The sequence below is a fragment of the Marinobacter bryozoorum genome (genome assembly GCF_023156245.1).
GTDB lineage: Bacteria > Pseudomonadota > Gammaproteobacteria > Pseudomonadales > Oleiphilaceae > Marinobacter > Marinobacter bryozoorum.
Window position 1 is genome coordinate 1 of sequence record NZ_JAKZAH010000003.1, and the last position, 55876, is coordinate 55876.

Below are 55876 nucleotides of genomic sequence, written 5' to 3' on the forward strand. Positions count from 1 at the left end.
AGGTCAGAAGATATCAGGGAGTATGGCTCAAAAAGGCGTTAGCTGGCGACCGATTCCACACGAAATGGAAGAGAGCCATTTATTGTGGCATCCTCCAGCTACAGCATGAGTATGGTGGTACGACCATTGCTCGCTTTTAAGCATCCCCGAGGAAGTTATCTGTATCTGTGCTCTCACTGGATTACATCGCTGGTCGTGAAATACCTCGGGTGAATCGCCGCTTGCGGCGAGAGGGCAGAGCCCTTGGAGCAAGTGCTCCTGTTTTTACACACCAAATTACACACCGTGTAAAAACGAAAAATGCCCCAAAAGCCTTTGCTCATGGGGCATTCACTCACTCACCAACAGAAGTACACAAAATGTACTATATACTCCCCTGCGGGGCTTTTCATCTGTGCGTCAGATCAACGCCGGAGTTACTCGTTAAATGCTCCGATAATATGCAGCAGCGAAACGAACAGGTTGTAGATGCTGAGGTACAAACCCACAGTGGCCATCACGTAATTGGTTTCGCCACCATTTACGATGCGGCTGGTGTCGAACAGGATGAAACCGGACATCAGCAGCACAATGGCGCCGCTCAGGGCCAGGCTCAGCATGCTGACATCGACGCCGAACATGGAAGCAACCATGGCGCCCAGCATGGTCACCAGCACTACCACCAGGCCGGCAACCAGGAAGCTGCGCATGAAGGAGAAGTCCTTCTTGGTGGTCAGCACGTAGCCGGACAAGGCGAAGAAAACGATCGCCGTGCCACCAAGCGCCTGCATGACAACCGCGCCACCATTGGAAAGCGCCAGGTAATGGGACAGCAGCGGCCCCAACGACAGACCAAGCAGGCCGGTAAAGGCAAATACCACGCCGATACCTGCCGGGCTGTTAGCGGTACGGGGCAGCACAAACCAGATCAGTCCCAGTGCTACCAGTGAGCAGATCATGCCGAGTCCGTGACCCAGACCCATGGCCATGGAGATGCCGGCCATAACGGCGCTGAAGACGAGCGTCATGGCTAGCAGCATGTAGGTATTTTTCAGTACCTTGGTGGCATCGGCGCTGATGCCGGTGCCTGCCCCAGCTCGTGGAGCCGTGTAGGTACCCTGGTTCTGGTTGACGTTGAAACGCCTGTTATCCATGTGTGTCTCCGTAGAATGATTGCACTTTGGTTAGAGGTTCCTGCTTCGGAACCCTTGCGCCATGCCACCCATCATAATGGACGGCCATCAAGATTCAATCGTTAACATTCAGGAATTCAGACAATTTTCTGTTGTCAGGGTTCCTGGTTACTTCGATTTAATATTTTCGGTAGAGGGCCCGGTTGGCTGAGCTTCCGGCGTGCCCTTGCGGCCGGAAGTGGTACTGGCTTCCCAGTCGAGCTCGGGATTGGCCTGGCAGAAGGTGCACTCCTCGATATCCACCGATGCACCTCCAGCCTCCACATACCTTATACGGTGGCGGGCTGAGCCCCGATTTGCCGAAACCGAGAAGCGGCGATCCCGGTTCCGTTCCGGCTGATCAGACTGAGGGGTTTCGTTTGCGCTCATGCGGTCTCCCCGTGGGCGTTAAAGCCGGAGCAACAGCATCCGGCATCTCTGTCCCTGAAAATGGGGGCGTCCAGGCAGGATTCAATGGCTACACGACCAGCGTAGGGCACTTGGCCATGCTGGCGACACGCTGGGAGACACTGCCCAGGATCATGCCGTCCTTGTCGCTGTGCGTGCCCCGGGAGCCCACCACGATCAGATCCACCTCATGCTGTTTCGCAAACTTGACGATGGCCTTTGACGGACGACCGCCCTTCACAAAGCCCCGCACACTGGGAGCCCCCAGTTGCAGGGCATATTGCTTGGCGTACTCCACCACGTCACGGGCATATTCTGAGAGGGCCTGGTCGGGAATCTGGAGCTCCTGCGGACGCACCATGGACAGGGACGCCTCGAACAGGCTGTGGTGCTTGAATACGCAGATCAGGTAAAGCTCAGCCCCGGTCAGTTTCTGGAACTCCACCGCTTTTTCCAGCGCATCCAGTGCTGGCTTGGAGCCATCAACGGCTGCAAGGATTCTTCGGAACATGATGATCACCTCCTCAACGCGCCTTGGCGCTTTTTGATCAACGGAATGCCAGGTCTCTCAGGAACAGGGCGATTTGCGGGAAGGCGATCAGCAACGCCGCTGCCAGGACCAGGATAAAGATAAACGGCGGTGTACCCCGGATAACCTCCCAGTAGGGTCGCTTGAAAATAGCGATGGCTGTGAAAATATCGCAGCCAAACGGCGGTGTAGCCGAACCGATGGCCACCTGCAGCGTAATCAGAACACCCACCAGGACAGGGTCAAGGCCAGTCGCCTGGATAGCCGGGGCAAAGATCGGGGTGAGTACCAGGATCACCACAATGGGGTCGACGAACATACAGGCGATAAAGAAAGCCACACAGATGGCAATCAGCACGCCTACCGGACCCGCCTCGTTGACGCCGACGGCCGCCAGGATGGCCTGGGGGATCTGTGCAAACGAGATGATGTAGGAGAAGCCGTTACCCGCCGCAACCAGGATAAAGACCACCGCAGTAATGAGGCCGGTGGACTTGGCAATCCGGTAGATATCAATGGACTTCAGTGAGCGGAAAATCACGAACTCCAGCAATAGTGCATAGAGAACGCAGACCGCTGCTGCTTCGGTCGGGCTGAAAATACCGCCGTAGATACCACCCACGATAATCACCGGGAAGAACAGCGGCCACAGGGCCTGGCGAACAGAACGCACACGCTCTCCCCAGCTGGCCTTGTCCTCGGTAGGCACCTTGTTACGGTAGGCGTAGTAGAGGCAGTAAAGGGAGAACATCAGCAGGATCATGACGCCGGGACCAATGCCGGCAATGAAAAGCTCGGCGATGGAGGTTTCGGAAATAACCCCGTAGATAATCATGCCGATACTGGGCGGAATCAGGAACGCAATATCACTGGCGTTGATGATCAGTGCCAGGGTAAATGAGTCGGAATAGCCAGCCTTGAGCATCTTGGGTCGCAGCGGCGAACCGATGGCAACAACCGTCGCCTGGGTGGAACCGGAAACCGCACCAAACAGGGTGCAGGACGTTGCAGTGCTGATGGCCAGGCCACCCTTGATGTGGCCGATGAACGACATCACCATCGCAATGAGGCGGTCAGCGGACTGGCCCCGGGTCATGATATCGGCGGCAAGGATAAACATGGGTACCGCAATCAACGAGGCAGGGCGGATACCCCCCATCATTTGCTGGACCAGGGTCGTCATCTGGCCGAAGCCATTGAACATCTCGTAGAAGCCGACCAGGGCAGCGGTCAGTAGCGGGATCATCATCGGGAAGCCCAGCAGGAGCAGCACGATCATGATCACCAGAAGTAAAGTCGCCATGAATGTTTCCTTTTTTCTTGCTCTTGCGGGTCGTCAGACTTCGGATTCAGTATCGGCGTAGCCGTCCAGCACGGAAGTCGACAGATACACGTCCCGGGCCAGCAGGTTCTTGATCGCCGTCAGGACGTACTGAACACCCGTGATGGCGAAACCTATGGGAACCCATAGATAGATGATCCAGATTGGCATGCCCAGGGCGGGTAGCACCCGGCCGCGGCTATAAAGGTTCTGGATGTACTCCACCGAGTAATAGCACAGGAAGAACATCACTGCGGCCGTGAACAGGGCAATGATGACCATCAATACCTTGCGGGCTGCGGTGGGCAGGGTGTCGTAGATTGCCGACATGCGGATATGCCGCCCATGGCGTGCGGCGTAACCGAGTCCGGCAAAGGTTATCAGGATAATCAGGATCCGGTTTATCTCGCCCGAGAAGAAAAGCCCTTCACCAAATACGAAACGGGCGATAACGTTGATGCAGGTATTCAGGGCCATCAGCAAGACGCCGACCGCGAGCATCACCGCTTCTATCCTGGCGATGAGCAGGTCGATAAAGCCCAGGGGACCGGGTAACCCCGACTTGTAGCCTTCGGCTTCATCCGGTTCGGTAGCTGAGTTGGTCATGACGGGCGAACTCCGTGTTAGAACAAATCTGAACAGTAGTCAGCCCCGGAAGTATGACGCTCCGGGGCCTTCAGGCTTAGTTGCCCTGTACCGCTTTGAGGTCTTCCTTGAACTGGTTGAGCAGCTCCTCGCCGCGCTCGCCAGTCATCTCGATGAACCGTTCCTCAACTTGCGGAGCGCGATCACGGAATGCCTGAATCTGCTCCTCGTTAAGCTTGGTTACGGTTACCTCGTCAGACGCTTCCGTGATTTTCTCAAGGGACTCGTCCGCAAGGCCATCGATGTGGCCAATGATCTTGTCAAAGGCATAGTCCGCTGCTTCCTGAACCAGCTCCTGGTCTTCTTCGGAGAGGTCATTATAGAAGTCCTGGTTCGCCATGATGGCGGTTGTGAACCAGCCATGACCGGTAAACAGCAGGTTCGGAGAAACCTCGTACAGACCGCCGGATTCGATCCAGAAAATGGGGTTTTCCTGACCATCGATCATATTGGTCTGCAGGGCACCGTAAACCTCGCCCCAGGGCAGGGGTGTTGGCGTGGCACCGAACGCCTCATAGGTGGCGGACAGCAGCGGGTTGGTCATGACCCGGATCTTCTTGTTCTGAAGATCCTCCGGGGTGGACGCCTTTTCGTCCAGGGTGATGACCATTTCGCCTTCCGGATACATCCTGAGCAGCTCAAGGCCTTTCTCAGCGTAGAGTTCCGGGAACATGTCGTTGATCGCATCACTTTCCCGGAAGAACTCAACTACCGTATCCATGTCCGTGGGCATGAGGTAGGGAATAAAAAAGATCTGTGCTTCAGGAATCAGCGAGCCGGTAAAGCCGGGGGACTGGTTCACGAACTGCAGGATACCGTTCTGGGTCTGCTCCATGATGTCGTCGGACTCGCCCAGCTGACCAAATTCGAAGATCTGGATCTGGTGGTCCGAGTTCTCCTCAACGTATTCCTTGAAGAACTCGGCATAGACGTCCTGTACGTCGCCGTCGTACTCCTCATGGGCGTAGCGCCAGGTCGCAGCGTTGGCAACACTGGTTGCAGCAATGGCCGCAGCCAGGGTCAGAGTGGTTGCGCCAGTGATTTTCCGTAACATTGTGCTCTTATTCATGCCTTTCTTCTCCATCGTCCTCAAGAGGCACGGCTGGGGTGTGACCGGCGTTATTATTCTGTAATCAGGCCGAGGGATCGGGCGCGAGTAACCCGAACCCAGCCGTGGCATTTTTGATTAACGCCTATTTAGACTGGCAAAACATTGATAATAAGGCAAGAAAACTGGCGGCAAAGTGCCGTGCGGACGCTCAAATGGCGTATGGAGCAGGTCTGAAGGGAATCTTAAGGGAAAGAGAGAGTAAAATGGCGGTGGGCCAGGGATTCGAACCCCGGGACGGCTATTAACCGTCGGCGGTTTTCAAGACCGCTGCATTCAGCCACTCTGCCAGCCCACCGTTTATCCAGATTGTCGCTGCCATTGCGACAGCGACGTGCATGATACCGGAATGTTCTGGTCTGTCAACGCCTTCCGGGGGAGTAAGTGCGGTGACCGGAGCGAAGAATTATCGGCATGGTGAAGACAACCGCTTTATCCGCTGCGCCTCAGCAGGTGGCCCTCCGGGCTCCAGGTAAAGCTTCGCAACTGCTCCTCGAACACCATGCGCTCAGCCTGGCACTCAGCCACATCGGCCCACCGGAAGCGGACGCTGTCCCCGGGCCGGCACTGGGCGAGGCGGCTGCAATCCAGTCTTGGTACGGTAGCCGGCACCGGATAGCCGCCGATGGTTTGTCGGTCGTTCAGTAGAACCATGGGTTTGCCGTCGCCGGGTACCTGCACCGTGCCACAGGTCACACCCCTGGAGGTAATACCACCGGGGGGCCTGAGTGCCGGGCCATCCAGGCGATAGCCCATTCGGTCGGACTGGCTGGTAACCTGGTATTCCGATTGCACCAGCCGGGCGAGATCCATCGTGTCGAACAGGGCGTGGTCCGGGCCGGGGATGAGTTTCAGGGCGTCAGCAGAATTCGCTAATGGCGCTCTGAAGGATGGCGGTACTTGCCGGAGGAGCAGTTCATCGCAGGCTTCTTGATCGGGGCCAGGTGGCGAGGGAAGCAGGTCCCCCTGGCGCAACACCCCCAGGTTGTCCAGGCCTTCGCGGGCAACGGCGGACCGGCTTCCCAGGAATTTCCGGGTTTGCCAGCCGCCGACGACTGCGAGATAGGTCAAAAGCTCGCTGGTTGGCGTTTTCAGTTGCAGGCGATCGCCCGGCTCCATGAAGAGCGTGCCCCAATCCGGTACCGGGGTGCCGTTGACGCTGGGGCTGCAGGGAGCGCCGGATATGGCAAGCAGGAGCCTGGTTTCAGCCACTGCAGACAGGCCGCCCAGTGTGATCTCCAGGCAGGCCGCATCCGAGGGGTTGTCGAGCAGGTGGTTGGCCCAGCGCCAGGCGCGAAGATCTGCCGCTCCTCCGGGGGACAGGCCCTGATGCTGGAATCCGGTGCGACCGCCATCCTGCACTGTGGCGCGCGGCCCCGGGTGCTCTATATGCAGCCCCCTCACGGCTGCTCTCCAGCGCCCTCGAAGGGCGTATCGTCGCCACCAAGCTCGAGGAATTCATCATGGCCAACGGCCCGGAAGCGTACCCGGTCACCCACGGAAAGCAGGGCCAGGCTTTGTTCATCGAAAAGCCGTACAGGGCAGCGGCCGATCAGCTGCCAGCCGCCGGGGCTGACCGCTGGATAGACCGCTGTTTGCCGGTTGGCAATGCCAACGCTGCCGGCAGGTATGCGGACGCGGGGGCGTTCGAGCCGCGGTGTGGCGATCGCGGGGTCGACTTGCCCCATAAAGCCGAAACCGGGGCTGAAGCCCAGGGCATAGACCTGGTAACAGGTGTCGCTGTGAATTTTGGCCACCTGTTGGGTGCTGAGTTGGCGGGCCTCAGCCAGGGCGGCCAGGTCCGGGCCCACGGCAGGGTGGTACCAGACCGGCAATTCGATGATTCGGCCAGTCGGCTGGTCAGAAAGTTCAGGTAGAATATTAGAAATAGATTTTAATGATCTGATAATATTGAGGAAATCAGATCGATCAGGGTCGTAGTAAACGGTTATGGAGCCATAGGAGGGCACCAGGTCTGTCACCAGGTGCCCAAGTGCTTCACGGAGGCTGTCCGACCAGGCTGCGATTAACGGTGTCAGCGCCGGGTCAATTTGTTGGCTGAACTCGATCAGTACGGCGTCTTCTGCCGTAGGCACGATCCGGGGCTGGGGCAGCGCTGCCGCCATGGTCAGGGGCTGGCCCGGTAGTTGTGAAGGGCGCGGTGTATTGCCCGGGTCGCTTCAAGGGCGTGGTTATTATCGCCATGGACACAAAGGCTGTCCGCCGTCAGTGGCAGCCACTGGCCAGTGTGACTGTACAGACCAGCCCGGGTGACAAGCGACATGGCCTGCTCAATGATGGTCTCCGGGTCGTCGTGTACCGCTCCGGGCTCCTGCCTGGACATTAGGTGCCCCTGGTCGTCATAGGCGCGGTCTGCAAAGGCTTCGAAGATAAGTGGCAGGCCGATCCGGCTGGCCAGGTCCCTGTGCTGGTCAGCTTGCAGTGTCGCTGGCAGCATCAGCGGCAGGCCCTCACGATAGCTGGCGATGGCCTCCATGACGGCCTGCAGAATGACCGGGTCCTTCATCATGTCATTGTTCAGGGCCCCGTGGGGTTTCACGTAGGATATGGTCGCACTGTAGGCCCTGCAGATACCGTCCAGTGCGCCGGCCTGGTACCAGATCAGCCCCCGGATTTCGTCGGGAGAGTGGGAAATGGAGCGGCGACCGAAACCCACCAGGTCCTGGTAGGAGGGGTGCGCGCCAATCTCGACGTTGTGTTCCAGGGCCATGGCTACTGTCGTGGCCATGATGGAGGGGTCGGAGGCATGGAACCCGCAAGCGATATTGGCCATGTCAATCCAGGGCATGACCGCCTCGTCCTGGCCCATGGTCCAGGCACCGAAACTTTCCCCGAGATCACAGTTGAGTTTCACGGTAATGCCTCCCTGGATCGAACAACGATGGGGTCAGTTTACCATCCCAGCTGTTGTTTCACCGCCCCGGCCCGGGATTCACGGGCCTGGAGCGTTTCCGGATCGTTGGCTGGCGCAGCCCAGCCCTCCAGGTTCTGCTCAATCAGCGCCACCAGCGCTTCTATGTGCTCGTCACTGGCATTGAGCGCCGGAATATAGGCAAAGGACTTGCCGCCCGCTTCCATGAAGTACTCCCGGTTCTCCTCGTCGATTTCCTCGATGGTTTCCAGGCAGTCAGATGAAAATCCGGGGCAGAATACGTCCACGGACTCAACCGACTTGCCCGGCAGCGACTTCATGGTTTCGTCGGTATAGGGTCGTAGCCATTCCTCGCGCCCGAACCGGGACTGGAACGTTGTCATATACTGGTCGTCACTGAGTCCCAGGCGTTCTGCCAACAACCGTGAAGTCTTGTGACACTCACAATGGTACGGGTCACCCCGCAACAGGTACTTCTTTGGCACCCCGTGATAGGACAGCACAAGCTTCTGGTTGCGTCCGTTGGTCGCCCAGTGACGTTCGATCCGGGTGGCCATGGCTTCGATGTAGGGTGGGAAGTCATGGTAATGGCTGATAAACCGGAAATCCGGCAACCAGCGGCGACGGGTAAAGTCGTGGGTGATGGCATCAAAGGTAGATGCCGAAGTGGAGGCGGAGTACTGGGGATACAGGGGCAGCACCAGTAACTGGCGCACGCCCTGTTGTTGCATCTGGTCCAGCACACTGGCGATGGATGGATTGCCATAACGCATGGCAAACCCAACGACCAGGTTATCCCCATATTTTTTCTGCAACGCGGACCGGATGCCCTCGCATTGGTCAGCTGTGTGAATCAGCAGGGGAGAGCCTTCCGGTTGCCAGACTGAGCGGTAGGCCTTGGCAGAGCGGGAAGGGCGAATTCGCAGGATAATGCCGTGGAGGATCAGCCACCAGAGCGGGCGTGGAGCTTCTACCACCCGTGGGTCCCAGAGAAATTCGGCGAGGTACCGGCGCAGGGCGCTGGTGGTGGGGGCGTCAGGCGTGCCCAGGTTGGTGATCAGAATACCCAGACGCGATGGCTGGTCGTGGCGAAAAGATTCCTCACCCTTGTAGGTCATTGGGGCGGCTGTCCTCACAGTTATAGATTCGGGGCAATGGTGCAACGTCGAACATACGAGTCCGGCGTATTCAGGGATCAGTCCTGGTGAGTGGATGCCTGCTGCTGAAGACGAGGCACCAGGCCGCGGAGGTCATATCCGGCCTGTCCTGCGCGCTGGATGATCGGCTCCAGTGGCATGTGACGGGCAGAGCTCAGGGCCCAGAGCACAGTGCACCGGGTGCCAGAGCGGCAAAAGGCAAGCATTGGCTTTTCGGCTTCGTCGAACATGGGGGCGAACGCATCCACATCGGAATCCTGGATGCTGCCTGATTCCACGGGCAGGAAAACCCACTTTACCCCATGTTCCTCGGCGGCGCGCTGAATATCAGCCATGGCAGGCTGGCCGGGCTCTTCCTGGTCCGGGCGATTGGCGACCAGGGTACGGAATCCCAGCCGGGCAACCTCGGCGACATCTTCGGGGTTGATTTGAGGGGCAACAGAGATGTTGTCGTCAATCTTGCGAATATCCATGTCAGGGTCTCTTTATGGCGGGGTCACCGGCGCCTGGCGTGGCCGGCGACGCGTCAGTAACGATCGTCCCCGGATTCTACAGAAAAGCGCACGCCAGGACAGCCGGTTGTAGGGTGGGAAAAGTCTATCAGGCTGATTGGCGACGCTGCTCGATCACCTGGAACAGCGCCATGCCTGCGATCATCGAGGCGACGAATACCACCGCCTTCGGCTCGCCGGCACCCAGGGCAACCACGCCCGGACCAGGGCAGAAGCCAGCCAGGCCCCAGCCGATCCCGAACATCACGCTGCCAATGATCAAGCGGGTAGAAATATCGTCACCGGACGGCAGGCGCATATCGAAACCCAGGAAAGAGACGTGCCGCTGCCGCGCAATGGCAAAGGCAATGACACCGACAATGATGGCTCCGGCCATGACCAGCGCGAGGGATGGGTCCCAGGCACCAGTCAGGTCAAGGAAGCCAAGAACCTTCTCCGGGTTGGCCATGCCCGAGAGCAGCAGGCCGAGGCCGAACACCAGCCCGGCCACAAAAGATGAAAGTGTGTACTTCATAGGGAAATCTCCTGTGGCAAGTTCAAGCGCCGAAGGCGTGGCGAACCAGGTAAACGGTGACGAAACCGGCCGCCATGAAGCTGAGGGTGGCAACCAGTGAGCGCAGGGAGAACCGGGACAGCCCGCATACGCCATGACCGCTGGTGCAGCCTGAGCCATAACGGGTGCCGATGCCCACGAGCAGACCGGCCAGGATCACTACCGGGTAGCTGGCTTCCACGTTAATGTCGGGCAAACCGGCCATGGCCATCCATCCCACAGGTGCTAGGATCATTCCGGCGAGGAAGGCCACTCGCCAGGCGACCTGGCCTTTTTCGGGGGCGAGCAGGCCACCGAGGATACCGCTGATACCGGCGATACGACCGTTAAGCAGAATAAACAGGGCGGCCGCAAGGCCGATAACCAGTCCCCCGGTCAGGGCAGACCAGGGAGTAAAGCTTTCCCAGGCGATGGTGGGCATGAATACCTCCGGTTGAACTCTGGAGCTCCGCCGTCTGGCGAAGCGCTGGATGCGCCATATAATAAATCAAACTAAGCTTATATCCAATCGAAGTACTGCTCAGGGGATGTACGGACCAGGCAAAAAAAGGCCCGGCACTGATGGCCGGGCAGAGGCGTGCGAGTAGTATCCATGAAAGACTTCCAGACAAACCGGCATCAGCAGGGACGCCGGTCAGTTTCAGTATTGACCATATTTTAAACACTTCAAGTAAACAATGGATGATCCCTCAAACTGTTTTTGAATATAAATGGCACTCTTATAGTTAAATTGCATGGCCGAGATACCCGGTGAGTCACCATGAATTGTCCCGGTTGATGTAATAGACTAGGGCCATAATCCAAGACTTCGAAGAACCTTCTCTATGGCCAACAAGAAATCAGACCGCAACGTCGACCCGCAAATCCCCGGGGAAGATGAGGACAGCCTGCTGGCCGGTCGGATCAGGGATTCAGCCAGGCAAATCTGGCTGGCGGGTCTGGGCGCCTACACCAAGGCGGAGGAAGATGCCGGCCGTTTCTTTGATCGCCTGGTCCACGAAGGCGAAGAGCTGGAAGGCAAGACCCGTGGCCTGGTTGAGCGTAGGGTCAAGGCAGTCGAACATCGGGTAGAAGATGTCAGAGACCGGGCTACCGGCACCTGGGACCGATTGGAAACCCTGTTTGACGAGCGGGTCGCCGGGGCACTTCGCCGCCTGGGGATTCCTCGCCATGAAGACCTTCAGCGCCTGCAAGACCGGGTGGAAGAACTGGAAAAGGAGCTCGACGAGCAGCGTAGCGCCGCCGGTCGGCCTGCTATCGGGACTCAGTCCTTGTCTGCTTCGGACGAAGAAGAATAACCCCTCAGTCGGTTCGGTAGTCCCTCGCCAGGATGGCGAGTTCTTCCCCGGCGGATTCGTGAAGGTGTGGGATCAACAGGTGGAATACCTGGTAGACACCCCGTCGTGGATCCATTCCTTTGCGAGTGCCTGAATCTCTCAGAGAGTCAAAGCTTTCCCAATAACAGACGGTTAGGGTTAGTTGTTCGCATAATGCATTAACTGTTTCTGCGGACGTTTTCATCAGGTCCTGCTTCTGCAGGCTGCCACAGAGAACATGGAAACCTTTCTGTTTGCGCTCCAGAATCCGGCGAAAGGGGGCTCTTAATTCCGGGTAGCGGGACAGGATGTTGACCAGGTCGTGGTACAGAAAGCGATAGCGCTCGATGGTCTCAAACAGCAGGTGCAGGAAAAAACCGAGCTGGTCGAGGCTGACCTGGACGTCTTTTGGAATGGCCAGCAGGTCGTTGATATCCCCGCTATACCAGTGGAACAGCTCTCCGACGATGTCCGATTTGTTGCGGAAGTGGTAGTAAAGGTTACCCGGGCTGATATCCAGCTCGTCAGAAATGAGCAGGGTGGTGACATTAGGCTCGCCCCGGTCGTTGAACAGGGCAAGGCTGGTGGTCAGTATCCGGTCACGGGTTTTTACCTTCACCGCCACCTCCCTGGCTGATGGTTGGCTGTAACGGCTTCAGAGATCGAACTCTGCCCAGACCGGGCAGTGGTCCGATGGTCGCTCCATGGCGCGAATATCATAACTGACGCCGGCGGCCCTGGCCCTGGGCAAAAGCCCCTGGCTGGCCATGATGAGGTCAATGCGCAGACCGCGTTTCGGCTCGCGCTCGAACCCACGGCTGCGGTAATCAAACCAGCTGAAGGTGTCGGCTTCTTCCGGGTGCAGGTGGCGAAACACATCAGTGAGCCCGCGACTTTCCACCTGGGCTAACCAATCGCGCTCTTCCGGCAGGAAGCTGCATTTTCCGGTTCGCAGCCAGCGCCTGGCGTTATCCGCCCCAATGCCAATATCCAGGTCTGTGGGGGAGATATTCATGTCCCCCATCACCACCAGGTGACCGCCTTCGGACTGTAGCTCGTCGATCAGGCGCATCAGGTCCTGGTAGAACTTTTCCTTGGCGGGGAACTTCACCGGGTGGTCCCGGCTTTCGCCCTGGGGAAAATAGCCGTTGATGACAGTAAGCGGCTCGCCGTTCACGGTGAAGCGACCACGAATCAGTCGACGCTGGGCTTCTTCACCGTCCCAGGGGTAACCCCGGTGGACGTCCTCGGGGGCCTGACGGGACAGAAGGGCTACTCCGTAATGGGTTTTCTGGCCATGGAAGTGGACGTGGTAGCCCATGGCCTCTATCTCATCCACCGGGAACTGGTCGTCGTTAACCTTGGTTTCCTGCAAGCCGATTATGTCAGGGTTCAGCTGATCCACCACCGCCTGTAGCTGGTGAAGCCGGGTTCGTATGCTGTTGACGTTGAAGGAAACGAATTTCATCAGGTCTGGTCCGCCGTATCACTGTGAATGCCAGGGCAAGTCTATCACAGCCCCCGGCAGGACCAAGCTGAAGGCCTGATGATCAGCCTTATTGATCAGCCGGTAGCAGGGAACAATCCGGGGCCTCGATCACCCGGTAGCTGATGGTGACAATATGGTTTTCATCCTTGTTTCGCCGAATGTTGCCCAGTCCCGCATACCGGGTAAGAAATCCGTCCCTGTTATAGCCGAGGCGGATCGGGTCAACCAGCATCCGCAAAACCATGCCCTCCGGGCGAATGCGAAAGCTGTAATCGGCGCCATCCAGTGGCTCTGAGGCCGGCTCGGCGACGAAGTCGTAGCTTTTGCCGCGCGTGGGCGCAACCATGGAAAAGGGAACCGCTTCACCTTTTGTAAGTGCACGCCAGTTGGCCCGTATAAAGTGGTCAAACCCGGTATCAACCACGGTTTTCCTGGTGACGGGAATGCTCGCTCGCTGACCCTCCTCATCCTCCATGGACCAGTCCGTTGTCAGCTTGTCGTCGGCCTGGCTGACCACCAGCCGTTCGTTGAACTCCGGTTGCCGGAAATCCACCTCCGGCCGCAACAGGGACTCGCGATAGGTCAGGGTCTTGCTGGCGAACGGATCTGTATTTTCTGTTCTCACATACTCTACCTGTTGCACCTCTGGCTGCCATTGGTCGCTGATACAACGACCGGTAACCTCGTGGCGCTCCCGGTAAAGCGCGTTGTCGTCCAGACTTGTGGCGGTGCCCTCAAAGGTGAAGGTGCTGGCGCCTGCAGGGATTGAAATGAGCAGGGCACATAACAGTGAGAGGCGGGTTTTCATAACAGGGTCTCCGCGAAATAGCGTTGCTGGATCAACATCAGCGACGGGAACAGCACCAGCCAGCCAAGGCTCAGGGCAGCCAGTGAAATCATTGAATATGGCAAGCTGACTGCACCGAGAGCGGCAGCGGAGAAATAGGCGAAGGGGCCGGCCACTGGCGCAAACACCACCTGGTACCAACGCCGTTTGTGCATCCAGGCCAGGGAATGGGAGAGGGTGGTCAGGAACAGCGCCCAGATCACCACCAGCCAGGGCGGTGTCCAGCCACTGCCTGCGGCATCTTCCAGCACGCCGGTGCGGAACCAGAGCCCGTCCAGCAGGCTGCCGATGACGACACCCACCAGGACAAAGCGGAGCTCTGCTCCGGGTTGTTGACTGAGCAGGAAGAAGTGTATGGCGACGAAGGCCAGGCCTATGGCGACGGCCGTCCAGTCTGCCATCACGACGCAGATCAGCCATCCCGCCTGGAACAGGACGAAATTGGCGAGCTTGCGAATAACATCCGCAGACATGGCGTCAGGCCCCGGCGGAATCTGCGATCAGGTGAGCGCGCTTGTTCTGTGGCTTGGCCATCAGCACCTGGTTTACACCGATGGCCCGTTCACTGAAGCCGGCCTCGCAGTAGGCAAAGTAGAACTGCCAGAGGCGCCGGAACGACTGATCATAGCCCAGAGACTCCAGTTGCGAGGTGCTGGCGTTGAAGCGGTCGTGCCAGTCCCGCAGGGTACGGGCATAGTGGAACCCGTAATCCTCGGCATGGGTCATCACCAGGTCGGTCTTGCGGCCCATGGACTCCAGCATTGCACCGAATGACGGAATGAAGCTGCCGGGAAAGATATAACGCTGGATAAAATCGACGTTCTTCAGGGCCCGCCGGTAACGTTGTTCGGGCATGGTGATGGCCTGTACCAGCGCCAACCCGTCGGGTTTCAGCAAGCAGCTGATCTGACTGAGGTAACTGTCCAGGAACTGAGGGCCGACTGCCTCGATCATCTCGATGGAGACCAGCTTGTCGAACTGGCCTTCGAGGTCCCGGTAATCGTCAAACAGCAAGGTGATACGGTTCTGCAGTCCTTCGGCTTCGACTCGTTCGCGAGCCAGGGCCAGTTGCTCGCTGGAGATGGTCGTGGTGGTGACGTGGCAGCCATAGTGCCTGGCTGCATGGATGGCAAAGCCGCCCCATCCGGTGCCGATCTCCATGACCCGGTCTCCGGGTTTGAGGTCCAGCTTGCGGCAGATCAGGTCCAGTTTATAAATGGCGGCTTCGTCCAGCGTACTGGCGTCAGTGGGATAAACCGCCGATGAGTACATCAGGGTAGGGTCCAGGAAGTGCTCGAACAGGTCGTTGCCGAGGTCATAGTGGGCCGAAATATTCTTCCGGGAGCCTGTCGGGGTGTTGCGATTCAGCCAGTGCAGCCCTTTCAGCGCAGGCTTGGTGACCCAGGCGAAGCGGTCTTCAAATTGATTCATCCGGTCCACGTTGCGGGTGAAGAAACGCAGTAGTGCGGTCAGGTCCGGGGAGCTCCAGTCGCCGGCAACAAAGGCTTCCGCAGCCCCGATACCGCCTCCGGTCAGCAGATCCCGCCAGGCAGAAGCGTCATGGATGTCCAGGTGCGCCACCGGCCAGCGCTGGTCACCATCACCGAAAACCTGCTCCGGATACCCCGGCTCACGAACCACTAATTGACCAGCCCCAAGCTGACCCAATTGGCTGCAAACCAGGCTACGGGCAATCCGGGTCACCAGCGGTAGCGGGCGGCGGGCCGCACTGGTGCGGTTTTCTATGTTCTCCATGAAGTAATCCTCGTAACGGAATCGCTGGTGGAGCCAACCGAACCGGGGCTAGCCTCCGCTTCACTTGCATGCCCGGCTTCCCGGCCCCTGTCTTCCCGACCCAGGCCACGGCCTGGATGATCGTCGGGCAACTTGTCCGGGTGGGTGTGAAACGGAACCCCCTTAAGCTTCAGGCGCAACGCGTGCCAGTAGATGCCGGCAATTACCTTGAACGACTCAACCGGGAAGCGCAGCAGGCTCCTGTTAACCGTTTTACGGTTCAGGGGCACTCGTTGGACCACCAGGGTGGCGTCAAAAACCCGGCTTTTTTTGCCCGGTTGAGGTGCTGCGTTGTTCACGTTCATATGAATCCTGAGTTCCGGTCCCCGGAAACTGAACGTCCACTGGTAACTCTGATCCATGGGGTTGAACGGAGAAACGTGAAACCGCTTGTCGAAGCCAGCCTTTACCGAGCGCCAGCCACCACTGCCAGGTTGTGGGGTCCCCACCTCCAGGCAGTACACATGGCGTTCATGCCAGGGAGTGTTGGTGATCTGGGCAAGAATGACCCGGGGTACTGCGCCGGTCACCGGGTCGTCACCCTGGCGATAGCAAAAATAGAAACTCACCGGGTTGAATACATAGCCGAAGTGGCGGGGGTGGGTAATCAGTTCTACGGGGCCGTCGGGACGCCAGCCGGTAGCAGCCTGCACGCGGTCGCATACGGCCTGCTGCAGGTCTGGTACATGGGGGTCGAGATAGTCCCGCCGGCGCAGCGAAAGCACGTTGGGGCGCTCAACGGATACCAGTGGGCCCAGCCGGTCGAAAACCGACCAGTCGGCAAGGTTCAGGGCGAGCATGCCGGTGCGGTACGCGAACTCATGGCTGGCCGGGGAGTGCCGGCGATGCCTGACCGTGCCCGTCAGCCAGCTGCTTGCCAGTGCCGGTGCCCGATTCGTCACAGGGACACTCCGAAGGCTTCCGTTACCCTCAGCGCGCTGCGTACACCGTCTTCGTGGAAGCCATTGAACCAGTAGGCACCGCAGTAATGGGTGCGGTTGCGGTTACCGATTTCGTCGTACCGCTGCTGGGCTGCTACCGCCTCCAGGGAAAACACCGGGTGGGCGTAGGTATAGCGTTCGATGACCCGGGCAGGGTCGATATCCTGACTTCGGTTCAGGGTGACGCAGAAGGTCTCCGGGGCATCGTCGAAATTCTGCAGGATATTCATGTTATAGCTGACCGAGACCGGCTGGTCCGGTTTCACCGGAATATAGTAGTTCCATGCAGCCCAGGCGCGACGATTCGGCGGTAGCACACCGCTGTCTGTGTGCAGCACCACGTCGTTGTCCTGATAGGGAATGGCTGAAAGAATCGAGAGTTCCTGCTCGGTCGGGTCCTTGAGCATGGCCAGCGCCTGGTCACTGTGGCAACCAAAGATTACCTGGTCAAAGCGGTGTTCCTCGCCCTGCACCCGAATGGTAACGCCGTCGGTGTCACGGGTAACCGATTCCACCGGGCTGTTCAGCCGAGTGCAATCTCCCAGACGGTCCATCATGCGGTTCACGTAGGTTGCGGAACCCCCGGAAATCACTCGCCATTGAGGGCGGTCATCCACTGACAGCATGCCGTGGTTATTGAAGAACTGCAGGAAGAATCGAATCGGAAACTGCTCCAGCACGACCTCCGGGGCGGACCAGATGGCTGATCCCATAGGCACGATATAGTAACTGCGGAAGTATCCGGAGAAACCGTGCCGGTCCAGGTAGGCGCCAAGGGTTTCGTGGTCATCCAGGTGTCCTGCGTCCAGGTCAGCCCGGGTCTGGCGGTTGAACCGGAGAATCTCCCTGACCATCTTCAGGAAGGGCAGGTTGAGCAGGTTGCGCCTCTGGGCGAACAGGGTATTCAGGCTGGTACCGTTGTATTGCAGCCCGTTGATGGGGGAGTCAACACTGAAGCTCATGTCGCTTTCTTCAGAGGCCACACCCAGCCGGTTCATCAGGCGTATAAAGTTCGGGTACGTCCAGTTATTGAACACGATAAAGCCCGTGTTCACCGGCCAGTCGCGTCCTCCGGCATTGACCGTGTGGGTATTGGTATGGCCGCCGGCGTAGTTACCGGCTTCGAACAGTGTCACATCATGCTTGTCAGACAGCAGCCACGCGGCCGTCAGGCCGGATACGCCGGCGCCGATAACCGCAATACGCTGGTGGGTGTTGCTCATGGTGGTCAGTTTTCCTGGGGTGTGTTTCTGGCCATGCGCGCGGCCATTCGGTCAATCAGGCCCTGCGGCAGGTTACCGAGCAAACGGAGCGTCCAGGTAAATCGTCGCGGGAATTCAATGGTGTGGTGTCCTTTTTTCAGTCCCTGGATGATTCGGCTGGCGGCCTCGTCTGCCTCGATCAGAAAGGGCATGGGAAAGTCATTACGATCGGTGAGCGGCGTCTTGACGAAACCGGGTGATACCAGGAAAACCTCAATACCTTCACGTGCCAGGTCTGCACGCAGCGACTGGGCAAAATAGGCCAGGGCCGCCTTGGATGAGCCGTACCCCTCCGCACGACCGAAGGGAAACCACCACGCCGACGAGCCGACGATTACCAGCGCTGCAGGGCGCCCCTGTGCCCGTGTCCGGCGAAGGTGGGGAAGTACCCGCTCCACGGAGCGCACCGTGCCCATAACGTTGGTTTCTATATTGCGCCCGATCAGCTCGCTGTCGAACTGACTCACATCAAGGTACTCACAGGTCCCTGCGTTCAGAATGGCAAGGTCCAGGGGCGCGCCGGCCGTGAGCACGGGGTCGATCTGCCCAAGCTCTGCCGTGCTGGTGGTATCAGCCCGCGCGCCGGATACCCGGTCCGGGGCCAGGCTGGCCAGCTCATCAAGCGCAGACTGGCGACGGCCGGTAACCACCAGTGAATGCCCGTCCTTGATCAGTTGCCTGGCCAGGGCTTCGCCAATGCCAGAGGTCGCGCCGGTCAGCCAGATTCGGGAGGAGGTTTCAAGAAAACCGCTCATGATGCGTAGTTCCTGATCCAGCGAATAGCGCCGCCCAGCATTGGCAGATTGCCGTAAAGCAGTTCGGCACCGTCAAAGTAGTCCCGGTGAAACTGCACGCGACCGTCCCGGACTTTCAGGTGGGTCATGCCGTGCACGGTGATCTCCCGGCCCCGACGAAGCTTGGGATGCTGCAGATGCATTACCCAGCTGAGGCAGGCCTGGTCGCCGTTGACGATAACCTCGGCAAAGTCGAACCGGCAGCTCCGCACGTTGGTGTACACTTTTTCGAAGTAAGCCTGGAGTTCCCGGAGGCCGCTTACTGAGCCAAAGGGGTCGCTGAAGCAAACGTCTTCGCTGTAGACCTCGGCGAGTCCTGACACATTGCCGGCGGAGAGCGTATTGAATAGTCGCTGAAAGCGCTCGACCGTCGCTGACACGGCTTCGTTGCGGTGAATGTCCGTGGTGGTAGTGGCTGAACTGTCACTGATGCCCTGGGTAATCATGAGCGCCTCCGTTGCAGGTCAAGAAGACGGGTTTCTTCCCGGATGGATTCCGGGATGGGTTTCAGGTCGTGAATAATGCCGATCTTCGACAGAACCCAGAGTCCATAGTAGGTCAGATCAATCTCGTACCAGCGGAAACCCTGACGGGCCGACTGGGGCCAGCGATGATGGTTGTTGTGCCAGCCTTCGCCGAAGGTGATCAACGCCAGCCAGAAGTTGTTACGGCTGTCATCAGTTGTTTCGAACCGACGGGAGCCCCAGACATGGGAAAGCGAATTGATGGACACCGTGGCGTGAAACAGGGCCACCGTTGAGATAATAAACCCCCATACCAGCAGTTGTAGTCCGTTGGTGCCAAGCCCTGGGGCCCAGGCAGCCAGGGCTTCGCCAAGGCCGTAGATGGCGAGGGCGAATGCGGCAGGCACCAGTGCATCAAACCGGTTGATAAAACGGAGCTCAGGGAATCGCATCCAGTCCTTTACCCGGCGCTCCTCGGTGCGGAAGGCTGCATCGCAGGTAAACCAGCCGACATGGGACCACCAGAAACCTCCCTGGTGGGGTGAATGCAGGTCTTCTTCGCCGTCAGAGTGCTGGTGATGGTGGCGATGGTGGGCAGCCCACCACAGCGGCCCGCGCTGGGCCGCACTGGCACCAAGAACGGCGAACACCAGTTGCCAGCTGCGGCTCGTCTTGAAAGTCTTGTGAGAGAAATACCGGTGGTAGAAGCCGGTGATGGCAAACATGCGGACGGCAAAGAAGGCTACCGCAAAAACCACGGCGAACGAGCTGGTGCCGGTATAGAACGCCAGCAGGCATGCCAGGTGCAGGGCCACGAAGGGCATCACCCTGAGCGTATTGAAGCGTCGGGAGGTCAGATCAAGTTGATCCGATCCGGCTTCGGAATCGAACCATCTCAGAATGTCCGTGAGCCAGGACTGGACTCTGGTCATACAGCTAGAACCTTTTGAGTGTTAAAGCGGGCATTGTCTGCGGTGACTGCGCTTGTGCATCACCGCTGGCATTCTTACGTAACCGACCCCTATTTCGGATGTTTGGGAAACCATGATTGATACGCAAGATCCACAGGTTGTTATACGAAGGCTGGCCATCGTTGGTTCAGGGCTGGCTGGTCTTACCGCAGCACGGAAACTGGTTGCTGCCGGGGTGGAGGTCACCCTGTTCGAAAAAAGTCGTGGTCCCGGTGGCCGCATGGCCTCGAAGCGACTGAGCGAACCTGCCGACGGCTCGGCAGATATCGGTGCCCAGTATTTCACAGTTCGCAACCCGGCGTTCCGGGAATTCCTCACGGAACATGCAAGCACCGAATGCTGGGGGCTGTGGGATGGTCGGTTCCGTTATCAGGGGGCCGACAATGGGTGGCAGAAAATGCGTCCGGCAGAGCGCTATGTAGGCATTCCGCGCATGTCGGCTATTACACGCTCGCTGTCCGAGGGACTGGACGTCAGGGCCGGGGTCCGCATCGCCAGCCTTGGGCGTCGTGATGATAAAACCTGGTGCCTTACCGATACCGACGGCCAGGTCCATGAAAGCTTTGACGCCGTGTTGCTGACGCCACCGCCAGCCCAGACCGTCGACCTGCTCAAGGACAGTGGGCTGGCGGTGTTGGCGGATGACTTTAATATCGAGATCAGTCGCATGCAGGCCTGCTGGACAGTGATGGTCCATTTCCCCGAGGGTGCGGGCGTCGACTTCGAGGCTTTGATGCCCAATAGCCGTCTGCTGAACTGGGCTGCTAACAATTCCAGTAAGCCGGGGCGCGAAGACCAGGGCGAGTGGTGGGTCCTGCACGGGGACCCTGACTGGTCTGACGCCAATACGGAGGAAGACCCGGACCAGGTCGCTGAGCAACTGCTGAACGAGTTCCTCCAGTACGGAGAGGTCAGGGCCAACCCCGGGACCGTGAAGGTTCACCGCTGGCTGTACGCCCGTCCCAAGGCCCGGACCGGCCCGGGGCACCTCTGGTTCCCCGAGGAGCGCATTGCCATTGCCGGGGACTGGCTGGACGGCGGACGTGTTGAGGGTGCTTTCAATAGTGCCGATGGCCTGGTCAGCCGGCTGGCTTGCCTGGGCGTGCTGCCGGGCTGATGCTGATCATTCACCTTCCGGCCCGGTTACACCCTCTGGCCGCTGGTAGAAGTGTGTAATGGTGCCGTCGCCAAACTTGCTGAAAAACGCACTGACTTCGCTGATGCGTTTCAGGCTGCGGCGCCGGCTCACCGGGTCCCGTACCAGCACCTGAATGCCATCAAAGTTCTCACCGATGCGGGAGAACTTCGCTCGCATGGTGCAGGTAACCACATCGGTCGGCAGCAGCTGTAATTCGCGGGCAAGCCAGTGGCGGTGGGCGCCCATTTCGTCTGGCTCAAGGTTTTCCCTTGTATCCAGGTGCCGCAGCCTGACCCGATCCACAATGCAGCGGGAGTAGCTATGCGGGCGTTGACGGGCAATGCGCCGGAAGGCCTCCCAGAAGAAGCTGTCCGTCAGGTCAGCAAAATACTTCATATCGCTGAGGCAGGTGTTCACCCACTCGAAGATGTCGGGGTCTTCCAGCGCTTCGTTGATGGCTTCGCGCAACAGCCAGTCGAATCCCAGCGCGGTCTTGTGGGCATAGACCTTGCGATACATCTGATGACGGCTGTAGACAAAGTCTTCCAGCGCACCGAGTCCCTTATGGGTGATCGCAAGGCCCAGCCAGGGGCTGCGGGTGTCCCAGCCGAATCGCAGGTTGCTGAGCAGGTGGTCCAGGTTGAAGCCGCCAATGGTCACGGATGAATGGAAACCGTCCCGAAGCATGTAATCGGCCCGGTCGGCATCTATCTCACCAGACACGATGGATGACAGCATATTCATGACCAGGGCCGGGATGTCGGCGGTTCTCAGTCGTCCTGCTTCTGAATCCTCACCGGAAATAAACGCCCAGAAGGTATGGGCATGGCGGGAGAAGGCCTCGCTGGGGGTGACTTCCGTGGTTTCCATGATGCCCATAACGTCCTGTGCATAGAGGCCGGCGGCCTCCAGGTCGATACTGGCCAGGATGTCGTGGGCGACCCGCACGGAATAGTGCTCATGCTCCAGCTCGACCGGAGGTGCACGGAAATAATCCCGGTAATCGGCACCTTCCCAAAGCTGCTCGAACCGCCCCGGCTGTGCCATCAGGTCGTGGATGCGACGGGCCTGGGTGAACTGGTGGGAGAAACTGGAGTGACCGCTGTCGTGGAGCAGACAGCCCAGGCGGATGGTCTTGGCGAGGTAATCAATCGCATCCAGCTGGCTCAGGGTCAGGTCTACCTGTTCGCTGAGCTGCCGTTCGCGCAGGTAGGCGTCGATCATGGCCCGGAACATGCGCCCGCCCACATGCATGACCCCGACACTGTGCAGGAAGCGGGAGTGCGTCGCCCCCGGAAACACCAGGCTAAGGATGTCGTTCTGGCATATATTGCGTAGCCGCTGGAACAACGGGTGGTCGATAACCTGTATCTCGTGGCGATACAGGGGTATACCCCCGTGAACCGGATCCATAATGATCTTGTCATAGGCTCCGAGAAGATCATTCACCGCCTTGCGCATGGTTAAACCTCGCAGGAAAACACTGTGGCACTTGTTATATCACACCACCGTGCCAGAATACCCGGTATAAGCAGTGGCTTATCCAGAACAAGACCGCGAACACGTTGAAGGCCAGAGCATGACAGCGCGCACCGAGCGCATTCTGATAATTGATCCCGACGAGGCTGCCAGGGCAGATCTCGACCGCTACCTGGTTTCGCGGGGCTTCTATGTGCACGGTTATCCCAGCGTGGCGGAGGCCCGGCGGCTGTTTGAGGATCGCCCACCTGACGTCATCTTTGCAGACCTGCCGCCGGCGACTATCTCTGAGCTGACCACTTGCCTGAAAGGAGAGGGCAGCTTCCTTCCCCTGATTGCCTATTCCCAGGCGACACAAGCCAACCAGGTGATTGAGGCCTTGAGGGCTGGTGCTGTGGACTTCATTCTCAAGCCGCTGTCGGAAAAGTCGGTGGTTGAAGACGTGCTGGGGCGCCTGTTTGACCGGCTCAGGGTCCATCGCCTTAATCAGCTGTACCGGCAGGAACTCGAAGAGACCAACACCAACCTTCGTGAAGGCATCTCGGAACTAAGGGCCGACCAGCGGGCAGGGCGCAAGGTTCAGATGAAGATGCTGCCGGATCACCAGGTCATCCTGAACGGCCTGGCCATTGACCATCTGATCAAGCCTTCGCTTTTCCTGAGTGGCGATTTCCTCGACTATTTTCGCATTTCCGATGATGAAACCCTGGTCTACATCGCGGATGTGTCTGGCCACGGTGCCAGTTCCGCCTTCGTCACCGTGCTGCTCAAGAACCTGACCAACCGGCTGCAACGCAATCTGCGTCGGGGTTCCTCCGATGATCTTCTCTACCCGGAACGGATCCTCCAGCGCATCAATTCGGAATTACTGGATACCGGGCTGGGAAAGCATGTCACCGTATTTGTAGGCATTATCTCAGCCGCCAGGCGCACCCTGCGTTACGCTGTGGGAGCACATTTCCCGATGCCGGTGATAGCCTTTGAGGATGGGGAGACCCGCTTCCTGGAAGGCTCCGGGCTCCCGGTAGGGCTGTTCGAGGAGCCGGAGTGGGATGAGTACGAGATGACCCTGCCCGGGCCGTTTCATCTGTTCCTGTTCTCGGACGGTATACTGGAAGTGCTGGACGCGGAAAATCTGGATAAAAAGGAACAGCAACTACTTGAACTCGTATCGGGAGGCCGTCACACTATCGCATCGTTGAACGAGGCTCTGCAGCTTGAGAGTACATCAGAGCTTCCGGACGATATTGCGATCGTGTCGGTTACCGATATCAGACTGACCGATCCGGATCTGCAAGGTGTATCGGTCACTGATGCCGGGAAGCCGGCGGGTGCCAGGTGAGGCAAGCTCACCGGGCGTTTCCGTTTTGTCGAACGACTGGCAGTAAATGACATGGCTGGCTACAAGATTCTGCAGGCTGAGAAGCAGGGGATCTACGTCCTCAAGTTTATTGGAGAAATCCGTCTCAACCTGTGCTCAACGCTGGACAACCTGGTGGAATCCATCACGTCCGACCCGGCGTTCAAGACCGTGGTTATCGATCTGACCGAAACCGATGTGATCGACAGCACCACCCTCGGCCTGCTGGCCAAGATCGCCATGGCCGCCAAGAGGCAGAGCCATTTTCTGCCGACCCTGATTTCTACGAATCCGGACATCACCCGAATCATCACATCAATGGGGTTTGACCGGATTTTTATTATCGTGCGCGAGCCCGCATCGCGTATCGAGGAACTGGAAGAAATCCCCGTGCTCCGCGCCAGTGAGCAGGAAGTGCGGGACAAGGTACTGGATGCCCACCGTGTACTGATGGGTCTGAACAGCCGTAACCGGGAAGAATTCCATAACCTGGTGCGTGCCCTGGAGTGCGAGGACACAGGCTGACTTCAGCAGAAACACCCCCGGACACAACAGGGCCGATACGGAAGCACTATGCCTGATACTAAACGGCCCGGTAACGGGCACACGTCCCCATATCCATCCCGATCCCCTGGTGAAAAACACGATGTCGCCGTTCTCGGCGGCGGCAGTTTCGGTACTGCCATGGCCAAGGTGTTGTGTGAAAATGGCCATCGCGTCCACTTCTGGATGCGGGACGAGAAACAGGTGCAGGAACTGACGGAACACCGCACCAACAGCCGTTACATGCCCGGTGTGAAAATTGAGGGCGACCTGCTGCCCACCACGGCGTTTGCTGAAACCCTGGCCAATGCCGAGATCGTCTTTGTTGCCATTCCCAGCAAGGCCTTCCGCGACGTTATCCATGCCCACGCCAGCGACTTCCGGCCAGACCAGATTGTCATCAGCCTGACCAAGGGCATCGAACGGGACGGTTTTCGGCTGATGAGCGAGATCTTGCAGGAAGAGATACCACGAACGCGCATTGGTGTACTCAGTGGCCCCAACCTTGCGGCGGAAATCGTTAACCGGGAACTGACAGCGACAGTTATCGCTGCCAAGGATCCGGACGTGCGGCGTACGGTGCAAGACCTGTTAGGCTGCGAGTATTTCCGGGTTTACGCCAATGTGGACATCTACGGCGTGGAACTGTCTGGTGCACTCAAGAACATCTACGCCATTGTCGCTGGCATGGGCGCCGCGCTGGATCTGGGAGAAAATGCCCAGGCCATGCTGCTGACTCGCAGCCTGGCCGAGATGAGTCGCTTTGCCGTCAGCCTGGGCGCCAATCCAATGACCTTTATGGGGCTCGCCGGCATTGGTGACCTGGTGGTCACCTGTACATCTTCCAAGAGCCGTAACTACCGGGTCGGCTATGCCGTCGGCAAGGGTGCCCGGCTGGAGGATGCGGTAGCAGAGCTCGGCCAGGTGGCCGAGGGTATCCATACCTTGTTGCTGGTGAAGGAGAAGGCTGAGGACGTGGGCATCTATATGCCACTGGTTCGCGGTCTGTACGATATCCTTTATGGTGGAGCCTCTATCAAGGCCGTTATCAGTGGCCTGATGACTGCTGTGCAGAACTCTGATGTCGAGTTCATCCTGCCGAGAACCCTGTCAGGACAGGCCTGAGCCGTGAAATTACTGGTGATGCGCCATGGTGAGGCCGGCTGGCATACCATCGATCAGCAGCGAGAGCTGACCGACGCCGGCCGCACAGCCACGGGTCGGGTGGTACACCAGATCGCCGAGTCGCCCTGGCGGCCCCGGGAAATCTGGTGCAGCTCTCTGATCCGTGCCCGGCAAACAGCGGCCATCGCCTCCGAAATCCTCAATTGCCGTGTAACCGAGAAAACCTTTCTCACCCCGGATGACGATCCGGGCCTGTGCCTGGACGCGCTGCTTGAAGAGTCTCCGGCCACACGTCTGTTGATCGTCTCCCATATGCCGCTGGTGGGCGCCCTCTCTACCTTGCTGGTGGACGGGCATCGTCAGGGCATCCCCTTCATGACCAGTCAGGCGGTTGGCCTGGAGCTGCCAGTAGTCGGACCCGGCTGCGCCGACCTGAAGGTCCAGTTCCTGCCGTGAGCCTGCCGCGTTGTTTTTGGCTGAAACCCCTGATTTAACGGCCAGTTACCCTTGTAACCCATGGTGCGAGGCCCCATTTTGTTACCAACAGATCCGAATATTCCGGCTTTCGCGACTATCATTATCGTTATTGGCTTGATTCACCGATTCGTCAGGAGACACCCATGAGCCAGGACCCGAAACGTCTTGAAGAACAGGTAAAGTCCGCTTCCCAGGGAGCCGGTTTGCCGCCCATAGAGAAGTGGAACCCGGAGCTCTCTGGCGATATCGATATTCGTGTCGCCAGGGATGGCGGTTGGTACCACCAGGGTGAGCTGATCCAGCGGGAAGCCATTGTGCGGCTTTTTTCCACCATACTGAGGCGGGAAGAGGACGGCGAGTATTACCTGGTCACCCCGGTCGAGAAGTGGCGCATCAAGGTGGAGGATACCCCTTTGCTGGCCCACAGCCTGGAAGTGGCTGGCACTGGTAAAGATCAGGTACTCGCGGTCACCACCAATGTGGGTGAGCGGCTGCTTCTGGGGCCGGACCACCCGCTGGAGGTAGGTGCCTACGAAGGTGACGGCACGCCGCGTCCCGTTGTCCATGTCCGGCGCGGACTGGAAGCCCGCCTGGTCACCGCCGCCTACTATGAGCTGGCGGACCTGCTGGTTGAAAATCCGACGTCAGGCAAGGATTTACTGGGTATCTGGAGCAGCGGTGAATTTTTTCCGGTGGGCAACGGTTGAAATACGCCAACCCGGCTCCACCAATGAGGCAACACGGTAGAAAACGCAGTCTGACCCTTGTTAGACTGTATTTTAGATCTTGTTACCGAGCCCGGCTCTCTAATGAGGCCCGGTGGTCGTTAGTTCCTCTGTGCAGTCCGACTGTTCAAGATCATCGATCATCCGTTTTAAATTAACAGTCATTGCGACATGCAAGGAGAAACCATGGCCCAACCCCGCGTTGTTACCATTCACTACACACTGACCAATGATCAGGGAGAAGAGCTGGACTCCTCCCGCGTGGAAGGTCGTGAGCCACTGTCGTATCTGGAAGGTGCACAGAACATCATCGGCGGGCTGGAAAGCGCGCTGACCGAGAAGGACTCTGGCGACCAGGTCAAGGTATCTGTTGACCCGGCCGAAGGTTACGGTGAAAAGAACGACGAGCTGATTCAGCCGGTTCCCCGTTCCGCGTTCGAGGGTGTAGACACCATCGAGCCGGGCATGCAGTTCCAGGCTCAGACGCCGGGTGGCCCCCAGGTCGTCCGCGTTGTGGAAGTAAGCGACGAAACCGTCACCATCGATGCCAACCACCCGCTGGCCGGTGAGACTCTCCACTTTGACGTGGAAGTGGTCGAGACCCGCCCGGCAACCGACGAAGAGCAGGAGCACGGCCACGTGCACTGATGTGATGCCTTCCGTCAAGGTTGCATAAAAAGCGGCTCCTGTGGGAGCCGTTTTTTTATGTATGGATAACCGGCCGGGAAGGGCGCAGGTGCAAACTCCTGGGGTTGTTCGCTTCGGGTTTTTACAGGCAAAAAAAACCGGGGCGAACCCCGGCTTTCCTGCTATCGGCTTATGCGTTACATATTCGGGTAGTTGGGACCACCGCCGCCTTCAGGCGTTACCCAGGTAATATTCTGGGCAGGGTCCTTGATATCACAGGTTTTGCAGTGAACGCAGTTCTGGGCATTGATCTGGAACTTCTTGCCACTGCCGTCCTCTGCTTCTACTACCTCGTATACGCCGGCCGGACAGTAGCGCTGTGCAGGCTCATCGTACTTGGGCAGGTTGTGCTCGATGGGAATCGACGGATCCTTGAGCTTCAGGTGGATCGGCTGGTCTTCCTCGTGGTTGGTGTTAGAGATAAACACCGAGGACAGCTTGTCGAAGGTCAGCGTATTGTCTGGCTTCGGGTACTCGATCTTCTTGCACTGGTCCGCCGGTTTCATGGTGGCGTAGTCCGGTGTGGTGTCGTGGAACGTCATGGGCAGCGGCCGGCCCAGGATGTTCTGCTCGATAAAGGCGACAGCGCCACCACCAACCATACCGAACTTATGCATCGCGGGGCCGAAGTTGTGCTCCTTGAACAGCTCCTTGTAGAGCCAGCTGCCTTCAAAGCGCTCCTGGAAGCTGGTGACTTCCTCACCGGCCTTGCCTTCCTTGAGTGCTTCGAAAACGGCTTCAGCACCCAGCATGCCGGACTTCATGGCGGTGTGGGAGCCCTTGATCTTGGAGAAGTTCAGGGTGCCGGCATCGCAGCCCAGCAGCAGACCGCCCGGGAAGCTCATCTTCGGCAGGGAGTTCAGGCCGCCCTTGGTGATAGCCCGGGCACCATAGGAAACGCGCTTGCCGCCTTCGAGGTATTTCTTGAATTCCGGATGCGTCTTGAGCCGCTGCATCTCATGAAAGGGGCTTACATGCGGGTTGCTGTAGGACAGGTCGGTGATCAGGCCCACATAGACCTGGCCATTTTCCAGGTGGTAAAGGAAAGAGCCACCCGTGGTGCCGGACTCGCTCAGCGGCCAGCCAGTAGAATGAACCACCAGGCCAGGCTCATGCTTCTCCGGAGCGATATCCCACAGCTCCTTGATGCCGATACCGTAGTGCTGCGGATCCTTGCCTTCGTCGAGCTTGAAATCGTTGATCAGGCGCTTGCCCAGGTGTCCACGACAGCCTTCAGTAAACAGGGTGTACTTGGCTCGCAGCTCCATGCCCGGCATGTAGCCGTCTTTCTCGCCACCGTCACGGGCAACGCCCATATCGCCGGTGATAATGCCTTTGACCTGGCCATCTTCAACGATGGTCTCAGCGGCCGGGAAGCCAGGGTAGACTTCAACGCCGAGGGCTTCTGCCTGCTCGGCCAGCCAGCGGCACAGGTTGCCCAGACTGATAATGTAGTTGCCTTCGTTGTGCATGTTCTTGGGCACGAAGGCGTTGGGGATCTTGGTGGCCTTGTCCTGGCCCTTCATCAGGAAGATGTCGTCACGGGTGACCGGGGTGTTCAGGGGAGCACCGCGCTCTTTCCAGTCCGGGAACAGCTCGTTCAGGGCAGTGGGCTCAAACACGGTACCGGCGAGGATATGGGCGCCGATCTCGGAGCCTTTCTCGACGACACAGACAGTCAGTTCTTCGCCGGCTTCCTGGGCCAATTGCATGGTGCGACAGGCTGCCGAGAGACCCGCAGGTCCCCCGCCGACGATCAGAACATCAAATTCCATTGATTCGCGTTCCACGTTGGTCTCCTCAAACTTCTCATCAGTTGAACAGAAGGAATCTGGCACGTTCGGGCGCCGACCGGATTCAGCCGGGGCAGGTGATGTGCCGGGCACACACTGCGTCTGTCCCTTCATCTTTATGGTTTGCTGAACACGTCACTGGGTTGCGACCAGGGTTCGGCATGGCGTACCCGCGCTCAGGGCAAAGCGTACATATTACCGGACAACTGGCTGATAAACGACAGTTTACCCCGCTTTTTGCTCAGTTCAAACGATCGTTTGAAAACGTCGCCGCTTTCTGTCATCGTTCGGACAAGCCGGTTATGGGTCCTGACAGGTGGAAATAACCGGATAGCAAGCAAAGTGAATTATACCATAATTGCGAAACAGTGTTTCAATATTGAAGCCAAAATCGCTTAATCAGGCTCGAAATCAGAACAGCTAAACGGGATAAGTGCCGCAAAAAAACTACGGAAAGCCTTGCAAAGCCGCTGTGATGCTGCATTTGCTATTGACCCACCGGGTCTTTGCCTTCAGTATTATGGCGCCCTGACAGCAGGTCCAACGGAGTTTTTGCTGTTTGAATCAAGGTTCGGCCGCGGCTTCGCGAGCGGTCGGAGCGACAGGAATCATGAATACTCTGCTGTTGCCAACCTGGCGGTGTGTTTCCCCGGTGGTTCAGGCGAGAGTCTTTTTGATTACGAGTCATTAAACCCATCGTAGAAGAACGAGGAATCTATGAAGGTTCTGGTCGCTGTAAAACGAGTTATCGACTACAACGTGAAGGTACGCGTCAAGCCGGACAACTCCGGTGTTGATCTTGCCAACGTCAAGATGGCGATGAACCCCTTCTGTGAAATCGCAGTTGAAGAAGCGGTTCGCCTGAAGGAAAAGGGCGTCGCCAGCGAGATTGTCGTGGTTTCCATTGGCCCGAAGGCTGCCCAGGAGCAGATCCGTACAGCCCTGGCGCTGGGTGCTGACCGTGGCATTCATGTGGAGACGGACGAAGAAGTCCAGTCCCTGGAAGCTGCCAAGCTGCTGAAGGCGGTTGTCGAGAAGGAAGAGCCGAAGCTGGTTATCCTCGGCAAGCAGTCCATCGACTCCGACAACAACCAGACTGGCCAGATGCTGGCCGCCCTGACCGGTATGGCCCAGGGTACCTTCGCATCCGAAGTTGCGGTTGATGGCGAGAAGGTTAACGTTACCCGTGAGGTTGACGGCGGCCTGATGACCGTTTCCCTGAACCTGCCGGCAGTGGTCACCACTGACCTGCGTCTGAACGAGCCGCGTTACGCTTCCCTGCCGAACATCATGAAGGCCAAGAAGAAGCCGCTGGACGCCACCACCCCGGCTGACCTGGGTGTCGAGATTGCACCGCGTCTGGAAACCGTGAAGGTTGAAGCGCCTGCTGCACGCAAGGCTGGTATCAAGGTAGAAGACGTAGCCCAGCTGGTCGACAAACTGAAGAACGAAGCGAAGGTGATCTAAATGAGCATCCTGGTATTTGCTGAACACGATAACAGCAGCCTCAAGCAGGCTACCCTGAGTGTCCTGGCTGCTGCCAAGGAAATCGGTGGCGATATCGACGTTCTGGTTGCCGGCGAGAACTGTGGTGCGGTTGCCGAGCAGGCTGCAAAGGCAGACGGCGTTAACAAGGTACTGGTTGCCGATAACGCTGCCTACGGCCACAACCTGGGTGAAAACCTGGGCGAGCTGGTAGCCGAGGCAGGTAAGGGCTACAGCCATATCCTGGCCGCTGCCGGTACCACTGGCAAGGACTTCATGCCGCGCGTTGCTGCGCTGCTGGACGTTGCCCAGGTTTCCGACATTATGGGCGTTGTTGACGCTGACACCTTTGTTCGTCCGATCTATGCCGGTAACGCCATTGCGACCGTCAAGTCCAAGGACAGCACCAAGGTAATCACCGTTCGTCCGACCGCGTTTGACCCGGTTGCCGGCGAAGGTGGCTCTGCTGCTGTCGAGAACCTGGATGTGGTGAAGGACGCTGGTATTTCCTCGTTTGTTAACGAGGAACTGGCCAAGTCTGACCGTCCGGACCTGGCAAGCGCATCCATCGTTATCTCCGGTGGTCGCGGCATGCAGAACGGCGACAACTTCAAGATGCTTGAGCAGGTTGCTGACCTGCTGGGTGCCGCTGTTGGCGCCTCCCGTGCAGCCGTTGATGCAGGCTTCGTGCCCAACGACATGCAGGTTGGTCAGACCGGCAAGATCGTTGCTCCGCAGCTGTACGTTGCGGTTGGTATCTCCGGCGCTATCCAGCACCTGGCCGGTATGGGCGACTCCAAGGTGATCGTTGCGATCAACAAGGACGAAGAAGCCCCGATCTTCCAGGTGGCGGACTACGGCCTGGTGGCCGACCTGTTCGAAGCGGTTCCCCAGCTTGAAGAGGAACTGAAGAAAGTCCTGTAAGGGCTTGCTTCGACAGAAAAAGGGGCGCTTCCGGGCGCCCCTTTTTCGTATCTGTCAGAAAGATTGCCTCGCCTGCTTTATCCCCGGATCGGCTCTGCTATCCTTGCAGACTTCCGGGCGATGTTCACCGATAACCCTCCCTAAGGAGCAACTGTCATGGAAACCCCTTTTGATATCGTGCTGTTCGGTGCCACCAGCTTTGTTGGAAAGATCCTCACCCGACGGATGGCCGAACGGCATGGTTTTGGAAATGGGAAAGGGGACCAGGGCGTTGGTAGCGATGAGCGACCGGTGCGCTGGGCGATTGCGGGCCGCTCCAAGGCCAAGCTGGACCGACTGAAAGACGATTTGGGGCCCGCTGCCGTCAACCTTCCCATGGTCATTGCTGACGCAGGCGATGAGGATTCACTCAACGCCATGTGTGAACAGGCCCGGGTGGTGGTTTCTACTGTCGGGCCCTATGCGCTGCACGGTGAACCCCTGGTTCGCGCCTGCGTGGAAAACGGAACCGACTATTGTGACCTGACTGGCGAAGTGCAATGGATTCGCCGGATGATCCAGCTCTACGAAGAACGGGCAAAGGTCACCGGGGCTCGCATCGTCCACTGCTGTGGTTTTGATTCCATTCCCTCGGATATGGGCGTGTGGTATCTGCAGCAGGAAGCCGTGGCTCGTTTCGGACAGCCCTGCCAGCGGGTGAAGATGCGGGTCAAGGCCGCAAAGGGCGGGCTGTCAGGGGGTACCGTAGCCAGCCTGATGAACGTGATCAGGGAAGCAGCCTCCAACAAGGCTCTGCGCAAGGAACTGGCGAACCCCTTCTCCCTCTGCCCGCCAGACCACCGGTCAGTCACCCGTCAGCCCAACGTCAAGGCCGCCGAGTTCGACCAGGACCTGGAGTCCTGGGTGGCGCCGTTCCTGATGGCCGCCATCAACACCCGGGTAGTACACCGCTCCAATGCACTGCTTGACGCCCGCTACGGCACTGAATTCCAGTACGACGAAGCAATGATTACCGGCCGCGGCATCAAAGGCCGGGGCAGGGCGCTGGCCCTGGCCGGTGCGATGGCGGGCTTTGCGCTGGCTACCGCCGTCAAACCGACACGTTGGGCCCTCGAGCGCTTTGTGCTGCCCGAACCGGGCGAAGGACCGGACGACAATGCCCAGAAGAAAGGCTTCTACGACCTGCGGTTCATCGGTACCACGGAAGGGGGCCAGAGCCTGACGGTCAAGGTGACTGGCCAGGGTGACCCGGGCTATGGATCCACCAGTCGCATGCTGGCCCAGGCGGCGGAATGCCTGGCCTTTGATGTGCGGGCGGACCAGGCCGGTGGCTTCTGGACGCCGTCCAGCCTTATGGACGGAGACCTGCTGAAGCGGTTACAGGAAAACGCAAAGATGACCTTCGAGGTCCTGACAGCCTGAGGCAACCGGTGGGGAATCGGGCAACCTGTCCGGGCGAATGGCAGGCGTTAACCTTCCATCCGCTCGAACAGGGCCGCCATGATGTCGTCCATGGTGACGAATCCAAGCAGGCGGTTATCTTCAAGGACAAGTAGCCGTTTTACCCGGTGCTCGGTCATCAGGGCAGCGACATGGCGCAGCCCCAGGCTCTCGCCCACACTGATCACTGGTTTCGCACAGACGTCATAGACGTTGAGCAAGTCAACATCGCCATCTTCCGCTATCACCGTCTTGAGTATGTTGGTGTAGGTGATCAGGCCCCAGGCATCATGGTCGCTCTGCTGCTCTACCACGAGGGATTTAACGCCGTGTTGCTTCATCAGGTTCATCGCCTCGCGGATGGTGGCGAAAGGTGACACCTTGATGATGTCTCGAACCATTACGTCCCGTACTGTCAGCATCCGACGTCTCCTAGTCCAGGGTTTCTTTCAAGTGTTGCTCGAATTTTTCCACCTGGGAGAGGTCGATACCTCCCAGATGTTCCAGCGGCAGGGTAAAAACGATACCGCTGGAATCCTTGCCGTCCGGCATGATGACTTTCTGGATGGCTTTCAGAACCTCCAGTGACAGTCCTTTCTCCAGAACCATCAGCAGGACACTCTGGCTGCCGTCGTAGGTCAGGCCGAAGAAGGTCCTGCGGGTTGTGTTACTGATGCCACGCCCCGCCAACACGGTGATCCCGCCAGCACCAAGCTCACGAGCGGCGTCGATACAGTCCTGCTCCTGCTCCTCCGGAACAATGGCCACAAGTGCCGAAAATTTCATGTGTCTACCTCACGTCTTCTGGTCATCAGCTGGGCGAGTATGGCGTACCCCATGACCGTGACAATAGGAAAAATCGAGGCAAATGCTATAAGCCCGAAGCCATCGATAAGGATATTACGCCCCTCGATATTGGATGCCAGGCCAATGCCGAGCGCAGTCACCAGGGGCACGGTGACTTCCGAGGTTGTTACCCCGCCGAGATCATAGGCAAGGGCCACGATATAGCGTGGCGCCGCCAGTGTCAGTAGTATGACGACCGTATATCCACCCATGATATAAAAATGCATGGAGTCCCCGACGATTATGCGGTGCACACCAATAGTGATGCCCACCGCGACTCCACAGGCTACCAGTATGCGGATGACGTTACCGTTGATCTGGCCTGCAGCGGCTTCCTCGGCTTGTTGACCGATCGCTATCAGGGCTGGCTCGGCCATGGTGGTTGCAAAGCCAATAGTAAACGCAAACAGGTAGACGAACAGGTAGCCATCCAGCGTGATCAACTGTTCAGCCATACTGGTGCCGATGGGGAACAGCCCCATCTTCAACCCGATCACGAAGGCATAGAGCCCGAGAATGACCAGCACAAACCCGAAGGCGACTTTAACCGGGTTCGCCAGCGACTTTCTCAGCACCAGGTATTGAAACACCAGCACGGTGAGAATGATTGGCAAGACATCACGAACCATGCCAACCAACTCACTTAACATGCTCCACAGGCCGTTTGCCGAAGGTTTGGACTGCCCGGTTTCCAACAGGCTGGCAGCACCGGAAACCTCCCCACCACTGCCGTACACAAAGATGCCGTATACCTGCACAGTGATCATCGGGACCATAACCGCCAATGCCACCAGTCCAAAACCGTCAATAAGCGGGTTTCGCCCCCGGATAGAGGTTGCCAGCCCGATTCCCAGGGCGGCGATGAGGGGCACGGTCACCACATTGGTGGTAACGCCACCAGAGTCGTAGGCCAGACCCACGATCTCGGCAGGGGCGAACCAGGTCACAATGACCACCATGATATACCCGGTGATCATGAACCAGTGGAGCGGGAATCCAAATATCGTCCGGAACACGCCCAGGGCCGTTACAACCCCCACTGAAACTGCAACCAGCATCCGCAGAGTAAAGGCGTCTATTTGCCCGCCACTGATTTCCTGGGCCTGCATGGCAACGGCAATCAGGGCGGGTTCAGCCACTACTGCGGAAAAACCAAGGGCGAAGCCAAAACCCAGCAGCAGCGGTACAGAGCCTTTACGGGCGAACTGGTTGGAGAGACTTTTGCCCACCGGGAATATGCTCAGGTCCAGGCCCTGGAGGAAGAGTGCCACGCCGGCGGCAACGATTAGCAGGCCAACCGTCATGCTTGCGAGGTTGTCGGGAACCTGTTGCAGCACCAGTGCCTGGAAAAAAGCCACGACGACCACAATCGGCAGAAGGTTCTTCAGGGCGTGGAGGAACGCGCTGAAAAAAGCTTTCAGATAATACACATCATCTCCCGCCTGCCCTGCTAGTGATCGCTTTTACCACTGAAATGCACCGAATTTCAAATGGATACTGGCACTTTCCCTGAGTCGGGCTATTGATATTCATCAAGGTTGACGTATATTCCCGTATTCGGCAAGACGGCCACGGCATGCCCGGCAAATACACAGGTCCGGCAGCTTAACCAGGGTTCTATTGCTGTGCAGATACGCCTGGTCGTGGCTGCGTCTACCCCGGTGAATGGCTCATCGAGCAACAACAACCCTGAGGGCCTCAGCAGGGCCCGCGCCAGGGCCAGCCGGCGACGTTCACCGCCAGAGAGTGTGCGCCCCTGTTCCCCGACCATACTGTGTATACCGTCCGGTAAGGTTTCCAGTAGTGGAGTCAGTGCTACGGCGTCAAGGATCCTGTGCAGGTCCTGGTCGGTAGCGTCTGGTTTTGCCATTCGCAGGTTGGCGGCAATGGTATCGTTAAACAGGTGGGTGCGTTGTGTCAGATAACTGATATTCGCACGCCATCCGTCGATGTTGACCGACTCTGCGCTGTGACCGGATAGCTGCAGTTCACCGCGCCAGTTGTGGTTTATACCAGCAAGGCAATCCAATAGAGACGACTTTCCTGAGCCGGATCGGCCCAGGATGGCCAGGCGGCCATTTGCTGGCAACTGCAACGACAGTGGCTGGATCAGGGCCTCACCGTTTTGTTCCACGATAAAGTCCGTCAGCTGCAAAGGGCCAGGGCCTGGAGCCGGCTTTCCTGCTTGCTCGGGAGTATGGATAGCACCTTCATCATTGAGCCGGGCTGCAGCTCCGAGCGTGGTCCCGAATCGACTGAAGGCCGCAGGCAGGCCGGTAAATGCCTCCCCAAGCCCCAACACCGCGAGGGTGAACAGCAACGCGACAGGCCCGCTCAGTTCCCCCGATTGCCAGAGGGAAAGCCCAATCAGCATTGCGGTCAGTGACGCCAGCTGTATGGCCAAGAGGGATACCCCATTGGCGATTGCGGTCTGCTGTTCAACCAACAGGCGGGTAGTATCGAGGGTACGACTATCCCGAAGCAGGGCAATGGCTTCCGGTGACCAGAGCTGGGCGGCCCGTAGCTCACCATTGCCTTCAAGGGCATCCACGAAGCGGCCGCGGAGGGCCTCGGTTTGCTCGCCCTGGTTGCGGGATGGTGCAAAGGTACGACGGGCCAACAGGTACAGGACCATTGGCAGCATTGTCAGGGGTGCCAGTGACCACAGCAGGGGAGGCGCGACAAGGGCCATCACAAAAGCTGCCAGCAACAGTCCCGCCAGTGCCAGCCCGGATGGGGCGATCAACTGCAGGTACAGGGTGTCCATTGCGTCGACATCCGCAACCAGGCGGTTGAGCCAGTCAGCAGGGCGTTTTGTCGCGGTTTTGCCTGGGTGGGCCAATGCAAGGCGAGTGAACAACGCGACCCGCACATCGGCAAGCAGCCGCAGCACCGTGTCGTGGTTGTAAACCCGCTCCAGGTAACGCGAAACCGTACGGGCAAGGGCAAAGAACCGTATGCCCCCACCGGGGGTGTAGATATCCAGCTGGGCCGCAACCCCGGCAACCAGCAATAGGCCGGTAAGGGCTGTAGCAGTGATAAACCAGCCAGAGAGCGCCAGCAAGCCTACTCCGGCCAGTATCGTCGCGAATATCAGCAGGCCACCAATAACCAACCGCTGCCAACGAGCGGCGAGAAGGCGCAGCCAGGGCCGCAGTTCATTCATCCTGGAGCCTCCCGTCGACCAGTGTCAGGCAGCGGTCCGCCGCATTCAGCACGGCCGGGTGGTGACTGGCCATGATGATGGTGGCCCCCTGGTCCCTGAGTTGCCGGATTGCCTCAAGCAAACAATGCTCGCTCCGGGGGTCAAGCCCGGCAGTGGGTTCATCCATCAGGATCAGCGGGTAGCGGGCAAGGAAGAGCCTGGCAGTAGCCAGCCGGCGTGCCTGGCCCCCGGACAGGCCTGCACCGCCTTCCTGGATGGGCGTATCAAGGCCTAGTGGGCGCTGCCGGATAAGCTCACCCAGGCCGACTTTATCCAGGGCATCGGTCAGCTCCTGGTCGGTCGCATCCGGGGCTACCATGCGCAGGTTGCCCGCCCAGGTATCCTGGCGGATAAACGGTGACTGTCCCAGCCACCCGAATGGCCTTGCGTCTGGTAGCTCTCCGTTCACACGGACCACGCCGCTTGTGGGAGCAAGAAAGCCGGCAATCAGGTGGAGCAGGGTGGACTTGCCTGCGCCGGAGGGCCCGGACACTGCCACCAGTTGTGGGCTGGCAATGGTAAGGGAAAGCGGTTCAAGGCCTGTGCGTCCATCACGAAAGCTCACGGCCACGTTATCCAGTTCAACCACAGCTGTGCTACTGCCTGCGACCTCCCTGCCCGGTACAACTGCTGCCTCTGGAGCATTGTTGAGCCGCTGCCGGAGTTGAGCTGCAGCACCCAGGGCCGTAGCCCGGTCATGATAATGCTGCGCCAGTTGACGAAGGGGTTGGTAGAACTCTGGCGCCAACAACAGGATAAACAGGCCGGAAAACAGGGTGAGCTCGGTGGAAGGGCCATAGCTGATATACCCCAACAGCCCGAAACCGATATAGATGGCGATCACTGCAATGGCAATGGAAGCAAAGAACTCCAGCACCGCCGACGACAAAAAGGCTACCCGCAGTGTTTTCATATTCACCTGGCGGTACTCATCCGTAGCCCTGGCAATGTCACGGGTGGCAGGGCCTGTATAGTCAAATAGCTGCAGCGTAGACAGTCCCCGCAGGCGGTCCAGGAAGTGACCGGACAGGCGTCCGAGGGTTTCCATATGCTGCTGGTTCAGTTTCTCGGCACCCATCCCCACCAACGCCATGAAAAGCGGGATCAGCGGAGCGGACAGCAGCAGGAACAACGCGGCCAGCCAGTCCAGCCAAAGCACCGTGACCAGTATTAACAGCGGCACCACCACTGAAAGTATCATCTGCGGGAGATAGTGGGCGTAGTAACCGTGCAGGGCTTCGACCTGGTCCAGCCACTCCGAGGCCAGTGTGCCTGCTGAGGACTGGCCCAGACCAACAGGTCCAACTCGATGGAAATGATCAAGCAGGTCCCGGCGCAGTGCCATCCGTATCTGGTCGCTTGCACTGGCGGCATAGCGGTTCTGCAGGGCGACGGAAGAGGTGCGCACGGCGATGGCCACCAGAACGAGGATAATCACGGCGAGTAACTGACCGGGCAGTTGTTCGCCGGTCAGTACCTGGTGGGCAACCCAGGCCATGCCGCCCAGCTGAACAATGGTTGCCGCAGCCGCCAGGGTTCCGGCCAGTGCTGCCGCGCGAATGGTGCCGAGGGCAGGGCGCTGGCGCTGTTTCAACCAGCGCGCTGCCTCTCGTGGGGTAGGGCTTTCGGGAGTTGGGTCAGGCACTCAGTGGTAGCCTTCTCCTGCACGGACCTTGCCGCGGAATACCCAGTAGGTCCAGGCGGTGTAGCCCAGCACGACCGGAATCACGAACAACAGCCCCAGCAAAAGGAACAGTTGTGAGCCGTAGGCAGACGACGCGTCCCACAGGGTGTAGTTCGGGGGAACCACATAGGGCCACTTGCTCACGATCAGTCCCAGATAGGTGCTGATAAACAGCCCCATCGTCGCCACGAACGGCATGCCATCCTTGTGCCGGCGAATCGCCCGGAAAACCTGCCAGGCGCAGAACAGGCCAAACGCGGGGAACACCCAGATCAGTGTTATGTGGTCGAACCAGCGGTCCCGCACGAACGAATCGACAAAGGGGGTCCAGATGCTGATGATCGCAAAAACCACCAGTACCGCTACCAGCAGCGGCGTAACCAGCCGCCGGGCCCATTGCTGGAGGTCGCCTTCGGTCTTGAGCACCAGCCAGGTGGCCCCCAGCAGTCCGTAGCCGGCCAGCAGGCCTAGTCCGGTCAACACGGTAAACGGTGTCAGCCAGTCCAGCGCGCCACCTACATAGACCCCGTTGGCGGTTTCAAAGCCTTCGATATAGGCACCCACCACTACGCCCTGGGCAAAGGCGGCAACGGTGGAGCCACCGGCAAATGCCCAGTTCCAGAGATAACGGGAGGTGTTGGCCTTAAAGCGGAACTCGAATGCCACACCCCGGAAAATGAGGCCCGCGAGCATCAGGAAAACGCCGATGTACAATGCCGGCAAGAGAATCGAATACACCATGGGGAAGGCTGCCAGCAGTCCGGCGCCCCCGAGTACCAGCCAGGTTTCGTTGCCATCCCATACCGGTGCTACCGAGTTCATCATGACATCCCGGGATTCCTCGTCCGGTGCGAAAGGAAATAAAATCCCCACGCCCAGATCGAAGCCGTCCATCAGTACATACATGATGACACCAAAGCCGATGATGAATGCCCAGATCAGGGCCAGGTCAAACAGTTCCATAATCAATACCCTCCCGGACGCACGATGTCTTCGTTGTATTCAAACGGCACATGGGCTGCAGAAAGCGGCCGTTTGGGGTGGTCCGACTGGTATTCCTGGTCCCTGGCCTCGAGGCCGTCGTGGAGTACTCGCATCAGGTAGTAGACACCTGCTGAGAACACCAGGGCGTAGACGACGATGTAACCGATGAGGGTAAACAGGGCCATGCCACCCGTGAGGGACGGGGTCAGCCCCTCCGCCTGGGTCATCATGCCGTAAACCACCCAGGGTGCACGGCCAAACTCGGTGACAAACCAGCCGGACAGTACTGCCACAAACGGCGTCACCGACATCAGTCGCAGCCCCTGCAGGAACCAGCGGTTCTCGGCGTAGCGACCACCCCGGCGCAGTACCAGGCCTGCAATGGCGAAGCCGATCATCAGGAAGCCAAGTCCCACCATTACCCGGAAGCTCCAGAACACCAGCATTACCGGAGGTTGTTCCTCTTGTGGTACCAGGTCCAGGCCAGGCACCTGACCGTCAATATCATGGGCCAGGATCAGACTGGCCATCCCGGGAATACCGATCTCGAAACGGTTGGTCTGGTTTTCCTGGTCGGGCAGCGCAAACAGAAGCAGGGGCACACGGGTGTCGGTTTCCCAGTTACCTTCCATGGCTGCGACCTTTACTGGCTGGTGTTCCTGGGTGTTCAGACCATGGAAGTCCCCGATCACGGCCTGGGACGGTGCCATGATCAAAAGCATCCAGAGGCACATCGACAGCGCCTTGCGGTTGGCTTCAATCTCACGCCCGCGCAGCAGGTACCAGGCGCTTACACCTGCGACCACGAAGCCACCGGTAAGGAACGAGGCCATGACCATATGGACAAACCGCCAGGTGAACGAGGGGTTAAAGATGGCCTCAGACCAGGAGGTGACATGAAAGATGCCTTCCCGGAGTTCAACGCCGGCTGGCGTCTGCATCCAGCTGTTTGCGGAAAGTATCCAGAATGAGGAAATAAAGGTGCCGAAGGCCACCATAACCGCCGCGAACAAATGAACCCCTGCGGGCACCTTGTCACGACCAAACAGCAACACCCCCAGAAAAGCGGCTTCAAGGAAGAAGGCCGTAACGACCTCATAGCTCAACATTGGCCCGAGGAAGTTGGCCGTCGCCTGGGAGAAGTTGGACCAATTGGTGCCAAACTGGAACGACATGACAATGCCGGACACCACGCCCATACCAAAAACCACCGCGAACACCTTTGTCCAGAAGGTGGACAACCTGGTCCAGGCCGGGTTTTCAGTCTTGAAGGCAAGACCTTCAAGGACCGCTATGTAGGAGGCCAGGCCAATTGTGAAGACGGGGAAAATCGCATGGAAGGAAACCACGAACGCAAACTGTATTCGCGACAGCAACAGGGGATCTAGCTCCATCGGGAACCTCCGGTAACCACAGTTCTCATGGGAGTGAGGGCACTCCCACCTTGGTATTACTGCCTTCCGTTTGTGCAGTTTTTGTTAGTACCGGCAGCTAACTTCAATCCATCAATACTAGCATGCTACTCTGAACCCGCAGCACGCCAAAGGGGCAGAATGTCGCACCACTTGCCTTAAATCAATTGTGGAGAAAACCTTGGGCTTCTACGCGGAACGCATCCTGCCCCATATCATCGACAAGGCCTGTTCAGTAGGGCAGGTCATGAAACTACGCGGTCGGTTAGTGCCCCGGGCCAAAGGCATCGTACTGGAAGTGGGCATGGGCTCCGCTATCAACCTCGAATTCTACAATCCGGACACCGTAGAGCTGGTTTACGGCCTGGAGCCTTCACGGGGGATGCGCCTGAAGGCCACGGATAACCTGGCCAGGTCACCGGTTGCCGTGCAGTGGCTGGACCTTCCCGGTGAGAAAATCCCCCTTCTGGCTAACAGTGTAGACACCGTCCTGCTGACCTTCACGCTGTGCACCATCCCGGATCACCAGGTCGCACTGCAACAAATGCTGCGGGTACTCAGACCCGGTGGGGAGTTGCTGTTCCTGGAACACGGCGAAGCCCCGGAAAACCCCACACAGAAGTGGCAACACCGCATAACCCCGGTCTGGAAGCAATTCGCTGGCGGCTGCCACCTGAACCGACCGATCGACCAACTGATCGAACAAGCGGGGTTTCACATCAAAGAGCTGGAAAACTTCTACATGCCCAGCGCCCCACAGATCGCTGGTTACCTGTACCAGGGCATGGCGGTGAAACCCGACCCAGCTCAGGCAAGCGATTAGCCCTCCCAATTGCTTTGCGCGCCATGGCCTTATACAATCCTGCCCGTCTTTTCCCTTCCGAAAAGCCCGGGTGGTGAAATTGGTAGACACTGGGGACTTAAAATAAAGTCAGCGTGTCAGAAAAACCCAATTAAAACAGTACGTTGAAAGGGTCAAAAAATCTGGTGCATCACTGGTGCATCAAATTAAAGTAAAACGCTCCGGTGGTGAAATTGGTAGACACTACGGATTTAAAATCCGTTGGCCGTTAGGCCGTGCCGGTTCGAGTCCGGCCCGGAGCACCAATCCCCAATCCAGGGAAAGCAGCCATAAACCGGTCAGCCGGTCAGCGGTTGTTTCACCCCGGTCCTGTGCCTGCATCCCGCCAGCCCACTGGCAACGGGCAACCGATCACCCGCCAGGGCCTCACCGATAGATCAAACGGCTATAACGAAAAATCAGCGGTCCGGTTTTTGCTTGGCTTTTAAATACAGTCACATATACCTGAATTCCTAAAGTCCGGTATCAGGTAAAGCAAAAGCCGTGCTCAGATTTTTTTGGAATAAGGGCGTTGCCAGTGTCCCGGTAAATGTGAGGCAGGATCACGTTTACCCCAAAGCTGGGGGAACGTATTTCCCGTGTGGGCGGGTGAATACCCCTGATTCCGGGCATTACGAAACTTTCGTAGTACCTGGCGGCTTGTGGGTAAAGGGTCACACAATCCGTGGATACCCATCTCTCCGGCGGGCGGGCGCTCATCCTTGAGCGTAAAGCCAGCCCGGACAGGCCGGCGGTGGGTAAATCAGATTTGATTCATGCGGGCCTGACTGACACCACGGCGCGCTTCAATCCCATGCTGGCGGCGTAACGATGGGCGCGTGCTTCGAGTTCTGCCGGTTCCTTGCCTACCAGCTCCGCCACTTGCCGGCCCTTGTGGGCGACGATGGCGAACCACACAGGTTCCTCGCTTAACGGCCTTGTGGCGTTGCCAAGGTAGCGTTGCTGATTACTGTATTGATCCCGCACGCTCGAATTATTGATCGCCATTGTCGAAGCCCTCCGGCGGTTCTACGGTTATCGGTAGCCCTTCCCGGCCAGTGTTCCGCAAGTAGCTTTCAACCCGGTTCACGGCGCTCTGCTCATTCATGCCACGGAACTCTATGCCGCCTGCGGTTGCCTTCCAGGTATTCAGCCCTTCCATGGGCCTGTGGTTGTCCCGGTCCATTACATCGACTCCAGGCCGGACAGGGCCTTGCGTGCCCGCTCGTCGGCTTCCTTCGCCGCTTTCAGCTTGCTGGCGTCGTGGTTGTGGATCTGGCCTGAAAGCTCTACCAGTTTCGAGCCGGCGCTCGTCACTCTGGCCTCGGTCTTTTTCAGCAGATCCAGGCGGGAGAACAGTTCCGGGTTCTGCCGTTTCTTGAACTCGGTTTTGTGGTGTTGGTGCTGGGCAGGTGTCAGGCCGGAGAGATACGCGGGCGCGGACAGGATCGCGGTCAGTGTCTCGTGGTCGTTGTTTGCCATAGCATCAGCGACAAAGGCGGAACGCTGCTCCCGGTCCAGGTGTTTAACGTGGTTGCGGATATCCGATGCGGTGCCGGCGTTCTTCGGTGCATCAACGGGCGCGTTCAGTTGTTGCTCGATATCGGTGATTGCCTGGCGCGCATACTGGATCGCATTGTCCAGCTTGCCCGATGCGGCGTTGAATGCCTTTTCGTGGGCCTTGCTGAACTCCTCGATATTCTTCGATTCGGTTTGCAGGGTGTTCGCTAACGCTACCTTACGGGCTGCGAGGATCCGTTCTGCGGCATTGCGTGCCGTGTCGTGGGCATTCACCAGGGACAGGAACACTGTGTCGTGTTGATGCTGCTCTACGGTCTCCTGGGTGAAGTGGCCGGCGTGTAGGTCGGTGTGAATCTTGAACTCTGGCTCGGTGCGTTTAACTGTTTCGGGCATGGTGCTGTTCCTTTGTCGGTGCTTTGTCTTTTGCGGCTTTCAGGCTCTGATAGAACTGGTGAACTCCGCTTTTCGTGTCTTTGGGCTTTCTGTATTTCTTCGGCACTGTCGTTACTCCTTCAGGCAAGGCCCCGGATCCGGCGCATTCCCACGGCGGTTTTTCTGGAAACTGCCAGTTGGGCAGCCCCGGCCAGGGCGTTAGCGCGGTCATCATGGCCTTGTGGGGCGTGGTCGATAATGTCCCGGCCACTGCGTCCCGTCCGGCGCTCCAGCAGTGTTAGCTGCATCAGGGCCTTTTCGTCCGGTGGAAGCTCGATAGAGCCCGTTTGCAGCATCGGCATTAACTCCAGGTACAACTCGGATCGGTTCAGGTTGCTGTTCTGCATTGTGATTCCGTGCTTTTTGTATTCCTGGCGGGGCCACTCAGCCGCGTAACGGTCGCCGGTACACTGTTTAATCCCGTACTGGCGCATAACCTGGGCATAGCGGGCGGTGATAATCGCCGGATCCCCGTGTTCAGCCCATATCCCATCGATTACAGTCCGCTCGCCTTCCTTGTGGCTGATCGCCAGGGTGTATTCATCAGCACCGCCACCGGCCACGTCCACAAAGGCGCTATAGTGGGTCCGGCGAACTGGCGGGAGTATCAACGGGCGTTGTCTTGCGTTGCTGTCCGCAAGGGCGCGGGTGATAAACCCGGTTATGTCATCTCGGAACTGTGCCAGGTATTCAGCAGCAGCAGCGGCGGGATCCCTGTCCAGGGCCTGATCCACCAGGCGGCGGGGTAGTGTCGGGTTCATGGTCAGCGTCGGGGCCTGTGCTACCAGAATGCCGCCTTCCGTGCCGTAGTGTTTGCGGTAGGCTTCCCACAATGCGCCGCGGCGGCTGTAGGGGCTGGAAAGGGCAATCAGGGGGCCATTCAGGGTGGCAAGGCCGGGACGGACTGCGTTCAGGATTTCATAGTCCGGGTTGGCTGAATCCTCAGAACGCCAGAACGCTATCTCATCGGCAATAACGGCGGCGAACGTATAGCCACGGGTGGCGCGGAATGAGGCTGTACCCACTTCGATAACGGCTCGGTTTGCAAGCTCCAGGGTTTCAGCGGATTCCTTGATGATCAGCCGGGCAAGCATCGGGTTAGCATTCATCAGGCCACTGATATACCGGAACACGGACCGGGCCTGCTTACGGTCAGCAGCCAGGACCATCACGGTGGCAACTTCACCGGGTGCCAGGTTGGGGCGGTGGTCATTGAAACAGGCTTCAAAGACTGCCAGCAGGGCGGCCATGTTGGACTTCCCGCCACGGCGTCCGATAGCCAGCCATAGTTCATCATGTGCGGCGTCTGGGGCCTGCTCACGGCCTGTCAGGGCCTGCCAGTGGGGTAGCTCGTCGTCTGTCAGTGCAAGGCCATAGAAGCCAGCCAGAAGGGCACGCCACGCGGCGAACGATGCACCACCGAACTGATCCCCGTATAGCTCCGGATCCGTCATCAGGTCACGGATGCTGATCATTGCTTGGCCCTCGCTTCTAGGAACTGTGCAAGGTCTGGCACTTCACGGGCCACGCGGTTCAAACCCAGCTTGGTCAGAATGCCCTGAAGGCTGTTAGCGGCCTGTACCCACTTGCCAACGTCGAATTCAGATCCTTTAGCCAGGTTCTGTTCCTGATCCGCCAGCCAGTATTCCAGCCACAGGGCACGCTCTACCAGACTCCGCTGGGCATAGCTCAATGTGTCAGCGCCACCAAGGTCATCAGTGAAGGCCCGATACCGTTCCCGCATTACCTGGGCCACAGCCAGCCGGCCATCCAGGTCATCCAAGTAGCCGGGGGCGTATCTGTCGGGGATCTGCTTTGCGGCCATAATCTGGGGGTAATCCTTTGGTAATCGGCTTGTATGATGCACTACATGCTGCACAGCTTAGCAACAATCATCAAAAGACTATATATAACAGTGCTTTGAATAAGGCACACAAAGGACAGAATATCCTTTCTATTGCCAGAATAAGGCGGATTTCAAAGGGGTAGGGTGCGGAATAATAGTTGCAGACGCGAATAATTGACTGCGTAGTAAATAGGGTTGTTCTATTCATCGGCGGGGGCAGGGCTATGGCGGTGTGATCCGCCAGCCTTCCCGTGGTGGGGTGCTTTTACACACCCCCCTTTAGGGGTGAAAAACCATCCCAGTCCCGCCTTACTCTCCCAAGGGCTGAGCCGGGATGGTGGGATGGTTTAGGATTCATCCCGCCGGTTAGTTCAACCCCTTGCGCCCCAAGGGCTAGACTGGGATGGGATGGCTTAGTGGGATGGTTTATCCCATCATCCCATCCCACCTATCACCCCATCATCCCAGCCGTAATGTATTGTCGAACCCTTTGATTATTTCGCCTTCCTCAATGGCTCGATTGATACAGCCCCGGAGCATTACTTCGCCCATCCCGAACACACCAGCCGTGCCGCCATAGGCGCGCAACTTCCGGGCGGTCAGGGGGTCGCTTTTCTCTACGGCCTTGCGAATCATCTCCTTGGCTTTCACCAGGAAGGCGGAATAACGCTCCTCCGCTTTCTGTTCCTGGCGGGTGTCCTTCACTGCCTGCAACTCACACGGCACCAGCGCGCCCCCGCTCAAACGGCGGAGCCAGGTTCCTTCCCATGGGGCGGAGTAGTTCGCCTTCGGGGTAGTGAACCGCACATACTGCCCGGCGGCTTCGGGGTCTATGCCGTATTCCTTTTTGGCTTGGTCTGCCCGCAGGCCAGCCAGCAGACCTACCCAGCGGGAGCCATCCACCAGACCGGAGCCACCCCTTACCGCTTCCTGCCCGCTGGCGGGATCTTTAAGGCTTCCTTTGTTGACGTGGTGCGGCAGTAACACAGTTGCCCCGGTGGCCTTGCGGATCTGCTCGGCACACTCAATTAGGCGGGTGCTGTCTGCGTTGTCGTTGGGGTCGCCACCGTCAAAACGTGCCAAGGGGTCTAATACGATCAGCTTGCAGTCCGGCACTTGCTGGGCAGCTTCCAGCACATACCGAACGAAAGCCGTTCTTTGTGTCTCCCCGTTCAGCTTGGCGGTCAGCCGGTTGTCTTTGCCTACCCGGTCAAATACGTGCAGGCGCTCGGCAATGGCGGCTTTGTGCGGTTCAAACGGCTGGGGGTCGAACGGGTCTACATCATCGGAATACAGGCCAATGACGGTTTTCAGGCGGCGGTGTATTTCGTCCCGGTCATCCTCGGCACTAAACATCAGAACCGCCCCGGTTTTGTCCATGGGCATTTCCAGCCACGGCAGGCCGGTACACACACTGATAGCCAGTTGCAGGGTTGCCATACTCTTGCCCGTGCCACCAGCAGCGGCCAGCAGACCTACCACCCCAAGGGGCAGACGATCTGTTACCAGCCATTCACGGGCGGGCGGGTCACTGTCCAGCAGATCCCCGATTTTTGCCGCTTGCAGTCCATAGGGGTCATCCTTCGGCGCGTCAGCGGTTAGTTCGTCAAAATCGTTGTCGATCTGTTTCTGTTGCTCCGCCTTTATGGCGGCTTCAACGTCCCCGCCATGGTTCAGTTGAACGTGTGCGGCCCATGCGTCAAACGTGCCGTGCAGGGGGTCGCCAGCATGGTCAGAACGCCATAGGCCATCTTTCCCCGGTATAGGGCGTATACCGGGCGCTCCGGTGGCTCCGGGGTGGCTGTAGCGGCTTTCCCGTGCATGGTAGGCGTACCCGTGCGGCTCGATAATGTCCGGCACTGTGTTGGCCTCGTTAAACGGGCCACGGTAGCCCGGAGCGGGGAACGGCAGGGACTCCCCGTTACCCATCTGCGGGAGGTACTTCGGGCGCTTCCCGTTGATCTGAAAACCGGCGTCAATGATCCCCTGGCAGAACCGCCGGTCGAACTCCCGTAACTCGTCATCATCAGTTGATAGCATCCGCCACAGCCTGGCGAAATCATCCGGCAGGGCTGGGGCATCATCTAAGCGGTTATCGTTGGCGTAACGCTGGGTGCATAGTTCCCCGGTTTTGCGGTCGGTATACACCAGCCCTGGCACACAGTCCTGTAGGTTTGCAGACTTTGCCCGCAATTCCAGAACGGTCACGCTGTTGCCCTCGTCATCAAAGACTTTGAAGGTCAGCCACCGGCACATTTCGTATTCATCAGCTGCAAAGGCGGAGCGGCCCCCGCTTCCGGGGCGGGTGGAAGCCGTGCGGACTCCCTGGGCTAGCAGTGCGTCCAGATCATAGCCCCATGCTTTCAGCCCGGCGCGGGCCATTTCCAGGTGGTCAGGGTCGATTGAGCAAAGGTTGTTTACTACCAGGGGCAGGCCATACCCGGTGGCCTTCGGGTCTATCGCTTTAACGGCGTGCTTGTTCCATTCTTCGCCAATAGGCTGTTTGGTGTTGTCGTGCAGGCGTACCAGCTTCATGCCCGCAGATACCAGCCGCCGGGCTTCGGACAGATCGGGCTTCGGGCTGTTCGTTTTCTGTTCAGTGGTGCTATAATACTGTTGATCGCCCTCGAAAGTGCCCCCGTTTGCTTGCCCGGCTGCGGGGGTTGTTCGTTGTAGCTCTGTCATTTTGCCCCCTCCTTAAACTCGAACAGATCCGTTACCGCCACGCATTTACAGCCGCATATCTCCCGGACGGGTAACGTGCCGTTGCTGATTGCGTTGGTGATAATGTGAGCAGGGACACCGGCCACATCAGCCACACGGCTTAGGGCTATGTATTCGGCTTGGTCGGCGTGGTTGTAGAAGCGGCCGGGGGTGCGTCTCATGGTTCAGCCCTCCCCGGAACAGGTGCGGGCGTTTTCTTCGATCCACGCCAGAACGTCATCAGCCCTGTAGCGAACATGGCGGCCAAGCTTCACAAAGCGGGGGCCTTCACCAGCCCACCGGGCGCGTTCACACCAGGCGGTGGACTTGCCCAAATAAGCGGCCAGTGTTTTCTGATCCCACAGGCGGGGAAGGGTTACGGAATGCTCCGGGGGAAGGGCGGTGGTTTCAGGTTTCGGTGTGGTCTGTAGCATTGATCTAGCCTCACTGTGTTTGAACAACGAGGCTAGTTTTCTCTTTATAACCAATGCGTTATATTCCCTCCCCGGCGGGGAGGGGGGGGGTAAGTTCCTTTCTTCGGTCTGCCACCGCTCCGCTTTAGGTGGCTTGGTAGTCGTGGGGCGATAATCTCACGCACTCCTTTACGAGATAGGTTCCCTATATGCTTGCCGATAACCGAATCACTGGAGTAATTCTTTATCAGGTGTTCTAAGGTCACGTCCGCCAGTTCATCAAGGCGCATAGGCTGCCCGTTCTTGATCAGCTCCAAATAAGCAATAGCAAAGCCTGTTGCCTCCCGGTATAGCGCCTCCCGGCCTTCGTGGTCTAAGTTAGCGAATGCTTTACGGCTGTTGTGATCCCGCGTTACTAGTTCGGCTTCCTCAATGGGTGACAATGCCCGGCCTGAACTCTCCAGCACCCTGCCAACGGCAATTCCGGCCCGAAATAGATCCAGCGGTAACAGTTCGGTGCCTTCGTCATCAGCCCGGCTAAAAAGGTCACGAAAAGCATCAAATGCAGCTAATGAATGTTGGCAAATGTCATCGCGGTCTGAAGCTGGCATCAATGCAGCTAGAAATTTCTCCGGCTTTGTATCGGATACCACGCTGGGGTCTAGCTCTGTTCCATGCTGGCGATACTTAAGAATCAGAGCGACTTCCACGGCCTCTGTTATTCGATCGCTCACGCGCTCGCCTCCCGGTTAAACGGGATAACCTGGGCCACAGGCTCCGGCTCGCCTTCCACCATGCGGTGAAGCATTTGCAGGGCTTCTAGTTTCTCGTCGTTAAAATTGTGGTGCTGATAGTGCCGGGCCTGAACTCCACCCAAGCCGTGGCTAAGTAATTGGCCCAGAACGTCCGAACTCACGCGGTAAGGCTTTGCAGCCAGTCGGGTTTCAATCGTTGCCCGTATGGTGCCGGGGGTGAAGTGCCCGCCGGTCAGTTCTTCCGCTTCCGCCATTTCTTCCCGGATCTTGTCCACTCGGTCAGATATGAACTTGCCATTCACCGGACGTTTCCCGCCATCACAAGTGAACACGTATTCACCGGCTCCGGTAATCCGCTCGATACAGTCCAGGGCTTCCGGTAGCAGTGGGATAGCATGGCGGCGGGGTTCCGTTCTGCGGCCCTTGTAGTCCAGCAGGGTAAGCGTTCCCGTGTCGTGGTCGATATCATGCAGGGTGGCGCGGGAAAGCTGTTCTATACGCTGTCCGCCGGTCAGGACGTGCAGCATCATAACCGAGCGGCCCGGCTCCGGCAGTTCCTTAACGCGCGTCCAATAGGCTTGAAACTCGGCAAGGGACAGAGCGCGGGTTCTAGCCTTGCTGGATCCTTCCACCTTCACCATATCGCGGGCGGGGTTGGCCCTGATATTCATGTTCCGCAATGCCGCCGGGGCGTTCACGTTGCCGCGCGCCTTGATCGCTTCCGTGAAGGCTGAACGGATATAGCTGCGGATCTTGTCAGCCTGGCGCAAAACGCCACGGTCTTTAACGTCCGCCACTACCTTTATGCAGTCGTCCAGGTCGATTTCAGCCGCGCGCTTTTTCCACAGTTTCGGCTGGGCCTTTTCTACGTCCGCCTTGATCTGGTTTTTCACGTTCCCGGCGGATTTCTTGCCCTTGCTTTCCAGCAGTTCAACGTAACCGGTCAGCAGATCCCCAAACGTGGCGGCCTCCGCTTCCTTTTTCTCCGGGCGGGGGTCTATGCCGTTGGCTATGTCTGCGTTGATCTCTAGCGCGCGCTTGCGGCCTTGTTCGGCGCTGGGGGCGGTGCCGGTGTAGCGGGCAATGGTTACGCGGATCACTTCGCCCTTGAACCGGGCTTGGAAGAACAGGGTTTTGCTTCCGCTCGGCATCACCCGAACGCCATAGCCCTGAATGGCAGAATCCCAAACAATGCGGCGCTTTCCGTCTACCGCTTCCAGCTTGTCCAGGTTGGTCTTGTTGAGCTTCACTTTATCGGCCATTTCTTCCCCCTTGGTGAACCGCTGGTGCATCACTGGTGCACCACTTTAGTTCAAAATCGTTCAAAGACACTAAGGACTATTCTGGGGTAACTGGCTGAAAATTAAAAGCTGTTAGTGGTTGACCATTTTTGTTCAAAGTGAAAGAAAAGGACTTAAAATCCCCTGACCGTTAGGTCGTGCCGGTTCGAGTCCGGCCCCGGGCACCACTTGCAACAAGACACGTTACCGCTTTTCGCCTCATATTTATCCATTTTCCCTCGTCCATTCCGACGATTTTTTAACCAATCGGTTGATTGGTTAGTTAGTCCGGGACTACGGTGTATTTCAGGATCTGAACCAATTCGGGAGGGAGCCCGCTACCCGTATTACAACAACAACTATCCGGAGTACTACCATGCCCGTACTATCCCTGGTTCGTGTTTTATCGACTTCACTGCTCGTCGGGGGGATGACCCTTGCCTCGGTTGCAGATGCCAGAACGCTTTCCTATGCGGTCGGTTACCCGCCCGGTAGTGACTCTGCCAAGGCGGCGCAGAACTACGCCGACCGGGTCGCGGAATTTTCTGACGGCGAGCTTTCGGTAAAGGTGTATCCGTTATCACTGCTTAATTTCGCTGAGACTTCGGCCGGTGTGCGGGATGGCATGGCTGATATCGGCTATCTCCTGAGTCCCTATTTCCCGGCAGAGTACCCCCACACCAACCTGCTCGCTGAAGCGGCCATGCAGTTGCAACTCTTTGGTGACGAAATCAAGGGCAAGGAGGGGCCGGCTTACATCGGCGCGCTGGCCGAATTTGTCTTCTTTAACTGTGAGGAGTGCCATAACGATTTCCAGGAACAGAACCAGGTCTTTACGGGCATTGCGTCAAGTTCCAACTACATGCTGAACTGCAGTGAGCCCGTTACCACTGTGGAAGATCTGGCAGGCAAGCGACTGCGGGCTGCGGGGTCTCAATGGTCCCGGTGGGCCCAGCAGTTTGGTGCCAGCCCCGTGACGCTCTCTGGCAACGAGGCCTATGAAGCACTGGAGCAGGGCGTGGTGGATTGTGTTGTTATTTCCGCCCCCGACCTCGAAAACCTGGGGATCATCGAAGCCACAACGGACATCACCACGGATGTGCCTGGCGGGGTCTTTGCCGGTGCCGAGATTACCAATACCAATCGCGATACCTGGCAAAGCCTGAATGACAAGCAGCGCACTGCCATGCTGCATGCAGGGGCCTACATCTCTGCTGAAATTCCCTGGGTCTACCATCAACGGGAGGAAGCTGTTCTGAAACGGGCGCAGGACGAGTTGGGGATTGAGATCCACACGGCGTCACCCGGACTGCAGGAAGCGACCCGGGAGTTTGTGCGGCAAGATATGGATGCTATCGCTCTTTACTATGAGAAGACCTACGGCGTTGAAAATGGGGCCGAGTTGCTCGAGTCGTTCCGCCCGGTCCTTGAGAAGTGGGTTGGCCTGGTCAAAGATGTGGACTCTCAGGAAGAGCTGGGGGCGCTGTATTGGGACGAGGTGTTCTCGAAAGTAGACCCCAGCACCCACGGCATGTAACACCTGCTCCCAAGTTCACCTGGATGACCCCGGCATCGCCGGGGTCATTGTTTCTGGTCTACCTTTCCCGGGCTGGTTTGCGGGCAGTTGATGCTGGCAGGCAGGGCGTATTTTCCTCCAGGCTGGCAACCAGGTTGTCGCCGACGTCGACATGGTGTTTTTCAAAGAAACCTGCATTCATTTCAAGCACGTTCTGGTGAGGGACGCCTGGCTTCCAGGTGGGACAGTCACGGGCCCGTTCGGTATCGCAGGGTGTCATGGTATCCATGGCGACAATCACGCCGTCCTTATCCAGCCAGGCAATGTCCAGGGCAATGCGGGTGCGATACATCCAGAAGCCCGCAGAGCCTGGGCGCTGCGAGTCGTAGAAAAACAGCATGCCGCCATTTGCCGGCAGGATTGGCCTTTCCATCAGACCCCAGCGCCGCTGCTCGTTCGTTGCTGCATGCTCGAGTGTCACCGGCACTGGGCCTTCGCTGGTCTCCAGGCAGCTCTCCCAGGCATCAAGCTGTTGAGGTGGCGCACTATGGACCAGCGTTGAACCGGTGACGAGCCAGAGCACCAGCAGCGCCCGGGGCCAGCGGACAAACCCGGTCAGGGGCTTCATGGCTTGAGCCGGTAACCGGTGCGGAAGATCCATGCGATCAGCACCATGCACAGGGTCAGGAACACCATGATCATGCCGACACTGATGCCGATGTGGATATCGGAGACGCCGTAGAACGCCCAGCGGAAGCCGGAAATCAGGTACACCACCGGGTTGAACAGGGTGATGGTCTGCCAGATCTCCGGCAGCATATCGATGGAGTAGAAGGTACCCCCGAGGAAGACTAAGGGAGTCACGATCATAAGCGGCACGATCTGAAGCTTCTCAAAACCGTCCGCCCACACACCGATGATGAAACCGAACAGGCTGAAGGTCACCGCCGTCAGCACCAGGAACGAGATCATCCAGAAGGGATGCAGCACGCTGTAATCCACGAACAGCCGGGCGGTGGCGAGGATAACCAGCCCCAGGATCACCGACTTGGTGGCCGCTGCACCGACATAGCCGATCACCACCTCGATGTAGGACACAGGTGCCGACAGCACTTCGTAGATGGTGCCCGAGAACCGGGGCATGTAAATGCCGAAACTGGCGTTGGAAATGCTCTGCATCAGCAGGGTCAGCATGATCAGGCCCGGGATGATGTAGGCGCCATAGCTGATGCCGTCAATATCGCCCATGCGGGAGCCAATGGCCGAGCCGAATACCACGAAGTACAGGGACGTGGAGATCACCGGCGAGGCGACGCTCTGCATCAGGGTCCGCCACATGCGGGCCATTTCAAACTTGTAGATGGCCAGGATGCCATACAGGTTCATAGATTCTCTCCGGTTGTCGGGCGTATCAGTCGTGATGAACCAGCCCTACGAAAATCTCTTCAAGGGAGCTCTCCCGGGTCTGCAGGTCCCGGTACTCCACACCCAGCTCTCCCAGTGTGCGCAGAAGCAGCGCCACACCGGCCTGTTCCTGCTGGCTGTCAAAGGTGTAGATCAGCTCATAGCCGTCATCTGAAAGCTCAATGGGCTGGTCTTTCAGTTCCGGCGGTAACTCGTCCATGGCCTGCTGAAGGTGCAGGCGCAGCTCCTTGCGGCCCAGCTTGGACATCAGGGTGGCCTTGTCTTCCACCAGGATCAGTTCGCCGTTGCGGATCACGCCGATGCGGTCCGCCATTTCCTCGGCTTCCTCGATGTAGTGGGTCGTGAGGATAATCGTAACGCCACTTTCCCTTAACTTGCGTACCATCTCCCACATATCCCGGCGCAGTTCCACATCGACACCGGCGGTGGGCTCGTCAAGGAACAGGATATCCGGCTCGTGGGAAAGGGCCTTGGCGATCATGACGCGTCGCTTCATGCCACCGGAAAGGGACATCACCCGGTTGTTGCGCTTGTCCCACAACGACAGGTCCCTCAGGACTTTTTCGATATGGGCAGGATTGGGCGGCTTGCCGAACAGCCCGCGACTGAAGCTGACGGTGTTCCAGACCTTTTCAAAGGAGTCGGTATTCAGTTCCTGGGGTACCAGGCCAATGGCTTGCCGGGCGGCCCGGAATTCGCGGATGATGTCGTGACCGGCAGCGGTCACCGTGCCACTGGAGGGATTCACGAGGCCACAGATGATACTGATCAGGGTGGTCTTGCCGGCGCCGTTGGGGCCAAGCAGGGCGAAGATCTCACCCTTCTGGATGTCCAGGTTGACGTTCTTGAGGGCCTGGAAGCCATCGCCGTAGGTCTTGCTGAGGTTCTGGACCGATATATCCGGTTGCACAGCGGGTTCTCCGTCAGCAGGTTTTGGAAAAGTCGGGCATTTTCGCATGTTATGAACAAACAAGGCACCCGTACCGGTGCGTATACGGACAAATGCTGCGCCGGATCTGTGGAGGCAGGCGATGCCCGCAGGCATAATGCTACCGTCCCGATCAAAGGCTGATTGATGAAATGCCCATGATTCGAATTGTCCTGCCAGTACTGCTCATTGCCATTCTGGCGGTTTCTGCCTGGCAGCTTCCACGCTGGCTGGATGCGCCATCGCCTGTCAGTGAGAGCGCAGCTGATTCCAGCTGCAGGCCTCTGACCGAAAACTGCCAGTGGGACACCAATGGTGGCATGGCAACGATAACGCTGAGTCGGCTTTCCGGCGATGAGCTACAGCTGGATCTGACCCTTCCCGGCATAGAGACCAGGCCGCTGGTCATACTCACCGGGGAGAGGATGTATATGGGCGAATACCCCCTGGCACTGCAATCTACCGAACACCCGGGCATTTACCGCACCAGCTTCGTGCCACCGTTCTGTACCACTGGTGACGAGATGGTGTGGCGGATTAACCTTCAGGTGGCCGGGCAGCCACTGGCCCTGCCTTTCCGGATACTGTTCAGCCCTTCTGAAGCTTCCTGAAGTCCGGTATCAGCACGTGGGCATGGTTTGCAGGGCCAGCCTTCGCCGGATACGTCGTGACAGTCCGTCGATACCAATATTCAGCAGGGCAGTAACCAGGATCAGGATCATGGCCTTGTCGAACTGGATATTCTGAATCGCGC

The 55876-nt window shown here is 58.4% G+C and carries 60 protein-coding genes and 2 tRNA genes (1 of these 62 cut by a window edge); 15 read left to right on the forward strand and 47 right to left on the reverse strand.

Going from position 1 to position 55876, the window contains the following annotated elements; genetic code table 11:
• Window positions 1-416 precede the first annotated feature (416 nt).
• The 14 genes from MLC59_RS02340 to MLC59_RS02405 form a co-directional block, all read right to left on the reverse strand.
• Complete coding sequence (locus MLC59_RS02340; protein WP_248230567.1) at window positions 417-1133, reverse strand: Bax inhibitor-1/YccA family membrane protein; 717 nt, start codon at window positions 1131-1133, stop codon at window positions 417-419.
• A 147-nt stretch (window positions 1134-1280) separates the two neighbouring features.
• Window positions 1281-1541: a hypothetical protein gene (locus MLC59_RS02345; protein WP_248230569.1), complete on the reverse strand. Its 261-nt coding sequence runs from the start codon at window positions 1539-1541 to the stop codon at window positions 1281-1283.
• An 88-nt stretch (window positions 1542-1629) separates the two neighbouring features.
• Complete coding sequence (locus MLC59_RS02350) at window positions 1630-2070, reverse strand: universal stress protein (protein WP_248230571.1); 441 nt, start codon at window positions 2068-2070, stop codon at window positions 1630-1632.
• Between the two features lie 37 nt (window positions 2071-2107).
• Complete coding sequence (locus MLC59_RS02355; RefSeq protein ID WP_248230573.1) at window positions 2108-3391, reverse strand: TRAP transporter large permease; 1284 nt, start codon at window positions 3389-3391, stop codon at window positions 2108-2110.
• 33 nt (window positions 3392-3424) lie between these two features.
• Complete coding sequence (locus tag MLC59_RS02360) at window positions 3425-4015, reverse strand: TRAP transporter small permease (RefSeq protein WP_248230574.1); 591 nt, start codon at window positions 4013-4015, stop codon at window positions 3425-3427.
• A gap of 76 nt (window positions 4016-4091) precedes the next feature.
• Window positions 4092-5123 carry a TRAP transporter substrate-binding protein gene (locus MLC59_RS02365; protein WP_248230577.1) on the reverse strand — a complete coding sequence of 344 codons (1032 nt, stop codon included), beginning with the start codon at window positions 5121-5123 and terminating at the stop codon, window positions 4092-4094.
• A gap of 246 nt (window positions 5124-5369) precedes the next feature.
• Window positions 5370-5460: transfer RNA gene (locus tag MLC59_RS02370), tRNA-Ser, on the reverse strand.
• A gap of 134 nt (window positions 5461-5594) precedes the next feature.
• Window positions 5595-6566 (reverse strand): 5-oxoprolinase subunit C family protein, encoded by a 972-nt coding sequence (locus MLC59_RS02375; protein ID WP_248230580.1) that lies wholly within the window; start codon window positions 6564-6566, stop codon window positions 5595-5597.
• Window positions 6563-7288, reverse strand: coding sequence for a 5-oxoprolinase subunit PxpB (gene pxpB / locus MLC59_RS02380; protein WP_248230582.1), 726 nt, complete (start codon window positions 7286-7288; stop codon window positions 6563-6565). Before pxpB ends, MLC59_RS02375 begins: the two co-directional genes overlap by 4 nt.
• Before the next feature lie 2 nt (window positions 7289-7290).
• Window positions 7291-8037: a 5-oxoprolinase subunit PxpA gene (locus MLC59_RS02385; protein WP_345799741.1), complete on the reverse strand. Its 747-nt coding sequence runs from the start codon at window positions 8035-8037 to the stop codon at window positions 7291-7293.
• Between the two features lie 38 nt (window positions 8038-8075).
• A complete protein-coding gene (gene hemH, locus MLC59_RS02390) occupies window positions 8076-9173 on the reverse strand; it encodes a ferrochelatase (RefSeq protein WP_248230583.1) in 1098 nt (365 codons plus the stop codon).
• A gap of 77 nt (window positions 9174-9250) precedes the next feature.
• Entirely contained in the window at window positions 9251-9685 is a 435-nt protein-coding gene (locus MLC59_RS02395) for a protein tyrosine phosphatase family protein (RefSeq protein ID WP_248230585.1), read from the reverse strand.
• 127 nt (window positions 9686-9812) lie between these two features.
• Window positions 9813-10238 carry a YeeE/YedE family protein gene (locus MLC59_RS02400; protein WP_248230586.1) on the reverse strand — a complete coding sequence of 142 codons (426 nt, stop codon included), beginning with the start codon at window positions 10236-10238 and terminating at the stop codon, window positions 9813-9815.
• 22 nt (window positions 10239-10260) lie between these two features.
• On the reverse strand, window positions 10261-10749 hold the full coding sequence (locus MLC59_RS02405) for a YeeE/YedE family protein (protein ID WP_345799744.1): 489 nt from the start codon (window positions 10747-10749) through the stop codon (window positions 10261-10263).
• 352 nt (window positions 10750-11101) lie between these two features.
• Between MLC59_RS02405 and MLC59_RS02410 the strand changes: the two genes are divergently transcribed.
• Entirely contained in the window at window positions 11102-11575 is a 474-nt protein-coding gene (locus MLC59_RS02410; protein ID WP_248230588.1) for a phasin family protein, read from the forward strand.
• A 4-nt stretch (window positions 11576-11579) separates the two neighbouring features.
• On the opposite strand, the gene MLC59_RS02415 is transcribed toward MLC59_RS02410, so the two are convergent.
• The 10 genes from MLC59_RS02415 to MLC59_RS02460 all read right to left on the reverse strand — a co-directional run bounded on the left by MLC59_RS02415 (window position 11580) and on the right by MLC59_RS02460 (window position 20116).
• Window positions 11580-12212 (reverse strand): TetR/AcrR family transcriptional regulator, encoded by a 633-nt coding sequence (locus MLC59_RS02415; RefSeq protein WP_248230589.1) that lies wholly within the window; start codon window positions 12210-12212, stop codon window positions 11580-11582.
• 36 nt (window positions 12213-12248) lie between these two features.
• On the reverse strand, window positions 12249-13061 hold the full coding sequence (gene xthA, locus MLC59_RS02420; protein WP_248230591.1) for an exodeoxyribonuclease III: 813 nt from the start codon (window positions 13059-13061) through the stop codon (window positions 12249-12251).
• 88 nt (window positions 13062-13149) lie between these two features.
• Window positions 13150-13890, reverse strand: a complete 741-nt coding sequence (locus tag MLC59_RS02425) for a hypothetical protein (RefSeq protein ID WP_248230592.1) — start codon at window positions 13888-13890, stop codon at window positions 13150-13152.
• Window positions 13887-14402, reverse strand: coding sequence for a DUF2878 domain-containing protein (locus MLC59_RS02430; protein WP_248230593.1), 516 nt, complete (start codon window positions 14400-14402; stop codon window positions 13887-13889). The genes MLC59_RS02425 and MLC59_RS02430 overlap by 4 nt, the downstream gene beginning before the upstream one ends.
• A gap of 4 nt (window positions 14403-14406) precedes the next feature.
• Entirely contained in the window at window positions 14407-15684 is a 1278-nt protein-coding gene (locus tag MLC59_RS02435; protein WP_248230596.1) for an SAM-dependent methyltransferase, read from the reverse strand.
• The gene (locus tag MLC59_RS02440) at window positions 15672-16625 is read right to left on the reverse strand and encodes a DUF1365 domain-containing protein (protein WP_427901689.1); all 954 of its coding nucleotides are present in this window, start codon (window positions 16623-16625) and stop codon (window positions 15672-15674) included. Before MLC59_RS02440 ends, MLC59_RS02435 begins: the two co-directional genes overlap by 13 nt.
• Window positions 16622-17887, reverse strand: coding sequence for an NAD(P)/FAD-dependent oxidoreductase (locus MLC59_RS02445; protein WP_248230598.1), 1266 nt, complete (start codon window positions 17885-17887; stop codon window positions 16622-16624). The genes MLC59_RS02440 and MLC59_RS02445 overlap by 4 nt, the downstream gene beginning before the upstream one ends.
• A gap of 5 nt (window positions 17888-17892) precedes the next feature.
• A complete protein-coding gene (locus MLC59_RS02450; protein ID WP_248230600.1) occupies window positions 17893-18681 on the reverse strand; it encodes an SDR family NAD(P)-dependent oxidoreductase in 789 nt (262 codons plus the stop codon).
• Window positions 18678-19166, reverse strand: a complete 489-nt coding sequence (locus tag MLC59_RS02455; protein ID WP_248230602.1) for a nuclear transport factor 2 family protein — start codon at window positions 19164-19166, stop codon at window positions 18678-18680. The genes MLC59_RS02450 and MLC59_RS02455 overlap by 4 nt, the downstream gene beginning before the upstream one ends.
• Window positions 19163-20116, reverse strand: coding sequence for an acyl-CoA desaturase (locus MLC59_RS02460; protein WP_248230603.1), 954 nt, complete (start codon window positions 20114-20116; stop codon window positions 19163-19165). The genes MLC59_RS02455 and MLC59_RS02460 overlap by 4 nt, the downstream gene beginning before the upstream one ends.
• Before the next feature lie 112 nt (window positions 20117-20228).
• On the opposite strand from MLC59_RS02460, the gene MLC59_RS02465 reads away from it, so the two are divergent.
• Window positions 20229-21272: an NAD(P)/FAD-dependent oxidoreductase gene (locus MLC59_RS02465; protein WP_248230607.1), complete on the forward strand. Its 1044-nt coding sequence runs from the start codon at window positions 20229-20231 to the stop codon at window positions 21270-21272.
• A gap of 6 nt (window positions 21273-21278) precedes the next feature.
• On the opposite strand, the gene MLC59_RS02470 is transcribed toward MLC59_RS02465, so the two are convergent.
• Complete coding sequence (locus MLC59_RS02470; RefSeq protein ID WP_248230608.1) at window positions 21279-22754, reverse strand: HD domain-containing protein; 1476 nt, start codon at window positions 22752-22754, stop codon at window positions 21279-21281.
• 118 nt (window positions 22755-22872) lie between these two features.
• Between MLC59_RS02470 and MLC59_RS02475 the strand changes: the two genes are divergently transcribed.
• From MLC59_RS02475 to MLC59_RS02500, 6 genes are all read left to right on the forward strand, one after another.
• Window positions 22873-24114 carry a PP2C family protein-serine/threonine phosphatase gene (locus MLC59_RS02475; protein WP_248230610.1) on the forward strand — a complete coding sequence of 414 codons (1242 nt, stop codon included), beginning with the start codon at window positions 22873-22875 and terminating at the stop codon, window positions 24112-24114.
• Between the two features lie 51 nt (window positions 24115-24165).
• Complete coding sequence (locus MLC59_RS02480) at window positions 24166-24657, forward strand: STAS domain-containing protein (RefSeq protein WP_248230613.1); 492 nt, start codon at window positions 24166-24168, stop codon at window positions 24655-24657.
• Between the two features lie 48 nt (window positions 24658-24705).
• Entirely contained in the window at window positions 24706-25800 is a 1095-nt protein-coding gene (locus tag MLC59_RS02485; protein WP_282450816.1) for an NAD(P)H-dependent glycerol-3-phosphate dehydrogenase, read from the forward strand.
• Window positions 25801-25803: 3 nt separating this feature from the next.
• On the forward strand, window positions 25804-26256 hold the full coding sequence (locus MLC59_RS02490) for a SixA phosphatase family protein (RefSeq protein WP_248230617.1): 453 nt from the start codon (window positions 25804-25806) through the stop codon (window positions 26254-26256).
• A 164-nt stretch (window positions 26257-26420) separates the two neighbouring features.
• Window positions 26421-26984, forward strand: coding sequence for a DUF1285 domain-containing protein (locus tag MLC59_RS02495; protein WP_248230619.1), 564 nt, complete (start codon window positions 26421-26423; stop codon window positions 26982-26984).
• A 204-nt stretch (window positions 26985-27188) separates the two neighbouring features.
• Window positions 27189-27650 carry an FKBP-type peptidyl-prolyl cis-trans isomerase gene (locus MLC59_RS02500; RefSeq protein WP_248230621.1) on the forward strand — a complete coding sequence of 154 codons (462 nt, stop codon included), beginning with the start codon at window positions 27189-27191 and terminating at the stop codon, window positions 27648-27650.
• Window positions 27651-27826: 176 nt separating this feature from the next.
• On the opposite strand, the gene MLC59_RS02505 is transcribed toward MLC59_RS02500, so the two are convergent.
• Window positions 27827-29479, reverse strand: a complete 1653-nt coding sequence (locus MLC59_RS02505) for an electron transfer flavoprotein-ubiquinone oxidoreductase (protein ID WP_248230623.1) — start codon at window positions 29477-29479, stop codon at window positions 27827-27829.
• Window positions 29480-30199: 720 nt separating this feature from the next.
• Between MLC59_RS02505 and MLC59_RS02510 the strand changes: the two genes are divergently transcribed.
• The 3 genes from MLC59_RS02510 (at window position 30200) to MLC59_RS02520 (ending at window position 33313) form a co-directional block, all read left to right on the forward strand.
• Window positions 30200-30949, forward strand: coding sequence for an electron transfer flavoprotein subunit beta/FixA family protein (locus MLC59_RS02510; protein WP_248230627.1), 750 nt, complete (start codon window positions 30200-30202; stop codon window positions 30947-30949).
• Window positions 30950-31891: an electron transfer flavoprotein subunit alpha/FixB family protein gene (locus MLC59_RS02515; protein ID WP_248230628.1), complete on the forward strand. Its 942-nt coding sequence runs from the start codon at window positions 30950-30952 to the stop codon at window positions 31889-31891.
• A gap of 156 nt (window positions 31892-32047) precedes the next feature.
• On the forward strand, window positions 32048-33313 hold the full coding sequence (locus MLC59_RS02520) for a saccharopine dehydrogenase family protein (RefSeq protein WP_248230630.1): 1266 nt from the start codon (window positions 32048-32050) through the stop codon (window positions 33311-33313).
• Window positions 33314-33360: 47 nt separating this feature from the next.
• Here MLC59_RS02520 and MLC59_RS02525 read toward each other — a convergent pair whose 3' ends face one another.
• The 7 genes from MLC59_RS02525 to MLC59_RS02555 form a co-directional block, all read right to left on the reverse strand.
• Window positions 33361-33753, reverse strand: a complete 393-nt coding sequence (locus MLC59_RS02525) for a CBS domain-containing protein (protein WP_248230632.1) — start codon at window positions 33751-33753, stop codon at window positions 33361-33363.
• Window positions 33754-33763: 10 nt separating this feature from the next.
• Window positions 33764-34117 carry a P-II family nitrogen regulator gene (locus MLC59_RS02530; RefSeq protein ID WP_248230634.1) on the reverse strand — a complete coding sequence of 118 codons (354 nt, stop codon included), beginning with the start codon at window positions 34115-34117 and terminating at the stop codon, window positions 33764-33766.
• A complete protein-coding gene (locus MLC59_RS02535; RefSeq protein ID WP_248230636.1) occupies window positions 34114-35607 on the reverse strand; it encodes a DUF1538 family protein in 1494 nt (497 codons plus the stop codon). Before MLC59_RS02535 ends, MLC59_RS02530 begins: the two co-directional genes overlap by 4 nt.
• Before the next feature lie 89 nt (window positions 35608-35696).
• Entirely contained in the window at window positions 35697-37343 is a 1647-nt protein-coding gene (locus MLC59_RS02540) for an amino acid ABC transporter ATP-binding/permease protein (RefSeq protein WP_248230637.1), read from the reverse strand.
• Window positions 37336-39027 carry a thiol reductant ABC exporter subunit CydD gene (gene cydD / locus MLC59_RS02545; protein WP_248230638.1) on the reverse strand — a complete coding sequence of 564 codons (1692 nt, stop codon included), beginning with the start codon at window positions 39025-39027 and terminating at the stop codon, window positions 37336-37338. Before cydD ends, MLC59_RS02540 begins: the two co-directional genes overlap by 8 nt.
• Window positions 39028-40029 (reverse strand): cytochrome d ubiquinol oxidase subunit II, encoded by a 1002-nt coding sequence (gene cydB, locus MLC59_RS02550; protein WP_248230639.1) that lies wholly within the window; start codon window positions 40027-40029, stop codon window positions 39028-39030.
• Between the two features lie 2 nt (window positions 40030-40031).
• Window positions 40032-41444 carry a cytochrome ubiquinol oxidase subunit I gene (locus MLC59_RS02555; RefSeq protein WP_248230640.1) on the reverse strand — a complete coding sequence of 471 codons (1413 nt, stop codon included), beginning with the start codon at window positions 41442-41444 and terminating at the stop codon, window positions 40032-40034.
• 199 nt (window positions 41445-41643) lie between these two features.
• On the opposite strand from MLC59_RS02555, the gene MLC59_RS02560 reads away from it, so the two are divergent.
• Both MLC59_RS02560 and MLC59_RS02565 read left to right on the forward strand, forming a co-directional pair.
• Window positions 41644-42285: a class I SAM-dependent methyltransferase gene (locus MLC59_RS02560; RefSeq protein ID WP_248230641.1), complete on the forward strand. Its 642-nt coding sequence runs from the start codon at window positions 41644-41646 to the stop codon at window positions 42283-42285.
• Window positions 42286-42482: 197 nt separating this feature from the next.
• A tRNA-Leu gene (locus MLC59_RS02565) sits at window positions 42483-42569 on the forward strand.
• Between the two features lie 508 nt (window positions 42570-43077).
• Here MLC59_RS02565 and MLC59_RS02570 read toward each other — a convergent pair.
• The 10 genes from MLC59_RS02570 to MLC59_RS02615 form a co-directional block, all read right to left on the reverse strand.
• Window positions 43078-43311, reverse strand: a complete 234-nt coding sequence (locus tag MLC59_RS02570; protein WP_248230642.1) for a hypothetical protein — start codon at window positions 43309-43311, stop codon at window positions 43078-43080.
• Window positions 43298-43489, reverse strand: a complete 192-nt coding sequence (locus tag MLC59_RS02575) for a hypothetical protein (protein WP_248230643.1) — start codon at window positions 43487-43489, stop codon at window positions 43298-43300. The genes MLC59_RS02570 and MLC59_RS02575 overlap by 14 nt, the downstream gene beginning before the upstream one ends.
• Window positions 43489-44217: a hypothetical protein gene (locus MLC59_RS02580; protein ID WP_248230644.1), complete on the reverse strand. Its 729-nt coding sequence runs from the start codon at window positions 44215-44217 to the stop codon at window positions 43489-43491. The genes MLC59_RS02575 and MLC59_RS02580 overlap by 1 nt, the downstream gene beginning before the upstream one ends.
• A gap of 119 nt (window positions 44218-44336) precedes the next feature.
• A complete protein-coding gene (locus MLC59_RS02585) occupies window positions 44337-45731 on the reverse strand; it encodes a hypothetical protein (protein WP_248230645.1) in 1395 nt (464 codons plus the stop codon).
• Entirely contained in the window at window positions 45728-46081 is a 354-nt protein-coding gene (locus MLC59_RS02590) for a hypothetical protein (protein WP_248230646.1), read from the reverse strand. The genes MLC59_RS02585 and MLC59_RS02590 overlap by 4 nt, the downstream gene beginning before the upstream one ends.
• A 480-nt stretch (window positions 46082-46561) precedes the next feature.
• Window positions 46562-48787, reverse strand: coding sequence for an AAA family ATPase (locus MLC59_RS02595; RefSeq protein ID WP_248230647.1), 2226 nt, complete (start codon window positions 48785-48787; stop codon window positions 46562-46564).
• Window positions 48784-48987, reverse strand: coding sequence for a hypothetical protein (locus MLC59_RS02600; RefSeq protein WP_248230648.1), 204 nt, complete (start codon window positions 48985-48987; stop codon window positions 48784-48786). The genes MLC59_RS02595 and MLC59_RS02600 overlap by 4 nt, the downstream gene beginning before the upstream one ends.
• A 3-nt stretch (window positions 48988-48990) precedes the next feature.
• Window positions 48991-49239 carry a helix-turn-helix transcriptional regulator gene (locus MLC59_RS02605; RefSeq protein WP_248230649.1) on the reverse strand — a complete coding sequence of 83 codons (249 nt, stop codon included), beginning with the start codon at window positions 49237-49239 and terminating at the stop codon, window positions 48991-48993.
• A gap of 44 nt (window positions 49240-49283) precedes the next feature.
• Entirely contained in the window at window positions 49284-49952 is a 669-nt protein-coding gene (locus tag MLC59_RS02610; protein WP_248230650.1) for a hypothetical protein, read from the reverse strand.
• Complete coding sequence (locus tag MLC59_RS02615; RefSeq protein ID WP_248230651.1) at window positions 49949-51265, reverse strand: tyrosine-type recombinase/integrase; 1317 nt, start codon at window positions 51263-51265, stop codon at window positions 49949-49951. The genes MLC59_RS02610 and MLC59_RS02615 overlap by 4 nt, the downstream gene beginning before the upstream one ends.
• 364 nt (window positions 51266-51629) lie before the next feature.
• Here MLC59_RS02615 and MLC59_RS02620 point away from each other — a divergent pair, with 364 nt between their 5' ends.
• Complete coding sequence (locus tag MLC59_RS02620) at window positions 51630-52790, forward strand: C4-dicarboxylate TRAP transporter substrate-binding protein (protein WP_248230652.1); 1161 nt, start codon at window positions 51630-51632, stop codon at window positions 52788-52790.
• Window positions 52791-52848: 58 nt separating this feature from the next.
• Here MLC59_RS02620 and MLC59_RS02625 read toward each other — a convergent pair whose 3' ends face one another.
• The 3 genes from MLC59_RS02625 to MLC59_RS02635 are packed head-to-tail and all read right to left on the reverse strand — an operon-like array spanning window position 52849 to window position 55104.
• Window positions 52849-53397, reverse strand: a complete 549-nt coding sequence (locus MLC59_RS02625) for a DUF192 domain-containing protein (RefSeq protein ID WP_248230653.1) — start codon at window positions 53395-53397, stop codon at window positions 52849-52851.
• Entirely contained in the window at window positions 53394-54155 is a 762-nt protein-coding gene (locus tag MLC59_RS02630) for an ABC transporter permease (protein WP_248230654.1), read from the reverse strand. Before MLC59_RS02630 ends, MLC59_RS02625 begins: the two co-directional genes overlap by 4 nt.
• Window positions 54156-54180: 25 nt before the next feature.
• Window positions 54181-55104, reverse strand: a complete 924-nt coding sequence (locus MLC59_RS02635; protein WP_248230655.1) for an ABC transporter ATP-binding protein — start codon at window positions 55102-55104, stop codon at window positions 54181-54183.
• Window positions 55105-55280: 176 nt separating this feature from the next.
• On the opposite strand from MLC59_RS02635, the gene MLC59_RS02640 reads away from it, so the two are divergent.
• Window positions 55281-55733 carry a hypothetical protein gene (locus MLC59_RS02640; protein WP_248230656.1) on the forward strand — a complete coding sequence of 151 codons (453 nt, stop codon included), beginning with the start codon at window positions 55281-55283 and terminating at the stop codon, window positions 55731-55733.
• Window positions 55734-55742: 9 nt separating this feature from the next.
• Here the strand turns inward: MLC59_RS02640 and MLC59_RS02645 are convergent, their stop codons facing one another.
• A protein-coding gene (locus tag MLC59_RS02645; RefSeq protein ID WP_427901690.1) for a PhnE/PtxC family ABC transporter permease crosses the window boundary here: on the reverse strand, window positions 55743-55876 show its final stretch. It continues 1375 nt past the right edge of the window; only the last 134 of its 1509 coding nucleotides appear in the window; its start codon lies beyond the right edge, outside the window; the stop codon is at window positions 55743-55745.

What these genes read in the sequence shown, in the direction of transcription:
- MLC59_RS02340 (WP_248230567.1), bottom strand. Translation starts at nt 1,133, where the DNA reads ATGGATAACAGGCGTTTCAACGTCAACCAGAACCAGGGTACCTACACG.
- MLC59_RS02345 (WP_248230569.1), bottom strand. Translation starts at nt 1,541, where the DNA reads ATGAGCGCAAACGAAACCCCTCAGTCTGATCAGCCGGAACGGAACCGG.
- MLC59_RS02350 (WP_248230571.1), bottom strand. Translation starts at nt 2,070, where the DNA reads ATGTTCCGAAGAATCCTTGCAGCCGTTGATGGCTCCAAGCCAGCACTG.
- MLC59_RS02355 (WP_248230573.1), bottom strand. Translation starts at nt 3,391, where the DNA reads ATGGCGACTTTACTTCTGGTGATCATGATCGTGCTGCTCCTGCTGGGC.
- MLC59_RS02360 (WP_248230574.1), bottom strand. Translation starts at nt 4,015, where the DNA reads ATGACCAACTCAGCTACCGAACCGGATGAAGCCGAAGGCTACAAGTCG.
- MLC59_RS02365 (WP_248230577.1), bottom strand. Translation starts at nt 5,123, where the DNA reads ATGAATAAGAGCACAATGTTACGGAAAATCACTGGCGCAACCACTCTG.
- pxpB (WP_248230582.1), bottom strand. Translation starts at nt 7,288, where the DNA reads ATGGCGGCAGCGCTGCCCCAGCCCCGGATCGTGCCTACGGCAGAAGAC.
- hemH (WP_248230583.1), bottom strand. Translation starts at nt 9,173, where the DNA reads ATGACCTACAAGGGTGAGGAATCTTTTCGCCACGACCAGCCATCGCGT.
- MLC59_RS02395 (WP_248230585.1), bottom strand. Translation starts at nt 9,685, where the DNA reads ATGGATATTCGCAAGATTGACGACAACATCTCTGTTGCCCCTCAAATC.
- MLC59_RS02400 (WP_248230586.1), bottom strand. Translation starts at nt 10,238, where the DNA reads ATGAAGTACACACTTTCATCTTTTGTGGCCGGGCTGGTGTTCGGCCTC.
- MLC59_RS02410 (WP_248230588.1), top strand. Translation starts at nt 11,102, where the DNA reads ATGGCCAACAAGAAATCAGACCGCAACGTCGACCCGCAAATCCCCGGG.
- xthA (WP_248230591.1), bottom strand. Translation starts at nt 13,061, where the DNA reads ATGAAATTCGTTTCCTTCAACGTCAACAGCATACGAACCCGGCTTCAC.
- MLC59_RS02425 (WP_248230592.1), bottom strand. Translation starts at nt 13,890, where the DNA reads ATGAAAACCCGCCTCTCACTGTTATGTGCCCTGCTCATTTCAATCCCT.
- MLC59_RS02430 (WP_248230593.1), bottom strand. Translation starts at nt 14,402, where the DNA reads ATGTCTGCGGATGTTATTCGCAAGCTCGCCAATTTCGTCCTGTTCCAG.
- MLC59_RS02435 (WP_248230596.1), bottom strand. Translation starts at nt 15,684, where the DNA reads ATGGAGAACATAGAAAACCGCACCAGTGCGGCCCGCCGCCCGCTACCG.
- MLC59_RS02445 (WP_248230598.1), bottom strand. Translation starts at nt 17,887, where the DNA reads ATGAGCAACACCCACCAGCGTATTGCGGTTATCGGCGCCGGCGTATCC.
- MLC59_RS02450 (WP_248230600.1), bottom strand. Translation starts at nt 18,681, where the DNA reads ATGAGCGGTTTTCTTGAAACCTCCTCCCGAATCTGGCTGACCGGCGCG.
- MLC59_RS02455 (WP_248230602.1), bottom strand. Translation starts at nt 19,166, where the DNA reads ATGATTACCCAGGGCATCAGTGACAGTTCAGCCACTACCACCACGGAC.
- MLC59_RS02460 (WP_248230603.1), bottom strand. Translation starts at nt 20,116, where the DNA reads ATGACCAGAGTCCAGTCCTGGCTCACGGACATTCTGAGATGGTTCGAT.
- MLC59_RS02465 (WP_248230607.1), top strand. Translation starts at nt 20,229, where the DNA reads ATGATTGATACGCAAGATCCACAGGTTGTTATACGAAGGCTGGCCATC.
- MLC59_RS02470 (WP_248230608.1), bottom strand. Translation starts at nt 22,754, where the DNA reads ATGCGCAAGGCGGTGAATGATCTTCTCGGAGCCTATGACAAGATCATT.
- MLC59_RS02475 (WP_248230610.1), top strand. Translation starts at nt 22,873, where the DNA reads ATGACAGCGCGCACCGAGCGCATTCTGATAATTGATCCCGACGAGGCT.
- MLC59_RS02480 (WP_248230613.1), top strand. Translation starts at nt 24,166, where the DNA reads ATGGCTGGCTACAAGATTCTGCAGGCTGAGAAGCAGGGGATCTACGTC.
- MLC59_RS02485 (WP_282450816.1), top strand. Translation starts at nt 24,706, where the DNA reads ATGCCTGATACTAAACGGCCCGGTAACGGGCACACGTCCCCATATCCA.
- MLC59_RS02495 (WP_248230619.1), top strand. Translation starts at nt 26,421, where the DNA reads ATGAGCCAGGACCCGAAACGTCTTGAAGAACAGGTAAAGTCCGCTTCC.
- MLC59_RS02500 (WP_248230621.1), top strand. Translation starts at nt 27,189, where the DNA reads ATGGCCCAACCCCGCGTTGTTACCATTCACTACACACTGACCAATGAT.
- MLC59_RS02510 (WP_248230627.1), top strand. Translation starts at nt 30,200, where the DNA reads ATGAAGGTTCTGGTCGCTGTAAAACGAGTTATCGACTACAACGTGAAG.
- MLC59_RS02515 (WP_248230628.1), top strand. Translation starts at nt 30,950, where the DNA reads ATGAGCATCCTGGTATTTGCTGAACACGATAACAGCAGCCTCAAGCAG.
- MLC59_RS02520 (WP_248230630.1), top strand. Translation starts at nt 32,048, where the DNA reads ATGGAAACCCCTTTTGATATCGTGCTGTTCGGTGCCACCAGCTTTGTT.
- MLC59_RS02525 (WP_248230632.1), bottom strand. Translation starts at nt 33,753, where the DNA reads ATGCTGACAGTACGGGACGTAATGGTTCGAGACATCATCAAGGTGTCA.
- MLC59_RS02530 (WP_248230634.1), bottom strand. Translation starts at nt 34,117, where the DNA reads ATGAAATTTTCGGCACTTGTGGCCATTGTTCCGGAGGAGCAGGAGCAG.
- MLC59_RS02540 (WP_248230637.1), bottom strand. Translation starts at nt 37,343, where the DNA reads ATGAATGAACTGCGGCCCTGGCTGCGCCTTCTCGCCGCTCGTTGGCAG.
- cydB (WP_248230639.1), bottom strand. Translation starts at nt 40,029, where the DNA reads ATGGAACTGTTTGACCTGGCCCTGATCTGGGCATTCATCATCGGCTTT.
- MLC59_RS02555 (WP_248230640.1), bottom strand. Translation starts at nt 41,444, where the DNA reads ATGGAGCTAGATCCCCTGTTGCTGTCGCGAATACAGTTTGCGTTCGTG.
- MLC59_RS02570 (WP_248230642.1), bottom strand. Translation starts at nt 43,311, where the DNA reads ATGGCGATCAATAATTCGAGCGTGCGGGATCAATACAGTAATCAGCAA.
- MLC59_RS02575 (WP_248230643.1), bottom strand. Translation starts at nt 43,489, where the DNA reads ATGGACCGGGACAACCACAGGCCCATGGAAGGGCTGAATACCTGGAAG.
- MLC59_RS02580 (WP_248230644.1), bottom strand. Translation starts at nt 44,217, where the DNA reads ATGCCCGAAACAGTTAAACGCACCGAGCCAGAGTTCAAGATTCACACC.
- MLC59_RS02585 (WP_248230645.1), bottom strand. Translation starts at nt 45,731, where the DNA reads ATGATCAGCATCCGTGACCTGATGACGGATCCGGAGCTATACGGGGAT.
- MLC59_RS02590 (WP_248230646.1), bottom strand. Translation starts at nt 46,081, where the DNA reads ATGGCCGCAAAGCAGATCCCCGACAGATACGCCCCCGGCTACTTGGAT.
- MLC59_RS02595 (WP_248230647.1), bottom strand. Translation starts at nt 48,787, where the DNA reads ATGACAGAGCTACAACGAACAACCCCCGCAGCCGGGCAAGCAAACGGG.
- MLC59_RS02600 (WP_248230648.1), bottom strand. Translation starts at nt 48,987, where the DNA reads ATGAGACGCACCCCCGGCCGCTTCTACAACCACGCCGACCAAGCCGAA.
- MLC59_RS02605 (WP_248230649.1), bottom strand. Translation starts at nt 49,239, where the DNA reads ATGCTACAGACCACACCGAAACCTGAAACCACCGCCCTTCCCCCGGAG.
- MLC59_RS02615 (WP_248230651.1), bottom strand. Translation starts at nt 51,265, where the DNA reads ATGCACCAGCGGTTCACCAAGGGGGAAGAAATGGCCGATAAAGTGAAG.
- MLC59_RS02620 (WP_248230652.1), top strand. Translation starts at nt 51,630, where the DNA reads ATGCCCGTACTATCCCTGGTTCGTGTTTTATCGACTTCACTGCTCGTC.
- MLC59_RS02625 (WP_248230653.1), bottom strand. Translation starts at nt 53,397, where the DNA reads ATGAAGCCCCTGACCGGGTTTGTCCGCTGGCCCCGGGCGCTGCTGGTG.
- MLC59_RS02630 (WP_248230654.1), bottom strand. Translation starts at nt 54,155, where the DNA reads ATGAACCTGTATGGCATCCTGGCCATCTACAAGTTTGAAATGGCCCGC.
- MLC59_RS02640 (WP_248230656.1), top strand. Translation starts at nt 55,281, where the DNA reads ATGATTCGAATTGTCCTGCCAGTACTGCTCATTGCCATTCTGGCGGTT.